General features: G+C 62.5%; 55 protein-coding genes and 1 pseudogene (1 of these 56 running past the window's edge). 31 read left to right on the forward strand and 25 right to left on the reverse strand.

Going from position 1 to position 55,259, the window contains the following annotated elements:
• Positions 1 to 116 precede the first annotated feature (116 nt).
• A complete protein-coding gene (locus DM374_RS10450; RefSeq protein WP_110969763.1) occupies positions 117 to 1,262 on the reverse strand; it encodes an MFS transporter in 1,146 nt (381 codons plus the stop codon).
• A gap of 116 nt (positions 1,263 to 1,378) precedes the next feature.
• Complete coding sequence (locus DM374_RS10455) at positions 1,379 to 2,872, reverse strand: aldehyde dehydrogenase (protein ID WP_110969764.1); 1,494 nt, start codon at positions 2,870 to 2,872, stop codon at positions 1,379 to 1,381.
• Between the two features lie 198 nt (positions 2,873 to 3,070).
• Between DM374_RS10455 and DM374_RS10460 the strand changes: the two genes are divergently transcribed.
• The 3 genes from DM374_RS10460 to DM374_RS10470 all read left to right on the forward strand — a co-directional run bounded on the left by DM374_RS10460 (position 3,071) and on the right by DM374_RS10470 (position 4,337).
• Complete coding sequence (locus DM374_RS10460; protein WP_110969765.1) at positions 3,071 to 3,430, forward strand: cupin domain-containing protein; 360 nt, start codon at positions 3,071 to 3,073, stop codon at positions 3,428 to 3,430.
• A 230-nt stretch (positions 3,431 to 3,660) separates the two neighbouring features.
• Positions 3,661 to 3,864: an I78 family peptidase inhibitor gene (locus tag DM374_RS10465; RefSeq protein WP_110969766.1), complete on the forward strand. Its 204-nt coding sequence runs from the start codon at positions 3,661 to 3,663 to the stop codon at positions 3,862 to 3,864.
• A gap of 203 nt (positions 3,865 to 4,067) precedes the next feature.
• On the forward strand, positions 4,068 to 4,337 hold the full coding sequence (locus tag DM374_RS10470) for a hypothetical protein (protein ID WP_110969767.1): 270 nt from the start codon (positions 4,068 to 4,070) through the stop codon (positions 4,335 to 4,337).
• 115 nt (positions 4,338 to 4,452) lie between these two features.
• Here DM374_RS10470 and rpmG read toward each other — a convergent pair whose 3' ends face one another.
• On the reverse strand, positions 4,453 to 4,608 hold the full coding sequence (gene rpmG / locus DM374_RS10475; RefSeq protein ID WP_021702025.1) for a 50S ribosomal protein L33: 156 nt from the start codon (positions 4,606 to 4,608) through the stop codon (positions 4,453 to 4,455).
• Positions 4,609 to 4,619: 11 nt separating this feature from the next.
• On the reverse strand, positions 4,620 to 4,856 hold the full coding sequence (rpmB, locus tag DM374_RS10480) for a 50S ribosomal protein L28 (RefSeq protein WP_095158970.1): 237 nt from the start codon (positions 4,854 to 4,856) through the stop codon (positions 4,620 to 4,622).
• Between the two features lie 362 nt (positions 4,857 to 5,218).
• Here rpmB and DM374_RS10485 point away from each other — a divergent pair, with 362 nt between their 5' ends.
• Complete coding sequence (locus DM374_RS10485) at positions 5,219 to 6,808, forward strand: ABC transporter substrate-binding protein (protein WP_110969768.1); 1,590 nt, start codon at positions 5,219 to 5,221, stop codon at positions 6,806 to 6,808.
• Here DM374_RS10485 and radC read toward each other — a convergent pair.
• Positions 6,792 to 7,481 (reverse strand): RadC family protein, encoded by a 690-nt coding sequence (gene radC / locus DM374_RS10490; protein WP_110969769.1) that lies wholly within the window; start codon positions 7,479 to 7,481, stop codon positions 6,792 to 6,794. The genes DM374_RS10485 and radC overlap by 17 nt on opposite strands.
• Before the next feature lie 149 nt (positions 7,482 to 7,630).
• On the opposite strand from radC, the gene coaBC reads away from it, so the two are divergent.
• The 7 genes and pseudogenes from coaBC to DM374_RS10525 all read left to right on the forward strand — a co-directional run bounded on the left by coaBC (position 7,631) and on the right by DM374_RS10525 (position 13,566).
• A complete protein-coding gene (gene coaBC, locus DM374_RS10495; protein ID WP_095158967.1) occupies positions 7,631 to 8,839 on the forward strand; it encodes a bifunctional phosphopantothenoylcysteine decarboxylase/phosphopantothenate--cysteine ligase CoaBC in 1,209 nt (402 codons plus the stop codon).
• A 4-nt stretch (positions 8,840 to 8,843) separates the two neighbouring features.
• Positions 8,844 to 9,299, forward strand: a complete 456-nt coding sequence (dut, locus tag DM374_RS10500) for a dUTP diphosphatase (protein WP_095158966.1) — start codon at positions 8,844 to 8,846, stop codon at positions 9,297 to 9,299.
• Positions 9,300 to 9,426: 127 nt separating this feature from the next.
• Positions 9,427 to 10,800, forward strand: a pseudogene (locus DM374_RS10505) (phosphomannomutase/phosphoglucomutase); the annotation flags it as partial.
• A 30-nt stretch (positions 10,801 to 10,830) separates the two neighbouring features.
• The gene (gene argB / locus DM374_RS10510) at positions 10,831 to 11,739 is read left to right on the forward strand and encodes an acetylglutamate kinase (protein WP_095158964.1); all 909 of its coding nucleotides are present in this window, start codon (positions 10,831 to 10,833) and stop codon (positions 11,737 to 11,739) included.
• Between the two features lie 85 nt (positions 11,740 to 11,824).
• Positions 11,825 to 12,505: a CsgG/HfaB family protein gene (locus DM374_RS10515; RefSeq protein WP_110969771.1), complete on the forward strand. Its 681-nt coding sequence runs from the start codon at positions 11,825 to 11,827 to the stop codon at positions 12,503 to 12,505.
• A gap of 27 nt (positions 12,506 to 12,532) precedes the next feature.
• Complete coding sequence (locus DM374_RS10520; RefSeq protein WP_110969772.1) at positions 12,533 to 12,904, forward strand: DUF4810 domain-containing protein; 372 nt, start codon at positions 12,533 to 12,535, stop codon at positions 12,902 to 12,904.
• The gene (locus DM374_RS10525; RefSeq protein WP_110969773.1) at positions 12,901 to 13,566 is read left to right on the forward strand and encodes a DUF799 domain-containing protein; all 666 of its coding nucleotides are present in this window, start codon (positions 12,901 to 12,903) and stop codon (positions 13,564 to 13,566) included. Before DM374_RS10520 ends, DM374_RS10525 begins: the two co-directional genes overlap by 4 nt.
• Positions 13,567 to 13,606: 40 nt before the next feature.
• On the opposite strand, the gene pyrE is transcribed toward DM374_RS10525, so the two are convergent.
• Complete coding sequence (gene pyrE, locus DM374_RS10530; protein ID WP_110969774.1) at positions 13,607 to 14,248, reverse strand: orotate phosphoribosyltransferase; 642 nt, start codon at positions 14,246 to 14,248, stop codon at positions 13,607 to 13,609.
• An 81-nt stretch (positions 14,249 to 14,329) separates the two neighbouring features.
• Here pyrE and DM374_RS10535 point away from each other — a divergent pair, with 81 nt between their 5' ends.
• A complete protein-coding gene (locus DM374_RS10535; RefSeq protein ID WP_095158959.1) occupies positions 14,330 to 15,109 on the forward strand; it encodes an exodeoxyribonuclease III in 780 nt (259 codons plus the stop codon).
• A gap of 54 nt (positions 15,110 to 15,163) precedes the next feature.
• On the opposite strand, the gene rph is transcribed toward DM374_RS10535, so the two are convergent.
• A complete protein-coding gene (rph, locus tag DM374_RS10540) occupies positions 15,164 to 15,886 on the reverse strand; it encodes a ribonuclease PH (protein ID WP_110969775.1) in 723 nt (240 codons plus the stop codon).
• A gap of 261 nt (positions 15,887 to 16,147) precedes the next feature.
• Here rph and DM374_RS10545 point away from each other — a divergent pair, with 261 nt between their 5' ends.
• Both DM374_RS10545 and gmk read left to right on the forward strand, forming a co-directional pair.
• The gene (locus DM374_RS10545) at positions 16,148 to 17,011 is read left to right on the forward strand and encodes a YicC/YloC family endoribonuclease (protein WP_110969776.1); all 864 of its coding nucleotides are present in this window, start codon (positions 16,148 to 16,150) and stop codon (positions 17,009 to 17,011) included.
• A 13-nt stretch (positions 17,012 to 17,024) separates the two neighbouring features.
• A complete protein-coding gene (gene gmk, locus DM374_RS10550) occupies positions 17,025 to 17,645 on the forward strand; it encodes a guanylate kinase (protein ID WP_110969777.1) in 621 nt (206 codons plus the stop codon).
• Positions 17,646 to 17,666: 21 nt separating this feature from the next.
• Here gmk and DM374_RS10555 read toward each other — a convergent pair whose 3' ends face one another.
• The 4 genes from DM374_RS10555 to DM374_RS10570 all read right to left on the reverse strand — a co-directional run bounded on the left by DM374_RS10555 (position 17,667) and on the right by DM374_RS10570 (position 23,153).
• Positions 17,667 to 19,220, reverse strand: coding sequence for an APC family permease (locus DM374_RS10555; protein ID WP_110969778.1), 1,554 nt, complete (start codon positions 19,218 to 19,220; stop codon positions 17,667 to 17,669).
• A 105-nt stretch (positions 19,221 to 19,325) separates the two neighbouring features.
• Entirely contained in the window at positions 19,326 to 20,099 is a 774-nt protein-coding gene (locus DM374_RS10560; protein ID WP_110969779.1) for a gamma-glutamyl-gamma-aminobutyrate hydrolase family protein, read from the reverse strand.
• A gap of 159 nt (positions 20,100 to 20,258) precedes the next feature.
• Positions 20,259 to 21,752 (reverse strand): aldehyde dehydrogenase, encoded by a 1,494-nt coding sequence (locus tag DM374_RS10565; RefSeq protein WP_110969780.1) that lies wholly within the window; start codon positions 21,750 to 21,752, stop codon positions 20,259 to 20,261.
• Positions 21,753 to 21,770: 18 nt separating this feature from the next.
• Positions 21,771 to 23,153 (reverse strand): glutamine synthetase family protein, encoded by a 1,383-nt coding sequence (locus DM374_RS10570; protein WP_110969781.1) that lies wholly within the window; start codon positions 23,151 to 23,153, stop codon positions 21,771 to 21,773.
• Between the two features lie 242 nt (positions 23,154 to 23,395).
• Between DM374_RS10570 and DM374_RS10575 the strand changes: the two genes are divergently transcribed.
• From DM374_RS10575 to DM374_RS10595, 5 genes are all read left to right on the forward strand, one after another.
• On the forward strand, positions 23,396 to 24,268 hold the full coding sequence (locus tag DM374_RS10575; protein ID WP_095158951.1) for a LysR family transcriptional regulator: 873 nt from the start codon (positions 23,396 to 23,398) through the stop codon (positions 24,266 to 24,268).
• 165 nt (positions 24,269 to 24,433) lie between these two features.
• Complete coding sequence (rpoZ, locus tag DM374_RS10580; protein ID WP_110969782.1) at positions 24,434 to 24,697, forward strand: DNA-directed RNA polymerase subunit omega; 264 nt, start codon at positions 24,434 to 24,436, stop codon at positions 24,695 to 24,697.
• Between the two features lie 60 nt (positions 24,698 to 24,757).
• Positions 24,758 to 26,866, forward strand: coding sequence for a bifunctional GTP diphosphokinase/guanosine-3',5'-bis pyrophosphate 3'-pyrophosphohydrolase (spoT, locus tag DM374_RS10585; RefSeq protein WP_110969783.1), 2,109 nt, complete (start codon positions 24,758 to 24,760; stop codon positions 26,864 to 26,866).
• Between the two features lie 23 nt (positions 26,867 to 26,889).
• Positions 26,890 to 27,270, forward strand: coding sequence for a RidA family protein (locus DM374_RS10590; RefSeq protein ID WP_095158948.1), 381 nt, complete (start codon positions 26,890 to 26,892; stop codon positions 27,268 to 27,270).
• 55 nt (positions 27,271 to 27,325) lie between these two features.
• Entirely contained in the window at positions 27,326 to 28,063 is a 738-nt protein-coding gene (locus tag DM374_RS10595; protein WP_110969784.1) for a hypothetical protein, read from the forward strand.
• A gap of 12 nt (positions 28,064 to 28,075) precedes the next feature.
• On the opposite strand, the gene DM374_RS10600 is transcribed toward DM374_RS10595, so the two are convergent.
• Positions 28,076 to 28,933 (reverse strand): SDR family oxidoreductase, encoded by an 858-nt coding sequence (locus tag DM374_RS10600; protein WP_110969785.1) that lies wholly within the window; start codon positions 28,931 to 28,933, stop codon positions 28,076 to 28,078.
• 197 nt (positions 28,934 to 29,130) lie between these two features.
• Between DM374_RS10600 and exbB the strand changes: the two genes are divergently transcribed.
• The 6 genes from exbB to DM374_RS10630 all read left to right on the forward strand — a co-directional run bounded on the left by exbB (position 29,131) and on the right by DM374_RS10630 (position 35,933).
• Positions 29,131 to 30,138: a tonB-system energizer ExbB gene (exbB, locus tag DM374_RS10605; protein ID WP_110969786.1), complete on the forward strand. Its 1,008-nt coding sequence runs from the start codon at positions 29,131 to 29,133 to the stop codon at positions 30,136 to 30,138.
• Between the two features lie 3 nt (positions 30,139 to 30,141).
• Entirely contained in the window at positions 30,142 to 30,570 is a 429-nt protein-coding gene (gene exbD / locus DM374_RS10610; protein ID WP_110969787.1) for a TonB system transport protein ExbD, read from the forward strand.
• On the forward strand, positions 30,567 to 31,301 hold the full coding sequence (locus DM374_RS10615) for an energy transducer TonB (RefSeq protein WP_110969788.1): 735 nt from the start codon (positions 30,567 to 30,569) through the stop codon (positions 31,299 to 31,301). Before exbD ends, DM374_RS10615 begins: the two co-directional genes overlap by 4 nt.
• Positions 31,302 to 31,448: 147 nt before the next feature.
• On the forward strand, positions 31,449 to 32,369 hold the full coding sequence (locus DM374_RS10620) for a hydrogen peroxide-inducible genes activator (protein WP_110969789.1): 921 nt from the start codon (positions 31,449 to 31,451) through the stop codon (positions 32,367 to 32,369).
• A 9-nt stretch (positions 32,370 to 32,378) separates the two neighbouring features.
• The gene (gene recG, locus DM374_RS10625) at positions 32,379 to 34,454 is read left to right on the forward strand and encodes an ATP-dependent DNA helicase RecG (RefSeq protein WP_095158941.1); all 2,076 of its coding nucleotides are present in this window, start codon (positions 32,379 to 32,381) and stop codon (positions 34,452 to 34,454) included.
• 78 nt (positions 34,455 to 34,532) lie between these two features.
• Positions 34,533 to 35,933, forward strand: coding sequence for an aminoacyl-tRNA deacylase and HDOD domain-containing protein (locus DM374_RS10630; protein WP_110969790.1), 1,401 nt, complete (start codon positions 34,533 to 34,535; stop codon positions 35,931 to 35,933).
• A gap of 45 nt (positions 35,934 to 35,978) precedes the next feature.
• Here DM374_RS10630 and DM374_RS10635 read toward each other — a convergent pair whose 3' ends face one another.
• The 4 genes from DM374_RS10635 to DM374_RS10650 all read right to left on the reverse strand — a co-directional run bounded on the left by DM374_RS10635 (position 35,979) and on the right by DM374_RS10650 (position 38,323).
• Complete coding sequence (locus DM374_RS10635; RefSeq protein WP_095158939.1) at positions 35,979 to 36,353, reverse strand: SCP2 sterol-binding domain-containing protein; 375 nt, start codon at positions 36,351 to 36,353, stop codon at positions 35,979 to 35,981.
• A gap of 156 nt (positions 36,354 to 36,509) precedes the next feature.
• Entirely contained in the window at positions 36,510 to 36,785 is a 276-nt protein-coding gene (locus DM374_RS10640; RefSeq protein WP_110969791.1) for an HU family DNA-binding protein, read from the reverse strand.
• A gap of 188 nt (positions 36,786 to 36,973) precedes the next feature.
• Positions 36,974 to 38,122 carry an NAD(P)/FAD-dependent oxidoreductase gene (locus tag DM374_RS10645; RefSeq protein ID WP_110969792.1) on the reverse strand — a complete coding sequence of 383 codons (1,149 nt, stop codon included), beginning with the start codon at positions 38,120 to 38,122 and terminating at the stop codon, positions 36,974 to 36,976.
• A 33-nt stretch (positions 38,123 to 38,155) separates the two neighbouring features.
• Positions 38,156 to 38,323 carry a rubredoxin gene (locus tag DM374_RS10650; RefSeq protein ID WP_095158936.1) on the reverse strand — a complete coding sequence of 56 codons (168 nt, stop codon included), beginning with the start codon at positions 38,321 to 38,323 and terminating at the stop codon, positions 38,156 to 38,158.
• Positions 38,324 to 38,471: 148 nt separating this feature from the next.
• Between DM374_RS10650 and DM374_RS10655 the strand changes: the two genes are divergently transcribed.
• Positions 38,472 to 39,038, forward strand: coding sequence for a chorismate--pyruvate lyase family protein (locus DM374_RS10655; protein ID WP_110969793.1), 567 nt, complete (start codon positions 38,472 to 38,474; stop codon positions 39,036 to 39,038).
• Positions 39,038 to 39,928 carry a 4-hydroxybenzoate octaprenyltransferase gene (gene ubiA / locus DM374_RS10660; protein ID WP_110969794.1) on the forward strand — a complete coding sequence of 297 codons (891 nt, stop codon included), beginning with the start codon at positions 39,038 to 39,040 and terminating at the stop codon, positions 39,926 to 39,928. Before DM374_RS10655 ends, ubiA begins: the two co-directional genes overlap by 1 nt.
• Positions 39,929 to 40,040: 112 nt before the next feature.
• On the opposite strand, the gene DM374_RS10665 is transcribed toward ubiA, so the two are convergent.
• On the reverse strand, positions 40,041 to 40,409 hold the full coding sequence (locus DM374_RS10665; RefSeq protein WP_110969795.1) for a COG4315 family predicted lipoprotein: 369 nt from the start codon (positions 40,407 to 40,409) through the stop codon (positions 40,041 to 40,043).
• Positions 40,410 to 40,557: 148 nt separating this feature from the next.
• On the opposite strand from DM374_RS10665, the gene phoB reads away from it, so the two are divergent.
• The 3 genes from phoB (at position 40,558) to DM374_RS10680 (ending at position 44,181) form a co-directional block, all read left to right on the forward strand.
• A complete protein-coding gene (gene phoB, locus DM374_RS10670; RefSeq protein WP_095158932.1) occupies positions 40,558 to 41,247 on the forward strand; it encodes a phosphate regulon transcriptional regulator PhoB in 690 nt (229 codons plus the stop codon).
• Between the two features lie 204 nt (positions 41,248 to 41,451).
• A complete protein-coding gene (gene phoR, locus DM374_RS10675) occupies positions 41,452 to 42,726 on the forward strand; it encodes a phosphate regulon sensor histidine kinase PhoR (protein WP_256680195.1) in 1,275 nt (424 codons plus the stop codon).
• A 114-nt stretch (positions 42,727 to 42,840) separates the two neighbouring features.
• Entirely contained in the window at positions 42,841 to 44,181 is a 1,341-nt protein-coding gene (locus tag DM374_RS10680) for a hemolysin family protein (RefSeq protein WP_110969797.1), read from the forward strand.
• A gap of 6 nt (positions 44,182 to 44,187) precedes the next feature.
• On the opposite strand, the gene DM374_RS10685 is transcribed toward DM374_RS10680, so the two are convergent.
• The 8 genes from DM374_RS10685 to DM374_RS10720 all read right to left on the reverse strand — a co-directional run bounded on the left by DM374_RS10685 (position 44,188) and on the right by DM374_RS10720 (position 54,690).
• Positions 44,188 to 45,084, reverse strand: coding sequence for a peptidoglycan DD-metalloendopeptidase family protein (locus DM374_RS10685; protein ID WP_110969798.1), 897 nt, complete (start codon positions 45,082 to 45,084; stop codon positions 44,188 to 44,190).
• 177 nt (positions 45,085 to 45,261) lie between these two features.
• Positions 45,262 to 46,164 (reverse strand): response regulator, encoded by a 903-nt coding sequence (locus tag DM374_RS10690; protein ID WP_110969799.1) that lies wholly within the window; start codon positions 46,162 to 46,164, stop codon positions 45,262 to 45,264.
• A 163-nt stretch (positions 46,165 to 46,327) separates the two neighbouring features.
• The gene (phoU, locus tag DM374_RS10695) at positions 46,328 to 47,083 is read right to left on the reverse strand and encodes a phosphate signaling complex protein PhoU (RefSeq protein WP_095158927.1); all 756 of its coding nucleotides are present in this window, start codon (positions 47,081 to 47,083) and stop codon (positions 46,328 to 46,330) included.
• Positions 47,084 to 47,205: 122 nt separating this feature from the next.
• A complete protein-coding gene (gene pstB / locus DM374_RS10700; RefSeq protein WP_095158926.1) occupies positions 47,206 to 48,039 on the reverse strand; it encodes a phosphate ABC transporter ATP-binding protein PstB in 834 nt (277 codons plus the stop codon).
• Positions 48,040 to 48,124: 85 nt separating this feature from the next.
• Positions 48,125 to 49,795, reverse strand: a complete 1,671-nt coding sequence (pstA, locus tag DM374_RS10705) for a phosphate ABC transporter permease PstA (protein WP_110969800.1) — start codon at positions 49,793 to 49,795, stop codon at positions 48,125 to 48,127.
• Between the two features lie 17 nt (positions 49,796 to 49,812).
• Positions 49,813 to 52,101 (reverse strand): ABC transporter permease subunit, encoded by a 2,289-nt coding sequence (locus DM374_RS10710; protein ID WP_110969801.1) that lies wholly within the window; start codon positions 52,099 to 52,101, stop codon positions 49,813 to 49,815.
• Between the two features lie 138 nt (positions 52,102 to 52,239).
• Complete coding sequence (locus DM374_RS10715; RefSeq protein ID WP_095158923.1) at positions 52,240 to 53,238, reverse strand: phosphate ABC transporter substrate-binding protein PstS; 999 nt, start codon at positions 53,236 to 53,238, stop codon at positions 52,240 to 52,242.
• Positions 53,239 to 53,400: 162 nt separating this feature from the next.
• Positions 53,401 to 54,690 (reverse strand): MFS transporter, encoded by a 1,290-nt coding sequence (locus DM374_RS10720; protein WP_110969802.1) that lies wholly within the window; start codon positions 54,688 to 54,690, stop codon positions 53,401 to 53,403.
• A gap of 364 nt (positions 54,691 to 55,054) precedes the next feature.
• On the opposite strand from DM374_RS10720, the gene DM374_RS10725 reads away from it, so the two are divergent.
• Positions 55,055 to 55,259 carry the 5' portion of an acyl-CoA thioesterase gene (locus tag DM374_RS10725; RefSeq protein WP_009402429.1) on the forward strand. Its footprint extends 197 nt past the window's final position, so 205 of the gene's 402 nt are visible here — the first part of the coding sequence; the start codon lies at positions 55,055 to 55,057; its stop codon lies off the right edge, out of view.

The raw sequence follows: 55,259 nt of genomic DNA on the forward strand, positions 1-55,259 counted from the left end.
GCTGAGGAATGAATTCCGCAGAAATCCTGAATGCCGGTCAGCGGCAGGTATATAGGAAAAATCCCAACTGAATGAACGAAATAGCTGCGCGTTGGAAAAGCGAGCTGTGTTGCAAGTCAGTCGGAGGCGGTAGCCGGCTCGAACGCATTGGGACGGCGCGACAACAGCACCAGGCCCAACGCGCCGATGGCCATGAACCACGGCAACGCATGTCCGCTGACCCACTGGCTACCCGCCCCCGCAGCCAGCGGTCCGATCAGGCAACCGATGCCCCAGAGCTGCGCCACATGGGCGTTGGCGCGCACCAGCGCATCGTCGCGGAAGCGCTCGCCGATCAGGATCAGCGACAGGGTGAACAGGCCGCCGGCGCTGGCGCCGAACAACACCCACACCGGCCAGATCAGCGGCGTCTGCAACAGCAGCGGAATGGCGACGCTGGACAACGCCAGGGTCAACGCACAGCCACTGAACAAGGTACGCCGGGAGATGCGGTCGGCCAGCGCACCGATCGGCAGTTGCAGCACCGCGTCGCCCACCACCACGGTGCTGACCATGAACAACGCGACCTCAGCGGTGAAGCCCTGTTGCAGGCAGTACACCGGCAACAGGGTCAGGATCATCGCCTCGAACGCGGCGAACAAGGCAATGGCCCAGGCGATCACCGGCAGGTTGCGGCAGAAGCCGAACAGGTCGCGGAACGTGACCGCACCTGCCTCGGTACTCGGCGCGCCACTGCGTCCGAATAGCAACAGCGGCGACACCAATAGCAAGCCGACGCCAATCCAGAAGCCCAGGTCATTCTCTGAACCGACCACGCCGAGCAGCAATGGCCCGGCGAGCTGGCTCAAGGCATAACTGCTGCCGTACAGCGCCACCAGACGCCCGCGCCATTGCTCCACGACCAACTGGTTGATCCAGCTTTCGCCAAGGATGAACACGATGGTGAGGACCACGCCGATCAGCAGGCGCAGCACCAGCCACACTGGATAGCTGGGCAACAGGCCCAGCGCACCAATCGACAGCGCGCCGGCCCACAGGCACAAGCGCATCAGCCCCGGCGTGCCGAAATAGGCCGCCAACCGGCTGGACAGGCTGGCGCCCAGCAGCACGCCAATGGCCGGCATCGCCGCCATCACGCCGATGGCGAAGCTGCCGTAGCCCCAGCTTTCCAGGCGCAAGGACACCAGCGGCATGCTGACGCCCAGCGCCAGGCCGACGCTGAGCACCGCCGCCAACACGGCGAAGTAAGTCCCCCAACGCATTTCACGCTCCTCGTAGATTTTCAGACGGCACAGACGACACAGCCGGGCCTGCTTTGCGGCAGGCCCGGCTGTGCGACCGGATCGGACGGGCGCGGCTCAAGGCCGCGCCTGTGCTGTTACAACTTGATCCAGGTGGCTTTCAGCTCGGTGTACTTGTCCAGCGCGTGCAGCGACTTGTCGCGGCCGTTGCCCGACTGCTTGAAGCCACCGAACGGCGCAGTCATGTCGCCGCCGTCGTACTGGTTGACCCAGACGCTGCCGGCGCGCAGCGCCTTTGCGGTCTTGTGGGCCTTGGTGATGTTCGCGGTCCACACACCGGCGGCCAGGCCGTACGGGGTGTCGTTGGCGATGGCGATGGCTTCCTCGACGGTGTCGAAGGTGATGACCGACAGCACCGGGCCGAAGATCTCTTCCTTGGCGATCCGCATGGCGTTGTTCACGCCATCGAAGATGGTCGGCTCGACGTAGGTGCCGCCGGTTTCTTCAAGAATGCGCTTGCCGCCCGCCACCAGCTTGGCGCCGTCGGCGTGGGCCGACTCGATATAGCCGAGCACGGTGTTCATCTGCTGGGTGTCCACCAGTGCGCCGACGGTGGTCGCCGGGTCCAGCGGGTTGCCCGGTTTCCAGGCCTTCAGCGCTTCCAGCACCATCGGCAGGAACTGGTCCTTGATCGAACGCTCCACCAGCAGGCGCGAGCCAGCGGTGCAGACTTCGCCCTGGTTGAACGCGATGGCGCTGGCGGCGGCTTCAGCAGCGTCCTTCAGGTCCGGGGCGTCAGCGAAGACGATGTTCGGGCTCTTGCCGCCGGCTTCCAGCCAGATGCGCTTCATGTTCGATTCGCCGGCATAGACCATCAGTTGCTTGGCGATCTTGGTCGAACCGGTGAACACCAGGGTGTCGACATCCATGTGCAGGGCCAGAGCCTTGCCGACGGTATGACCGAAGCCAGGCAGCACGTTCAGCACGCCCGCCGGGATACCGGCATCTACCGCCAGTTGAGCGATGCGGATGGCGGTGAGCGGGGATTTTTCCGAAGGCTTGAGGATCACCGAGTTACCGGTGGCCAGAGCCGGGCCGAGTTTCCAGCAGGCCATCAGCAGCGGGAAGTTCCACGGCACGATGGCGGCAACCACACCCACCGGCTCGCGGGTCACCAGGCCAAGCTGGTCATGCGCGGTCGGCGCGACTTCGTCGTACACCTTGTCGATGGCTTCGCCGTTCCAGGCCAGCGCGTTGGCGGCGCCCGGAATGTCGATGGTCGACGAATCGCCGATCGGCTTGCCCATGTCCAGGGTTTCCAGCAGCGCCAGTTCTTCTACGTTCTGCTTGAGCAGGTTGGCGAAGCGGATCAGGGTGGCCTTGCGCTTGGCCGGCGCCAGGCGCGACCAGACACCGGAGTTGAAGGTGGCGCGGGCGTTTTCCACAGCGCGCTGGGCATCGGCTTCATCGCAGCTGGCGATATGCGCCAGGAGGCGTCCGTCGACCGGGCTGGAGCATTCGAACGTCGCGTTCGATACAGCAGCGGTGTATTCACCATTGATGAAAGCACGGCCTTCGATCTTCAGTTGCTGGGCACGTTGTTCCCAGTCCGCACGCGTCAGGGTGGTCATACCAAACTCCTCCTGTTGTAGAGATGCAGCGCTGCACGTGAGGTCGGCGACGCTGTCAGAAAATTCTGCTGGAGCGGTCATCGCTCTACAGCATTCGACACCCTAAACTACTGACACACGGATTATCAATATATTTGACACTTTGCCGATAAATGCTTAGTGATGTTCAATTTATTTAACAATAAGGCGAGCCGTCTCATGAATATCCAGCAGATTGTCGATTTTTCCCACGCACTGACCGAAGTCGAGCGCTACCGCCCCGCCGCCGAAAAGGTGCTCAAGGGCGACCCTGAGCAGGCCGTCTACAACCACTACGCCAGCCCGTGTGGCCAGTTTGCTGCTGGCGTGTGGGAGGGTGCGGAGGGGCAGTGGACCGTCAACTACACCGAACACGAATACTGCGAAATCGTTTATGGCGTCTCTGTCCTGCGCGACGAACAAGGCCAGGCCAAGACGCTGCGGGCCGGTGATCGCTTCGTGATTCCTGCTGGCTTCAAAGGCACCTGGGAGGTGCTTGAGCCGTGCCGCAAGATCTACGTCATGTTCGAGCCAAAGTAAGCAAGCACCGCCGAGGCGGGAAAGGCATGGCGCGTTCCATCCAACGACCCGGGGCCGCAAAGCGGCCCCAACTGCTTTAACTGACTGGCATTGGGCACTGCGCCGGGCATTTTTCCGGGCCATGAAAAACAGCACAAAACAAATAACTACCTCAAGGCGCGCGACGATCTTGCGGAACATGGCGGCGTCCCTTCGGACAACCAAACCAACTTACTAAGGAAGTACCCGCTATGACCAATGAAGAAGTGCTGGTAGCGCTCGCCGACCTGATTGGCACCCCTTACACCCCGGAAGTGAAGGCGCGCATCATCGAATGCACCGCCCGTCGCCGCGTCGTAGGCCCTGATGAAGTCAGCACCAAAGAGTTCGACGACTCGCGCATCAACGTGATGGCTGGCGGTGATGGCCTGATCAGCGGCTTCCACTTCGCCTGATCGCTCCACGGCAATGCAAAACGCCCGGTGCCTGCACCGGGCGTTTTTTTGTGCCTGCCCGCATGTCACCCGCGCGCGAGCCACGTCGGCTTATTTACATATTGTTCGAATCACAATAAATAGTTGCCGCATGGCACGCGGATATCTTGCAGAACATGGGGGCGTCCATTCGGGCAACTGACCCACCAAAAGGCAAACCTCCCATGAGCAAGAGCAATGAAGAAGTAATGGTCATCCTCGCCAACCTGATCGGCACTCCCTACACCCCGGAAGTGAAGGCGCGCATCATCGAATGCACCGCCCGCACCCAGGTCGTCGCATCCGGCGGCTCCGGCTCTGGAGGACACAACCCGCAAGGGTTCGGCTCCGGAAACACCCAACAGAGCGCGCTCAGCGAGAAGGTACAAGACGCCTCGCGCATCAACGTGGTGTGTGGCAGTAACGGCTTGATCAGCGGCTTCCACTTCGGCTGACCGATCCAAGGCAACGCAAAAACGCCCGGTGCATGCACCGGGCGTTTTTTTGGGATTTTTTCCATAAAAAAAGCCCGTATCCGGAGATACGGGCTTTTTCTGAAAACCAGACCAATTACTTGATCTTGGCTTCCTTGTACGTCACGTGCTTACGGACGACCGGATCGTATTTCTTGATCTCGATCTTGTCCGGAGTAGTGCGTTTGTTCTTGTCGGTGGTGTAGAAGTGGCCAGTACCAGCGCTCGACACCAAACGGATCAATTCACGCATGACTTTCTCCCTTAAACCTTGATGCCGTTACGGCGAATTTCGACCAGAACGACGTCAATGCCGCGCTTGTCGATGATACGCATGCCCTTGGCGGAAACGCGCAGACGCACGAAACGCTTCTCGGACTCGACCCAGAAGCGATGATGCTGCAGGTTCGGCAGGAAACGACGACGGGTTTTGTTGTTTGCGTGGGAAATATTGTTCCCGGTTACTGGACCCTTACCAGTAACTTGACAGACTCTCGACATGCCTCAGCCCTCTAAAACCACATGCCCAACCCGGCATGGGTTGGCCGCTTAATCTCTCAGTCTTTGGCGCCAGGCGCCGTGATTCTTCGGGGTCTTACCGGCTACACCCGAGGATGCTACACACCGGGCCCCTAGAAAAGAGCGCTGCTTTATACCAGAAACACCAGAGTACAACAACACAAGATGTGAATTGCCCTCCCCGCTCCCGGGCCCGTCCTGCAAGGTACAGGGCCTGCGGGGCAGACAACCGCTCGTCGCGAAACTGCTGAAAAATCAGTTGGCGTTTGTAATCCAGGGCACTAGGGTAGGACTTTTCCAAACTGCACAGGCAGATGGGCCATCGTTCAGCCTGAGGAATCCCTATGCGTCCCGCCGTTCTACCCCTGTTGTTCGCCGCCCTGCTCGGTCCCGCCGCGGCACAGGCCGCCGCCCTCAGCGTGTGCACCGAGGCCAGCCCCGAGGGGTTTGACGTCGTGCAGTACAACTCCCTGACCACCACCAACGCTTCCGCCGACGTGCTGATGAATCGCTTGGTGGAGTTCGATGCGGCCGCTGGCAAGGTCGTACCGAGCCTGGCCGAAAGCTGGACCGTCTCCCCCGATGGCCTGGTCTACGAGTTCAAGCTACGCCCGGAAGTGAAATTCCACACCACCACGTACTTCAAGCCCAGCCGCACCCTGAACGCCGAAGACGTGCTGTTCAGCTTCCAGCGCATGCTCTACCCCGCGCACTCGTGGCACAAGATCGCCCAAAGCGGTTTTCCTCACGCCCAGTCCCTGCAACTGCCTGACCTGATCAAGCAGATCGAGGCGCCAGACCCGCTGAGCGTGCGTTTCACCCTGAGCCACCCGGACGCGACCTTCCTCGCCACCCTGAGCATGGGCTTCGCCTCGATCTACCCGGCCGAATACGCCGATCAGTTGCTCAAGGCCGGCACCCCGGAGAAGCTCAACAGCCAGCCGATCGGCACCGGACCTTTCGTCTTCACCCGCTTCCAGAAAGACGCCAGCATCCGCTACAAGGCCAACCCGGACTATTTCGCCGGCAAGCCCGCCGTCGACCCGCTGATCTTCGCCATCACCCCGGACGCCAACGTGCGCCTGCAAAAACTGCGGCGTAACGAATGCCAGATCGCCCTCTCGCCCAAGCCGCTGGATATCGCCGCAGCGGCTGGAGATGCGACCCTGAAGGTCGAGAAAACCGAAGCTTTCATGACCGCCTTTGTCGCTATCAACAGCCAGCACCCACCGCTGGACAAGCCCGAAGTGCGCCAGGCGATCAACCTCGCCTTCGACAAGGACAGCTATCTCAAAGCCGTCTTCGAAGGCACCGCCGTGGCCGCCAACGGGCCCTTCCCGCCGAACACCTGGAGCTACGACAAAACGCTGCCCGGCTACCCGACGGACCTGGCCAAGGCTCAGGAGCTGTTGAAGAAGGCCGGCCTGCCCGACGGTTTCAGCACCACGATCTGGACTCGTCCGTCCGGCAGCCTGCTCAACCCCAACCCGAGCCTGGGCGCGCAATTGCTGCAGGCTGACCTGGCGAAGATCGGCATCAAGGCCGAGATTCGCGTGATCGAGTGGGGCGAGCTGATTCGTCGGGCCAAGGCCGGCGAACATGACTTGCTGTTCATGGGCTGGGCCGGCGACAACGGCGATCCGGACAACTTCCTCAGCCCGCAATTCTCCTGCGCCGCCGTCACCTCCGGGACCAACTTCGCCCGCTACTGCGACCCGCGCCTGGACCAGTTGATCAGCGCCGGCAAGACCACCAGCGACCAGAGCGTGCGCAGCCGGCTTTACCAGCAGGCCCAGGCACAAATCCAGCAACAGGCGCTGTGGCTGCCGCTGGCGCACCCCACCGCCGCCGTGCTGATGCGCAGCGGCGTTGAGGGCTATCAGGTCAGCCCGTTCGGTCGCCAGGACTTCTCCGGGGTCAAAGTGGATCGCTGAAAAAACAACCGTGCTCGCGCATCGACAGCGGCTCGCCGTCGCCGATGATGAAGTGGTCGAGCACGCGCACGTCGATCATCTCGAGCGCGTCCCGCAGCCGCAGGGTCAGGCGAATGTCGGCCTGACTCGGCTCGGGATTTCCGGAGGGATGGTTGTGGCACAAGATCAACGCCGCCGCGTTGCGTGCCAGGGCCCGCTTGAGCACCTGCCGCGGATAAACACTGGCGCTGTCGATCGAGCCATGGAAGAGTGCTTCGAAGCCCAGCGGGCGGTGCTTGGTATCAAGGAAAAGGCAGCCGAACACTTCATGTTTCTCGTGCCTCAATTGGGCCTGGAGATAGGCCCTGACCCCCGCCGGGTTTTCCAGCGCCGAGCAGCGGTTGAGGTGCTCGCCCATATGACGCCTCGCCATTTCCATCACCGCCTGTAGCTGGGCGTACTTGGCCGGCCCCAGCCCCAGCTCCTTGTTGAAACACGGCTGGTCCGCTTCCAGCAACCCCCGCAGCCCGCCGAAGCGGCTCAACAGGTGCCGGGCCAAGTCCACCGCACTGTGCCCTCGCACCCCGGTGCGCAGGAAAATAGCCAACAACTCCCCATCCGAGAGACTCGCCGCGCCTTGCCCCAACAGTCTCTCCCGTGGCCGTTCCGCCACAGGCCAGTCCCTGATACTCATGACAATTTCCCTCTGTCTGTCCGTTACTGCTCCCGGCGCTCTTGCAGGGAGCAGCCCTGTGATATCTTAGCGGCCACTTTTTGCGCAGCGATCCGGCCTGGGGAGGCGTTGGCGTTGCGCGCAAACCCTCATCAGAAAAAGGCAGGCCTATGCAACGGCTGTATCGGAAACGCATCGTTCTCGGCGTCGGCGGCGGCATCGCCGCCTACAAGAGCGCCGAGCTGGTTCGCCGACTTCTGGAACACGGCGCCCAGGTGCGCGTGGTCATGACCCGTGGCGGTGCTGAATTCATCACCCCCCTGACCATGCAAGCCCTCTCCGGGCACCCCGTGCACATGGACCTATTGGATCCCGCTGCCGAAGCGGCGATGGGCCACATCGAACTGGCCAAGTGGGCCGATCTGGTGCTGATTGCACCAGCCACCGCCGACCTCATCGCTCGCCTGGCCCAAGGTGTGGCCGACGATCTGCTGACCACCCTGGTGCTGGCCACCGACGCCACGGTCGCCGTGGCTCCAGCCATGAACCAGGCCATGTGGCGCGACCCGGCCACCCAGGCCAACCTCGAAACCCTGCAAAGCCGCTCGATCCAGGTCTTCGGCCCGGCCTCGGGCAGCCAGGCCTGCGGCGACGTTGGCCTGGGCCGCATGCTCGAAGCCAGCGACCTGGCCTGGTCCGCCGCCGAGTGTTTCCAGCGCCAGTCGCTGACCGGCAAGCACGTGCTGATCACCGCCGGTCCGACCCAGGAAAACATCGACCCGGTGCGCTACATCACCAACCACAGTTCCGGAAAGATGGGCTTCGCCCTCGCCGAAGCGGCGGCCGAAGCCGGTGCGCGGGTGACGTTGGTCACCGGCCCGGTGCACCTGCCGACGCCTGACCGGGTCACCCGGATCGATGTGGTCAGCGCCCGCGACATGCTCGCGGCCTGTGAAGCCGCGATCCCGTGCGACCTGTTCATCGCTTCGGCCGCGGTCGCCGACTACCGCCCGGAAGTCGTCGCCCCGCAAAAACTCAAGAAAGACCCTACGACCGGTGACGGCCTGCTACTGCAGATGGTGCGCAACCCGGACATCCTGGCCACTATCGCCACCCGTCCGGACCGTCCGTTCAGCGTTGGCTTCGCCGCCGAGACCGAACACCTGCTCGATTACGCCGCACGCAAGCTCAAGGACAAGAACCTCGACCTGATCGTCGCCAATGACGTGGCCAACCCCAGCATTGGCTTCAACAGCGAGGAAAACGCCTGCAGCGTGATCGACCGGCAGCTCCATGAAACCCTGTTCGCGCAGACCAGCAAGGGCAAGATCGCCCGCCAACTGGTCGCCTTCATCGCCGAACGCCTCAACCAGGTTTGACCCCATGCACGCTTTGCAAGCCAAGATTCTCGATCCACGCATCGGCGGCGAATTCCCGCTGCCGCAGTACGCCACCCCAGGCTCGGCCGGTCTCGACCTGCGCGCCATGCTCAAGGAAGACACTGTCCTGGAGCCGGGCCAGACCCTGCTGATCCCCACCGGCCTGTCGATCTACATCGGCGACCCAGGCCTGGCGGCACTGATCCTGCCGCGCTCGGGCCTCGGCCATAAACACGGCATCGTGCTGGGCAATCTGGTCGGTCTGATCGATTCCGACTACCAGGGCGAGCTGATGGTTTCCTGCTGGAACCGCGGCCAGAACGCCTTCACCATCACCGTCGGCGAACGCATCGCGCAACTGGTTCTGGTGCCGGTGGTACAGGCTCATTTCGACATCGTCGAGGCCTTCGACGAGAGCCAACGCGGTGCTGGCGGCTTCGGGCACTCCGGTAGCCAATAATCCTCCTGATCGCCCCCGGATCCATGCCGGGGGCGAACTCTCCGGCAAAATGGCCGTCCAAGCGTTCCACACGCCCGAAAGCCATCGAGACTGGAGTTCCGTGATGAACGATATGGCCCAACTGATCCCCGCACTGCCTGACAGCATCTTCCGCGCCTACGATATCCGTGGTGTCGTGGGAGATACCCTGCACGCCGAAACGGCCTATTGGATTGGACGCGCCATCGGTGCACAGAGCCTGGCCCAGGGCGAACCGAACGTGTCGGTTGGCCGCGACGGCCGCCTGTCCGGACCGATGCTGGTGGAACGGCTGATTCAGGGTCTGGTCGATGCCGGTTGCCAGGTCAGCGACGTCGGCCTGGTGCCGACCCCCGCGCTGTACTACGCCGCCAACGTGCTCGCCGGCAAATCCGGAGTGATGCTCACCGGCAGCCACAACCCGCCGAACTACAACGGTTTCAAGATCGTCATCGCCGGCGATACCCTGGCCAACGAGCAGATCCAGGCGCTGCTGACTCGGCTGCAAACCAATGACCTGAGCCGCGGTGAAGGCAAGGTTGAAAAAGTCGACATCCTCCCGCGCTACCACCAGCAGATCGTCGGCGACATCAAGCTCGCCAAGCGCCTGAAAGTGGTGGTGGACTGCGGTAACGGCGCCGCTGGCGTCAACGCCCCGCAACTGATCGAAGCGCTGAACTGCGAGGTCATTCCGCTGTTCTGCGAGGTCGACGGCAACTTCCCCAACCATCACCCGGACCCGGGCAAGCCGGAAAACCTGGTGGACCTGATTGCCAAGGTCAAGGAAACCGGCGCCGACCTCGGCCTGGCCTTCGATGGTGACGGCGACCGCGTCGGCGTGGTGACCAACGCCGGCAGCATCGTCTACCCGGACCGCTTGCTGATGCTCTTCGCCCAGGACGTCCTGGCCCGCAACCCCGGCGCCGAGATCATCTTCGACGTCAAATGCACCCGCCGCCTGACCCCGCTGATCGCCGAGTACGGCGGCCGTTCGCGGATGTGGAAGACCGGCCACTCGCTGATCAAGAAGAAGATGAAGGAAACCGGCGCACTGCTGGCCGGCGAGATGAGCGGGCACATCTTCATCAAGGAACGCTGGTTCGGCTTCGACGACGGCATCTACAGCGCCGCGCGTTTGCTGGAGATCCTCAGCAAGACCGCGCTGGACGCCGAAACCCTGTTCGCCGGCTTCCCGAATGATATTTCCACGCCGGAAATCAACATTGATGTGACCGACGAGAGTAAATTCGCCATCATTGATGCACTGCAACGCGACGCCGACTGGGGCAAAGCCGACCTGACCACCATTGACGGTGTCCGGGTCGATTATCCCCACGGCTGGGGCCTGGTCCGCGCGTCCAATACCACACCGGTACTGGTGCTGCGTTTCGAGGCCGACAACGAAGCCGAATTGCAGCGAATCAAGGCTGTTTTCCACGCGCAACTCAAGCGCGTGGCCCCTGACCTGCAACTACCGTTCTGACCGAACCACTTGTTCCAACTGGAGCCCTGCATGACCCTCGATCGCGATGCCGCTACCCATGTCGCCCAGGTACTGTCCGAAGCGCTGCCTTACATCCGACGCTTTGTCGGCAAGACCCTGGTGATCAAGTACGGCGGCAACGCGATGGAAAGCGAGGAGCTGAAAACCGGCTTCGCGCGCGACGTGGTCCTGATGAAGGCCGTCGGCATCAACCCGGTGGTCGTCCACGGTGGTGGCCCGCAGATCGGTGACCTGCTCAAGCGCCTGTCGATCGAAAGCCGTTTCGTCGATGGCATGCGCGTCACCGACGCCCAGACCATGGACGTGGTGGAGATGGTCCTCGGCGGCCAGGTGAACAAAGACATCGTCAACCTGATCAACCGTCATGGCGGCAGCGCCATCGGCCTGACCGGCAAGGACGCTGAGCTGATCCGTGCGAAAAAGCTCACCGTCACCCGTCAGACCCCGGAAATGACCACGCCGGAAATCATCGACATCGGCCACGTCGGCGAAGTCGTTGGCGTCAACACCGACCTGCTGAACATGCTGGTCAAGGGTGACTTCATTCCGGTCATCGCGCCTATCGGCGTAGGTCCGAACGGCGAGTCCTACAACATCAACGCCGACCTGGTCGCGGGCAAAGTCGCCGAGGCCCTGAAAGCCGAGAAGCTGATGCTGCTGACCAACATCGCCGGCCTGATGGACAAGCAAGGCACCGTACTGACCGGCCTGAGCACCGAGCAGGTCGATAGCCTGATCGCCGACGGCACCATCTACGGCGGCATGCTGCCTAAGATCCGTTGCGCACTGGAAGCGGTCCAGGGCGGCGTGCACAGCTCGCACATCATCGACGGTCGCGTACCGAACGCTGTTCTGCTGGAGATCTTCACCGACAGCGGCGTGGGCACCCTGATCACCAACCGCAAGCCGCGTCAGTAATACCTTTCAATGAAAAGCCCGCTTCCAGGCGGGCTTTTTCATGATCGCTTGAACCGACTTTCTGTGTTTATTTGGGAGAAACAGCGTGAAATATGCTTCACATGGACTCGTGCTGGCAGCCGCCATCGCTTTCGGGTCGCTGGCAGGTTGTGCAACAGAAACGTCCCGGGCCGTCGCCGTGCAGCAGGTCGAAAGCGTCAGCCGTCCCTACAGCGGTGTGCGTGCGCCTATCGCGGTCGGCAAGTTCGATAACCGCTCCAGCTACATGCGCGGCATCTTCTCCGACGGCATCGACCGTCTCGGCGGTCAGGCGAAAACCATCCTGATCACCCACCTGCAGCAGACCAATCGCTTCAACGTGCTGGACCGCGACAACATGGGCGAGATCCAGCAGGAAGCGGCCATCAAAGGCCAGGCCCAGCGCCTGAAAGGCGCGGACTACGTGGTGACCGGTGATGTGACCGAGTTCGGTCGCAAGGAAGTCGGCGACCATCAGCTCTTCGGCATCCTCGGCCGCGGCAAGACCCAGATCGCTTACGCCAAGGTTGCGCTGAACATCGTCAATATCAGCACCTCCGAAGTGGTCTATTCCAGCCAGGGCGCGGGCGAGTACGCCCTGTCCAACCGCGAAATCATCGGTTTCGGCGGTACTGCCAGCTACGACTCGACCCTCAATGGCAAGGTGCTCGACCTGGCCATGCGCGAAGCCGTGAACAAGCTGGTCGATGCCGTGGAAAGCGGCGCCTGGAAGCCTGTCACCCCTTAAAGACTCTACGCACAAGGACGAACCGTAATGAGTACGGCAACCCTGAGCTGGCGCGCAGTCGCCGGCGTTTTGCTGGGCAGCATCCTGCTGTCCGGCTGCACCGGGCCGAAAACCCTGTATCAGTGGGAAAGCTACCAACCGCAGGTCTATCAGTACTTCAAGGGCGAATCAAAAGAAGCCCAGGCTGAAGCACTGGAGCGTGATCTGCAGAAAATCCGCGCCAAGAACGGCGCCGTTCCTCCGGGCTACCACGCCCAGCTTGGCCTGCTGTATTCGAGCCTGGGCAAGGATGATCAGATGGTCCAGCAGTTCCAGACCGAGAAAGCGCTGTTCCCCGAGTCGGCGGCCTACATGGACTTTCTGCTGAAAAACGCACGTCAGGGAGTGGCCAAACAATGATCCAGCGTCTGTTCAAACTGGCTGTGAGTGCCTGCATCCTTGCGCTGTTCGCCGGCTGCGCCAACCAGCAGAAGAGCGTCGATTACTCGGAGTACAAGCAGGCCAACCCGCGTTCGATCCTCATCCTGCCGCCGTTGAACGAGTCGCCGGATGTGAAGGCGACCTACAGCATGCTGTCGAACGTGACCTATCCGCTGGCCGAAGCTGGGTATTACGTGCTGCCAGTGGCGCTGGTCGATGAGACCTTCCGTCAGAACGGCATGACCACGCCGAGCGATATCCACCAGTTGCCCACCAACAAGCTGCACGACATCTTCGGTGCGGACGCGGCGCTGTATGTCACCGTGAGCGACTACGGCACCCGCTACATGGTCATCAGCAGCGCGACCATCGTGACGGCCAAGGCCAGCCTGGTCGACCTGCGCAGCGGCAAAACCCTGTGGACCGGTGCGGCCACGGCGTCCAGCCAGGAGAACCAGAACAACAGCGGTGGCGGGCTGATCGGCCTGCTGATCACCGCTGCAGTCAATCAGATCATCAGCAGCGTCCAGGACGATGCCGGCTACCCGATTGCCGGGATCACCGGGGCCCGCCTGCTGACACCGTACAAGAACGGCGGCATCCTCTACGGACCCCGCTCGCCGAACTACGGAAAAGACTGAGCCAAATGAAAACGGGCCGCTTGAGCGGCCCGTTTTCATTTCAGACGCCGAATTGGGCGCGGTAGGCTTCCACTGCCGGCAGGTGCTGCTTGAGCGCCGGATCGTCGGCGAGGAACTCAAGGACCTGGTTCAGCGAAACGATGCTGACCACCGGGATGCCGAAGTCGCGTTCCACTTCCTGGATCGCCGACAGCTCGCCGTTGCCTCGCTCCTGGCGGTTCAACGCGATCAGTACGCCAGCGGCCTTGGCCTGCTGGCCCTGGATGATCTGCATGACTTCGCGGATCGCAGTGCCTGCGGTGATCACGTCGTCGATGATCAGCACGTCGCCGGTCAGCGCCGCGCCCACCAGGCTGCCGCCTTCGCCGTGGTCCTTGGCTTCCTTGCGGTTGAAGCACCACGGCACGTCAAGCTGATGCTGCTCGGCCAGAGCCACCGCAGTCGCCGCAGCGAGGGGAATACCCTTGTAGGCCGGGCCGAACAGGACGTCGAACGGAATCTTGCTGTCGACGATCGCCGCCGCATAGAAACGTCCGAGCTGGGCCAGGGCCGAGCCACTGTTGAACAAGCCGGCATTGAAGAAGTACGGGCTGGTACGACCCGACTTGAGAGTGAACTCACCGAAGCGCAGAACCCCGCGATCGATGGCAAAACGAATGAAGTCGCGCTGATACGGCTGCATGAAGAGTCCCGGATTACCACGGATTTAGCTAATTGAGTAGAGCTCGGGTATCATACACGCACGTGATTTTTGGGGCCATTTATGCGGATCATCAGTGTGAACGTTAATGGCATTCAGGCTGCGGTCGAGCGTGGTTTGCTCAGCTGGCTGCAAGCCCAGAATGCCGACGTCATCTGCCTTCAGGATACCCGCGCCTCGGCCTTTGAACTCGACGACCCGGCTTTTCAGCTAGATGGCTACTTCCTTTATGCCTGCGACGCAGAAGTACCCGCCCAAGGCGGCGTGGCACTTTATTCGCGGTTGCAGCCCAAGGCAGTCATCAGCGGCCTGGGCTTCGAGACAGCCGACCGCTACGGACGTTACCTGCAGGCCGATTTCGACAAAGTCAGTATTGCAACTCTGTTGCTGCCTTCCGGGCAGAACGGCGACGAAGACCTGAACCAGAAGTTCAAGTTGATGGACGACTTCGCCAAGTACCTGGACAAGCAACGGCGCAAACGCCGCGAATACATCTATTGCGGTTCGCTGTACGTGGCGCAGCAGAAGCTCGACATCAAGAACTGGCGCGACAGTCAGCAGTCGCCAGGCTTCCTCGCCCCGGAACGTGCGTGGATGGACGAGATCGTCGGCAACATGGGCTATGTCGATGCCCTGCGCGAAGTCAGCCGCGAAGGCGACCAGTACAGCTGGTGGCCAGATAACGAACAAGCCGAGATGCTCAACCTGGGCTATCGCTTCGACTACCAGTTGCTGACCCCCGGCCTGCGCCGCTTCGTACGAAGCGCACGCCTGCCGCGCCAGCCGCGCTTCTCGCAACATGCGCCGCTGATCGTGGATTACGACTGGACGCTGACGATCTGATCGCCAGCCACAAAAAAGCCGACCCTTGGGTCGGCTTTTTTATTGGGCGATGGCTCAGTCAGCCAGCGACACCTTTTGTAGCTCGAACAGATCGGTCATGCCTTTCTGCGCAAGCTCCAGCATGGCGTTGAGCTCATGCGGCTGGAACGGTGCGCCTTCAGCGGTGCCCTGGACTTCGATGAAGCCGCCAGCGCTGGTCATGACCACGTTCAGGTCGGTTTCGGCAGCGGAGTCTTCGAGGTAATCCAGATCCAGCACCGGCTCGCCCTGGTACATGCCCACCGAAACGGCAGCGATCATGTGCTTGAGCGGGTCGCCGCCTTTCAGGCCGCCACGTTTCTTGACCACTCGCAGCGCATCGACCAGGGCAACCATGGCGCCGGTGATGGACGCGGTACGGGTGCCGCCGTCAGCCTGGATCACGTCGCAGTCGACGTACAGGGTGATGTCGCCCAGCTTGCTCATGTCCAGCGCGGCGCGCAGGGAGCGGCCGATCAGGCGCTGGATTTCCAGGGTGCGACCACCCTGTTTGCCACGGCTGGCTTCGCGCTGGTTACGCTCACCGGTGGAGCGCGGCAGCATGCCGTACTCAGCGGTCAGCCAGCCTTGGCCCTGGCCTTTCAGGAAGCGTGGAACACCATTTTCGACGCTGACCGTGCAGACGACTTTGGTGTCGCCAAACTCAACCAGTACCGACCCTTCGGCGTGCTTGGTGTAGTTGCGGGTGATGCGGATCGAGCGGAGCTGATCGGCAGCGCGACCACTTGGACGTTTCATAGGGGATACCTGTACTGGGTTCGAATCTGCCGAGCATTATAGAGCGCCAGGCCGCGACTGGACATGCCTGAGCGCGAAAGCCCCGCCCGCCGCCCGTCGCACGGCTCAAACCCCGCGCCCAGCGGGCACCGGCCGGTTTTTGTCGACGTTCACGGCGGTGTTTGTCACATCCGTTGATGGGAGCCGGCAGCGCACTGCGTTACAATCCTGCGCCTTTGCGGCCTGTCGGCTTTCCCTTCATTTATCTGCGAGGTACTTCCCATGGTGCACAGCATGACCGCCTTTGCTCGTGTCGAACGAGCCGGGACCCAAGGCACCCTGATATGGGAACTGCGCTCGGTCAACCATCGCTACCTCGAGCCGCACCTGCGCCTGCCGGAAGCCTTCCGCGATCTTGAAGGCGCCGTACGCGAGTCGCTGCGCCAGGGGATTTCCCGCGGCAAGGTCGAGTGCACCCTGCGCTTCAACGAAGAAAACGCCGGCAAGCCATTGCAGGTGGACCGTGAGCGCGCCGCACAACTGGTGGCGGCCGCCGAGACCGTGGCCAGCCTGATCAAGCAGCCGGCACCGCTCAATCCCCTGGAAGTACTGGCCTGGCCCGGCGTGCTGGTCGCCGATGCCAACGACCCGCAAGCCTTGAACGTCGAAGCCATCGAGCTGTTCGACGCGGCGCTCCAGGAGCTGAAAAATGGCCGGAACCGCGAAGGCGCGGAACTGGCGCGGCTGATCAACGAGCGCCTGGACAACATGAGCCAGGAAGTCACAACCCTGCGCGCGCTGGTGCCGCAGATGCTCGCCGCCCAGCGGCAGAAGATCCTCGACCGCTTCAGCGACATGCAGGCCGAACTCGACCCGCAACGCCTGGAGCAGGAAATGGTCTTGCTGGCGCAGAAGAGCGACGTTGCCGAAGAGCTCGACCGACTCAGCACCCACGTCACCGAAGTGCGCCGAGTACTCAAGTCCGGCGGTGCAGCGGGCCGGCGCCTGGACTTCCTGATGCAGGAGCTCAATCGCGAAGCCAACACCCTGGGCTCCAAAGCCTTCGACCCACGCAGCACTCAATCGGCGGTCAACCTCAAGGTGTTGATCGAACAGATGCGTGAACAAGTACAGAACATCGAGTAAGGCCACCCCCATCATGAAACACAGCAGCGGCACCCTGTACATCATTTCGGCCCCGTCCGGCGCGGGCAAGACCAGCCTGGTCAAGGCCCTGACCGACGACCTGAACCACATCCGCGTGTCGGTTTCCCACACCACGCGGGCCATGCGTCCAGGCGAGCACAACGGGGTGAACTACCACTTCGTCGATCGCGCCGAGTTCGACCGCATGAACGCCCAGGGCGACTTCCTCGAGCAGGCCGAAGTCTTCGGCAACTGCTACGGCACCTCGCGCAGCGCGCTGCAGCAGACCCTCGATGAAGGCCATGACCTGATTCTGGAAATCGACTGGCAAGGCGCGCAGCAGGTGCGCGACCAGATGCCGGGCACGCGCTCGATCTTCATCCTGCCGCCGAGCCAGCAGGCCTTGCGCCAGCGCCTGACCAACCGTGGACAGGACAGTGACGAGATCATCGAAGGCCGGATGCGCGAAGCGGTCAGCGAAATGGAGCACTACCACGAGTACGAGTTCGTCATCATCAATGACGACTTCGCCACCGCGCTGGATGATTTGAAAGCGGTGTTCCGCGCCAATCGCCTGCAGCGCGAAGGCCAGCAACAACGCCACGGCGAGTTGCTCAAGCAACTGCTGGCTTGAGCCCTCGCCGTCCCGGCCGCCTCAGCGGCGGCTCGGGATGGTTGCGTGACGACGCAGCGTCATGCCAAGGAAGAACGCCGGCGCGCGCAGGCGCGAGAGCAGCATCAGGACGATGCCCAGCAGCAGGATGATCATCGCGATCACGAACACCAGCCCCAACCCGCCCACATGCGAACCGCTGCCGAAAGACGGCGAGGCGCTGTCGATCGCGGTCTGAACGAAGATCACCGAAAGAATCCCGCCGCCCAGCAACGGGCACACGCCTCTCATCATGAAGTGCCGCATGCTGTCCATCAGGCTGTGGCGGAAGTACCAGACACAGGCGAACGCCGTCAGCGAATAGTAGAAGCAGATCATCATGCCCAAGGCCGTGATGGTGTCCGCCAACACGTTTTCGCTCAAGGTGCGCATGGTCACGTAGAACACACCGGCGGCGACACCGGCGCAGATGGTGGCGTAACGCGGAGTCTGCGAGCGCGGGCAGATGCGCGCGAAGCGCTCTGGCACGGCGCCGTAGTAACCCATGGCGAGCAGGGTGCGGGCCGGGGAAACGAAGGTCGATTGCAGCGACGCGGCGGTACTCGCCAGCACGGCGATGGACATCAGGATTGCCAGCGGGCCCATCACTGGACCTGCGAGGTGAGCGAAGACGTTTTCCTGGATCCGTGGATTGCCCAGGCCCAGCCCTACTTCGCTGATACCGGCGAATTGCAGGGTGGCGATGGCGGTGACCAGATACAGGCCGAGGATCAGCAGCACGGTCAGGGTCGCGGCGCGGCCAGGCACTTCATCGCTGCCCACCGACTCTTCGCTCATGGTCAGGCACACATCCCAACCCCAGAAGATGAAGATCGACAGCGACAGGCCAGCAGTAAAGGCCGAGAAGGATTCGACGCCGAACGGGTTGAACCAGTCCATCTGGAAGTTCATCGGCGGTTGCTCGGGAGTCGAGCCGCCGAACGCCGCGATGGCGAAGCCTATCAACACCAGTAATTGCAGGGCCACCAGGCCGTATTGCACCGCCATGGTGGTGCCGATGCCACGACAGCAGATCCACACCGCCATGGCGATGAACACGCAGCAGGTGATGACGTTGATCAGCAGATTGTCGCTGAGCGCAGCCACCTCATGGCTGCCAGTGAGTTGCCCGAGGAAGAGATAGAAGAAGTCCACCGCCACACCGGCCAGGTTGGACAGCACGATGGTCGTGGCCGTGACCAGGCCCCAGCCGCCAATCCAGCCGATCATTGGGCCAAAGGCGCGAGCCGACCAGGTAAAGGAGGTGCCGCTGTCCGGCTCGGCCGCGTTCAGCTCGCGATAGCCGAGGGCTACCAGCAGCATCGGCAGGAAGCCGACGATGAACACCGCCGGCAAGTGCGCACCGACTTCGCGGACCGTTGGACCCAGCGCGCCGGTGAGGGTGTACACCGGGGCGATGGTGGAAATGCCGAGCACGATACTGGCGAGCAGTCCGAGCCGGCCCTTGGCCAGCCCCTTGGATGCTCCGGATGTGCCGGCGCTTGCGCGAGCCTGCCCCGCCGTACTCGGGGTCAGGCTTGCCTGGAAATCGCTCATGAGTAGTTGCCGTCGCTATTGGTATTGTTCTTCAGGGCACCAATTGATGCCCGCACTCAATGAATCTGCCGGTTCGGCCTGGGCGCAAACTCCGCTCCCGAGGCGTTACAGGCTTGCCTCGCGGTAGCGCTGGCCACCAGCGTAGGCATTGCAGGCTGCACGGAACGCCTGAAAAAGACGCAACGAAACCGGGTTTTCGGCATAACGCCATTCCGGATGCCACTGCACCCCGACCACAAAGCCGGGTGCATCCTCCATGGAAACTGCTTCGATCAACCCGTCCGGGGCTAATGCCTCGACACGCAAGCCATCAGCCAGACGGTCGATGCCCTGACTGTGGAGCGAGTTGACCATGAATCGCTGAGGCAACCCCAGACGCTCGAATTTCCCATCGGGTTCGACCGTCACCAGGTGACGCGGGCTGTACTGTTCTTCGAGCGGGGCGTCCTGCGGCTCACGATGGTCCAGATAGCCGGGCAGTTCCTGGACACGCTGGTGCAAGCTTCCGCCCAAGGCCACGTTGAGCTCCTGGAAGCCACGGCAAATGCAGAACACCGGCACACCGGCGGCAATCGCCGCCTGCAGCAACGGCAGGGTCAGCCGGTCACGGAACACGTCGTGCCGGGTGCCTTCGGCGCTGGGGGCGCCATTGTAATGATGCGGCTCGACATTTGAAGGCGAGCCGGTAAAAAGAATGCCGTCGAGGCGCTCCAGCAGGCGCTGCGGGTCCAGCGCCTCGGTGAGCGCCGGCAGGATCAGCGGCACGCCGGCAAACGCGGCAGCCTCGACGTATTTGTCGCCCACGGTGTGGGAGGCAGTGTTGCCCAGCATCTGACGGCATGCAGTGACGCCAATCAAAGGGATTCCGGCTTGCTTCATCGATCCAGCCTCGCATGGAACAACAAATGGCTCATTGTTTTAAAACAACCCTTGTGGGAGATGGCTTGCCAGCGATGACACCATGACAGACAAGGGTGTTGTCTGGTCTGACGTCATCGCTGGCAAGCCAGCTCCCACAGGTTGAAGGACACACTCTGCTTAAAGCTTGATCCAGGTCGCCTTGAGTTCGGTGTATTTGTCGAACGCATGCAGCGACTTGTCGCGACCGTTGCCCGACTGCTTGAAACCACCGAACGGCGCGGTCATGTCGCCGCCGTCGTATTGGTTGATCCAGACGCTGCCAGCGCGCAGGGCGCGAGCGCTGCGATGGGCCTTGGAAATGTCCGAGGTCCACACCGCCGCGGCCAGGCCGAACGGCGAGTCGTTGGCGATGGCGATGGCTTCTTCGGCGCTGTCGAAGGTGATGACCGACAGCACCGGGCCGAAGATTTCCTCGCGGGCAATGCGCATGGCGTTGTTCACGCCATCGAAGATCGCCGGCTCGACGTAAACACCGCAGGTGTCTTCAAGCACACGGCGACCGCCGGTGACCAGGGTGGCGCCATCGGCCTTGCCGGCCTCGACGTAACCAAGCACGGTGTCCAGTTGAGTGGTGTCGACCAGCGCACCGACGCGGGTTTCCGGCTCCAGCGCATGGCCTGGCTTCCAGGCCTTGAGCGCCTCCACCACCAGCGGCAGGAACTGGTCCTTGATCGAGCGCTCCACCAACAGGCGCGACCCGGCGATGCAGACCTCGCCCTGGTTGAACGCGATAGCGCTGGCGGCAGCTTCAGCAGCGGCCTGAAGATCCGGCGCGTCGGCGAAGACGATGTTCGGACTCTTGCCGCCCGCTTCCAGCCAGACGCGCTTCATGTTCGACTCGCCGGCATACACCATCAGTTGCTTGGCGATGCGGGTCGAACCGGTGAACGCCAGGGTGTCGACATCCATGTGCAAGGCCAGAGCCTTGCCGACGGTGTGGCCGAAACCTGGCAGCACGTTGAGCACGCCGGCTGGAAGGCCGGCTTCCACCGCTAATTGGGCGATGCGGATGGCGGTCAGCGGGGATTTTTCCGACGGTTTGAGGATCACCGAGTTACCGGTGGCCAGCGCCGGACCGAGCTTCCAGCAGGCCATCATCAGCGGGAAGTTCCACGGCACGATGGCGGCAACCACACCCACCGCCTCGCGAGTCACCAGGCCAAGCTGGTCAGGCGCGGTCGGCGCGACTTCGTCGTAGATCTTGTCGATCGCCTCGGCGTTCCAGCGGATAGCGTTGGCCGCCGCAGGAATGTCGATGCTCAGCGAGTCAGCGATCGGCTTGCCCATGTCCAGGGTTTCCAGCAACGCCAGCTCGCGGGCGTTGGCCAGCAGCAGGTCGGCGAAGGCGATCAGCACGCGCTTGCGCTGGGCCGGCGCCTGCTGCGCCCAGACGCCACTGTCGAAACTGCGGCGCGCGGCAGCGACCGCACGCTCGGCGTCGGCGGCATCGCAACTGGCGACGGCGGCCAGGGCACGACCGTCCACCGGGCTGATGCAGTCGAAGGTCTCGCCGGAGGCGCTTTCGAGGTATTCACCGTCGATAAAGGCGCGTCCCTCAATGCGCAGTTGCTGGTAGAGGGTTTCCCATTGTTCGCGGGTCGGAATTGTCATTGTTCTGTTCTCCGGGCATCACACGGTATGCAGGTACCAGTTGTATTCGAGGTCGGAAATCGACACCTCGAACTCCGCCAGTTCGCTTTCCTTGCAGGCGACGAAAATATCGATGTAATCGGGGCTGATGTATTGGTTCAGGACTTCGCTGTCGTCCAGTTCGCGCAGGGCATCGCGCAGGTTGTTCGGCAGGCTCTGTTCCAGTTGCTCGTAGGAATTGCCTTCGATGGGCGCGCCCGGTTCGATCTTGTTGGTCAGCCCGTGGTGAATACCGGCGAGGATCGCCGACATCATCAGGTAAGGGTTGGCGTCGGCGCCGGCCACGCGGTGCTCGATGCGTACGGCGTCGGCACTGCCGGTCGGTACACGGACGGCCACGGTGCGGTTGTCCAGGCCCCAGCTCGGCGCGTTGGGCACATAGAACTGCGCGCCGAAGCGGCGGTAGGAGTTGATGTTCGGGCAGAGGAAGGCCATCGACGCCGGCATGGTTTCCAGCACGCCGCCGATGGCGTGGCGCAGGGCGTCGTTCTGCTCCGGGTCTTCGCTGGTGAAGATGTTCTTGCCGGTGGCCTTGTCCAGCAGCGAAATGTGCACATGCAGGCCATTACCGGCCTGGCCCGGGTAGGGCTTGGCCATGAAGGTGGAGTCCATTTCATGGTCGTAGGCGACGTTCTTGATCACCCGCTTGAGCAGCAGCGCGTAGTCACAGGCTTTCAATGGGTCGGCGACGTGGTGCAGGTTCACCTCGAACTGCGCCGGGGCGCTTTCCTTGACGATCGCGTCGGCCGGGATGTCCTGTTCCTTGGCGGCTTCGAGGATGTCCTGCAGGCAATCGACGTATTCATCGAGGTCGTCGATCAGGTAGACCTGGGTCGATTGCGGGCGCTTGCCGGAAATCGGCGAACGCGGCGGCTGCGGGCGACCGTTCAGGTTGTCCTGGTCGATCAGATAGAACTCCAGCTCGAACGCGGCGCAGATGGTCAGGCCCAGGGCGTCGAACTTCTCGATCACGCCACGCAGTACTTCGCGCGGGTCGGCGAAGAACGGCTTGCCGTCCATCTCGTGCATGGTCATCAGCAGTTGCGCGGTGGGACGCTTCTGCCAGGGCTCGAAGCTCAGGGTGCCGGGGATCGGGTAGCAGATGCGGTCGGCGTCGCCTATATCCAGGCCCAGGCCGGTGCTTTCCACCGTCGAGCCATTGATGTCCAGAGCGAACAGCGACGCGGGCAGGTTGATGCCCTTTTCGTAGACTTTGACCAGGCTCGCCCGCTCGACGCGCTTGCCGCGCACCACTCCGTTCATATCGGCGATCAGCAGATCGACGAACTGCACCTCAGGGTGGGCCTTTAGAAATTCGCCCATTTCGTCAACAGGGATGGCGCACGGAGAGACCGACGTCATGGCTAGGCATCCTTTAGAGTTTTTATTGGGGCAGCGATGTAGGGGGGTAATGCGGGTATTCGGGGCGGCGATGGCTGGCTTTTATTCTCGGGATTTCCATCGTGGGGAACGGCTGGCGCGTCATCTATCGGACGAGCGTTCCAGGTTCTGCGGCATCACGCCTTGCTAGACGGCCACCGTCGCACTATAGAATGGCCCCCACGCAACAGACATTGGCATTTTGGCAAGCAAAGAGTGCATCGATGCAATATCAGATCAGCCATGCCGACCTCTCCCTGGTTCTCGCCCTGGTCCGCGGACGCTCCCTGGCCAAGGCGGCGGAACTGCTCAAGGTCGACGTTTCCACGGTGTTCCGCTCGATCCGGCGGATGGAGGCCGCGCTCGGCACCGCGTTGTTCGTTAAAAGCCGCAAGGGCTACATTCCTACCGGCACCGCCCAGGCCCTGGCCGAACAGGCCGAGCGCGCCGAACAGGCGCTGGACGCCGCGCGCGTGGCGCTGGCCCATGGCGAACAGGTGGTCAGCGGCACTGTGCGCCTGACCTGCACCGACGCGGTATTGCACAGCCTGCTGCTGCCGGCGCTGGCCGAGTTCATGCCGGCGTACCCGGCGCTGTCACTTGAACTGGCGACGTCCAACACCTTCGCCAACCTCAGCCGCCGCGATGCCGACCTGGCGTTGCGCCTGACCAACTCGCCGCCCGAGCACCTTGTAGGACGCTGCCTGGGTTCGGCTTCTTATGTCGTGTGTGGCCGCGAGGAATTTCGCAGTCGCTTGACCGAAGCGCCCGCCAGCGTGCCATGGATCTCGCCGGACGATTCCATGCAGGATCACCCCACGGTGGTCTGGCGCAGCGAAAAACTGCCCGGCGTGATGCCGCGCTACCGCTGCAGCGGCATTTCGTCCATCGCCCAGCTGGTCAGCGCCGGCCTCGGTGTGGCCGCGCTGCCGGACTATATGGCGCACACCCTGCCGGGGGTCGAGCAACTGAGCGAAGCGTTACCCGGTTGCGATACCCAGTTGTGGCTGCTAACCCGCCCGGATTGCCGGGCATTGCGCTCGGTCCAGGCACTGTTCGACGAACTGACCCCGCGTTTGCGCAATGCATTGATCTGACAGGTCGCGCAAGACAGTTGTAATAGACGCTTACAAGTAGGTATCGTCGGCATATCCGGGGCTCGAACCGAAATCAGCGCTTCCCTAACGGCTGGTGATTTTTTAAACTATCGAGTCCGCTCGCCCATTTGGGCAGAACACCGCATTCGCTATTTGAGGAACACCATGGCCCGCGTAACCGTTGAAGATTGTCTAGACCACGTGGATAACCGCTTTGAGCTGGTCATGCTGTCCACCAAGCGTGCCCGCCAACTGGCTACCGGCGGCAAAGAGCCGAAAGTGGCTTGGGAAAACGACAAGCCTACCGTCGTTGCCCTGCGCGAAATCGCCGAAGGCTACATCACTGAAGAGTTCCTCGCCGCAGAATCGATCGTCACTGAAGACCCGGTCTTCACTGCGTTCGACGAAGAGGCCAACGAGGCCGTCTAAGTCCATGCCTGGTCGACGTTGTGCGGCGCGGGTCCCTTTTCCTCGGCAGGAGGTCGTATTTTGCCGAGCATAGATGCCCTCGCCGATCGTCTGTCGACCTACCTCGGGCCCGACCAGGTCAACCTGGTCCGCCGGGCCTATTTCTACGCCGAACAAGCCCACGACGGTCAACGCCGCCGCAGTGGTGAGGCGTACGTCACGCATCCGCTGGCCGTCGCCAGCATCCTCGCCGACATGCACATGGACCATCAGAGCCTGATGGCGGCCATGCTGCACGATGTGATCGAAGACACCGGCATCGCCAAGGAAGCCCTCAGTTCACAGTTCGGTGAAACCGTCGCTGAACTGGTCGATGGCGTCAGCAAGCTGACCCAGATGAACTTCGAGACCAAGGCCGAGGCCCAGGCGGAAAACTTCCAGAAGATGGCCATGGCCATGGCCCGGGATATCCGGGTGATTCTGGTCAAGCTGGCCGACCGCCTGCACAACATGCGCACCCTTGAAGTGCTGTCCGGCGAGAAACGCCGACGCATCGCCAAGGAAACCCTGGAAATCTACGCCCCCATCGCCAACCGCCTCGGCATGCACAGCGTGCGCATCGAGTTCGAGGACCTGGGTTTCAAGGCGATGTACCCGATGCGCTCGGCGCGCATCTATCAGGCCGTCAAACGCGCCCGCGGCAACCGCAAGGAAATCGTCAACAAGATCGAAGAGTCGCTCAGCCACGCCCTGGCGGTGGATGGCATGGAAGGCGAAGTCAGCGGTCGGCAGAAACACATCTATGGCATCTACAAGAAGATGCGCGGCAAGCGCCGCGCCTTCAACGAGATCATGGATGTCTACGCGTTCCGCATCATCGTCGACAAGGTCGACACCTGCTACCGCGTGCTCGGCGCTGTGCACAATCTGTACAAGCCGCTGCCCGGCCGCTTCAAGGATTACATCGCGATTCCCAAGGCCAACGGCTACCAGTCGCTGCATACCACGCTGTTCGGCATGCACGGGGTACCCATCGAAATCCAGATCCGCACCCGCGAGATGGAAGAGATGGCCAACAACGGCATCGCCGCCCACTGGCTGTACAAGTCCAGCGACGACGAGCAGCCCAAGGGCACCCACGCCCGCGCACGGCAGTGGGTCAAGGGCGTGCTGGAAATGCAGCAACGCGCCGGCAACTCCCTCGAATTCATCGAGAGTGTGAAGATCGACCTGTTCCCGGACGAGGTCTACGTCTTCACGCCCAAGGGCCGCATCATGGAGTTGCCGAAAGGCTCCACCGCGGTCGACTTCGCCTACGCGGTACACACCGACGTCGGCAACAGTTGCATCGCCTGCCGGATCAATCGCCGCCTCGCGCCGCTGTCGGAACCGCTGCAAAGTGGTTCGACCGTCGAAATCGTCAGCGCCCCGGGCGCCCGACCGAATCCGGCGTGGCTGAACTTCGTGGTCACCGGCAAGGCCCGCACGCACATCCGCCACGCCCTCAAGCTGCAGCGCCGTTCCGAGTCCATCAACCTGGGCGAACGCCTGTTGAACAAGGTGCTCAACGGCTTCGACAGCGCCCTGGACAAGATTCCGCCAGAACGCGTCCAGGCCATGCTCGCCGAGTACCGCCTGGAGCTGATCGAAGACCTGCTCGAAGACATCGGCCTGGGTAACCGCATGGCCTACGTCGTGGCCCGCCGCCTGCTCTCCAGCGAAGGCGAGCAGTTGCCAAGCCCGGAAAGCCCGCTGGCCATTCGTGGCACCGAAGGCTTGGTCCTGAGCTACGCCAAATGCTGCACGCCGATCCCGGGCGACCCCATCGTCGGCCACCTCTCGGCCGGAAAAGGCATGGTGGTGCACCTCGAAGGCTGCCGCAATATCAGTGAAATCCGCCATAACCCGGAAAAATGCATCCAGCTTTCCTGGGCCAAGGACGTCACCGGCGAGTTCAACGTCGAGCTGCGCGTCGAACTGGAACACCAGCGCGGCCTGATCGCGCTGCTCGCCAGCAGCGTCAACGCCGCCGACGGCAACATCGAGAAAATCAGCATGGACGAGCGTGATGGCCGCATCAGCGTCGTCCAGCTTGTGGTCAGCGTGCACGACCGCGTACACCTGGCCCGCGTGATCAAGAAACTGCGCGCGCTGACGGGGGTCATCCGTATCACCCGCATGCGCGCGTAGCCCTTCCCTTGCAAGGAGTCACCATGAGCAAGACCGTCATCACCAGCGACAAGGCACCTGCCGCCATCGGTACCTACTCCCAGGCGATCAAGGCCGGCAATACCGTCTACATGTCTGGCCAGATCCCGCTCGATCCGAAAACCATGGAACTGGTTGAAGGCTTCGAAGCCCAGACCGTCCAGGTGTTCGAAAACCTCAAGGCCGTGGCCGAGGCTGCTGGCGGTTCCTTCAAGGACATCGTCAAGCTGAACATCTTCCTGACCGACCTGAGCCACTTCGCCAAGGTCAACGAAGTCATGGGCCGCTACTTCGAGCAGCCGTACCCGGCGCGCGCCGCCATCGGCGTCGCCGCCCTGCCACGCGGCTCGCAGGTCGAGATGGACGCGATCCTGGTTCTCGAGTAATACCCTGCGGCGAACCCGAGGGTTCGCCGCTTTTCCTCCCCTGAAGGACCCCGTAATGCGCAACGCGCTTGCCCTTTCGCTGCTTGCCGTACTGCTCGGCGGCTGCGCGAGCCACAAACCCGAAGACTACAACGGCGTCTGGATCAACCAGACGGCCATCGATGCTGCGTCCAAAGGCACTGGCCTGCGCTACGCCCTCGAGCGACACGGGCCGAACTTCGAATGGAAGGTCAACGTTGCCGCCGGACAAGCCAGCTACAGCAACGGCTTCGAGCTGGTGGAAGGCCGCCTGAAGGCCATCGATGAAGACCACTGGCAAGTAGAACTCGACGGCGATCAGGTGGAAAACCTCGAACTGGATGGCAAGGAACTGGTGCAGGCCACCAGCGACTGGGCCCCGGAACAGCGTTTCCAGCGCAGCAGCAACACCATCAACCCCGATATTCCCCCAGGCGCCGCCTTTGAGCAGGCCCTGTATGGCGCCTACCTGAAAGGCAACTGGAAAATCCTCGAAGGCCCTGGCCAGGGCGGCACCGTGCGCTTTCGCGACAACGGCGCCCTCGACGGCCTGCCCAATCTGGACCGTTACGCCCTTTGCCTGGCGGGCGATTGCGCCAGCATGACCGGCAAGTTCGACAGCCTGTGGCTTGAGCGCAACCAGCAGGGCAACCCGTGGATCTTCAAGCGCGACGGCAAGCAGATGGAGATCTTCCAGTCCATCAACGACTCCCAGCCCGACGAAATGCCATCGCTGCGCCCCGGCGCTCGCCGCTGGCTGCTGGAACAGAAATAACGGACGGGCGCGTCAGCCGCGCCCTTCAAGAATCGCTGCATAGCCTTCGCGATAACTCGCAAATGTGGGCGTCCAGCCCAGGGCCCGAGCCCGGGCGTTGCTGCAGCGCTTGCTGCCGGTACGGCGTACACGCTGCTCCTCGGACCACTCGGTAACCCCCATGTACTCGCGCAGCCAGGCCACCACCTCGGCCAGCGGCGCGGGTGCGTCGTCCACGCCGATGTAGCAGTCTTCCAGCGTCCGCCCGTCCCGATCGGCTTGAAGCAGGAACGCCAGCAGGCCGGCGGCATCCTCGGCATGGATGCGGTTGCCATACAGCGGCGGCTCCTCGGTGACCCGATACCCTTGGCGCACCTGGCTGAGCAGCCATTCGCGGCCCGGCCCGTAGATCCCGGTAAGGCGCACCACGCTGGCTGGCACGCCGCTCTCCAAGGCAAGGCGCTCCGCTTCCAGCATCACCCGCCCGGAATACTCGCGCGGCGTGGTTTCGGCGGTTTCATCAATCCACTCGCCGTCCTGCTGGGCGAAAACACTGCTGCTGGAAACGAACAGCAGCCGACGCGGCTTCTGCCCTCGCTCGGCCAGCCAGCCCAACACGTTGCGCAGCCCTTCGACATACGCCGAACGATAGCCCGGCTCGTCATGCTGGCTAGCGGCCACGCTGTAGACCAGATAATCAGGCGCCACCACCGGCCAATCGACCGGGCATTGGCCCTGTTCGAGATCGGCTTTGATACCCGTGACCCCCTCCGGCAAAGCGCTAGTATTCCTGCGCAAGCCACTGACCGCCCAGCCAGAAGCCAGCAATTGCCTGGCCAGACGACCACCCACATCGCCACAGCCGACGATCAGAACTGAAGGTAAAGACATGCCAAAACTCCCATAACCAAAGACCGGACTATTTCGCCAAAATCGATAGGCGGCTAGCCATCGCTGTAAAAAAAGCTACTTTATTACTTCTGCTAACAAGAATTACTTGCAATAATGGCCGCCCCTTTTTTCTGTTCTCGGCCTGTTTCGAGGCCTTGAAGACCATTCACGCATACTCTTCATCAGGTCCGGCCAGCATGACACGCATCCAACCTTCCGCTTCGCCAACCACGTCGCGCGCCTTGCGCGCCATCGCAGCGCTGATGCTCAGCCTGACGCTGGCACCTGCCGCGATGGCAGAAGAACCCGCCGCAGCCACCGCCACTCCAGCAGCAGCGGTCGCACCTGCGACGCCAGCCGCTGAAGGCGCTGCCGCCGCACACGGTGCAGAGCACGCAGCCGCCGCTCCGGTCGACCCGGCCGCCGCGCCAGTCGAAGCGTCGGTGGAAGGTCCCCTGAATGCCGACGGCGAACCGCTCGCCGACGACCCGACCCTGGGCCTGGGCCACGACCTGTCGCCATGGGGCATGTACCAGAACGCTGACGTGGTGGTCAAAACCGTCATGATCGGCCTGGCCATCGCCTCGATCATCACCTGGACCATCTGGATCGCCAAAGGCTTCGAGCTGCTGGGTGCCAAGCGCCGCCTGCGTCGCGAAATCGCCCTGCTGAAGAAGTCGGTCAGCCTCAAGGACGCCAGCGACAATACCAACGTCCCCGGCACCCTGTCGCATACGCTCGTCCATGACGCGCTGGAAGAAATGCACCTGTCGGCCAACGCCCGCGAGAAAGAAGGCATCAAGGAACGCGTCAGCTTCCGCCTCGAACGCCTGGTTGCCGCCAGCGGCCGCAACATGAGCAGCGGCACCGGCGTGCTGGCTACCATCGGTTCCACCGCACCGTTCGTCGGTCTGTTCGGTACCGTCTGGGGCATCATGAACAGCTTCATCGGCATCGCCAAAACCCAGACCACCAACCTCGCCGTCGTTGCCCCGGGCATCGCCGAAGCACTGCTGGCCACCGCGCTGGGTCTGGTTGCCGCGATCCCGGCGGTTGTCATCTACAACGTCTTCGCCCGCTCCATCGCCGGCTACAAGGCTCAGGTGTCCGACGCCTCCGCACAGGTACTGCTGCTGGTCAGCCGTGACCTGGACCACCAGCCAGGCGAGCGTTCCGCGCAGCCGCACATGGTGAAAGTGGGGTAAGCCATGGGCCTGCATCTTAACGAGGGCGGCGACGATCTCGCCGAAAACCACGAAATCAACGTTACGCCGTTCATCGACGTAATGCTGGTTCTGCTGATCATCTTCATGGTGGCAGCGCCGCTGGCGACGGTCGACATCAAGGTCGACCTCCCGGCCTCGACCGCGAAGCCCGCGCCGAGGCCTGAAAAGCCTGTGTTCCTGAGCGTCAAGGCTGACCAGAAACTTTACATCGGTGAAGACCTGGTCCAGCAGCCCGATCAACTCGGGCCGATGCTGGATGCCAAGACCAAGGGTGACAAGGAAACCACGATCTTCTTCCAGGCCGACAAAGGCGTGGACTACGGCGATCTGATGGAAGTCATGAACACATTGCGCGCCGCCGGCTACCTCAAGGTCGGTCTGGTCGGGCTTGAGACGGCAGCCAAGAAATGATCGAGACCCGGTACAAGCTGGGGCGTTACGGCGGTAGCCTGTTACTCGTACTGGCAGTGCATGCCATTGCAATCGTGTTGGCGCTGAACTGGTCGGCACCCCAGGCCATCGAACTGCCACCCGCAGCAATGATGATCGAAATGGCTCCGATGCCTGAGCCGGCGCCGCCACCACCGCCCAAGGTAGTGACGCCGCCGCAGCCGCCCGCACCGGTAGAAGAACCGCCATTGCCGAAGCTGGTTGAAGCACCGAAGCCGAAAATCGCTATTCCGAAACCTGCCAAACCCAAGGCCAAGCCCCAGCCGCCAAAGCCGGAGCAAAAGCCTGATCCGCAGGAGAAACCGGTCGAGCAGGACGTCGTCGATACCCCGCCGAGCAACGCTCCGGCGCAAAAATCGGCGGCACCGGCACCGAGCATCGCCAGCAACAGCAATGCATTGCCAACCTGGCAAAGCGACCTGCTGCGTCACCTGGGCAAGTTCAAACGCTACCCGGAAGACGCGCGCCGTCGTGGCCTGCAGGGCATCAACCGGTTGCGCTTCGTGGTCGACAGCGAAGGTCGAATCCTGTCCTACTCGCTGGCCGGAGGATCGGGTAGTGCCGCGCTGGACCGTGCGACCCTGGAGATGATCCGCAAGGCACAACCAGTGCCGGCGCCACCCAAGGAGCTGCTCAACAACGGCAGCATCGAAGTGGTTGCACCGTTCGTCTACTCGCTGGACAAGCGCTAAAGCTGGAAAAAAGACGGCGACCCTCGGGTCGCCGTCTTCCTTCATGAAGCCTGGATCATTGTTTCTGTCGCCCCTATGCAAGTCTGATAACGTGCTTCTATCGATTGCAGCCGCTATGCTGGGGCCGCTACTTCATGGACGCATGTTATGACCCTCACAGAATTACGCTACATCGTCACTCTTGCTCAGGAACAGCATTTCGGCCATGCCGCCGAACGCTGCCACGTCAGCCAGCCGACCTTGTCGGTGGGCGTGAAAAAGCTTGAGGACGAGTTGGGCGTACTGATTTTCGAGCGCAGCAAAAGCGCGGTGCGCCTGACCCCGGTCGGCGAAAGCATCGTCGCCCAGGCGCAGAAAGTCCTTGAACAGGCCCAGGGCATCCGCGAACTGGCCCAGGCTGGCAAGAACCAGCTGACCGCGCCGCTCAAGGTCGGAGCGATCTACACCGTCGGCCCGTACCTGTTCCCCCACCTGATTCCACAACTGCACCGGGTCGCCCCGCAGATGCCGTTGTACATCGAAGAAAACTTCACCCACGTGCTGCGCGACAAACTGCGCAACGGCGAACTGGACGCAGTGATCATCGCCCTGCCGTTCAATGAAGCCGACGTGCTGACGCTGCCGCTCTATGACGAGCCGTTCTATGTGCTGATGCCCAGCGGCCACCCCTGGACCCAGCAAGAGACCATCGACGCCGGCCTGCTCAACGACAAGAGCCTGCTGCTGCTGGGCGAAGGTCACTGCTTCCGCGACCAGGTACTCGAGGCCTGCCCGACCCTGACCAAGGGCAGCGACGGCGCCAAGCACACCACGGTGGAATCCAGTTCGCTGGAAACCATCCGCCACATGGTCGCCTCAGGCCTCGGCATCTCGATCCTGCCGTTGTCGGCGGTGCACAGCCATCACTACGCTCCTGGCGTGATCGAAGTCCGTCCGTTGAGCCCGCCCGTACCGTTCCGCACCGTGGCCATCGCCTGGCGGGCCAGTTTCCCGCGACCGAAGGCCATTGAGATCCTCGCTGATTCGATCCGTCTGTGCTCGGTGGCCAAGCCACCCGCGGACCAATAGGTTTTCGCCATGACCGAGTTGTCCCAGGTGTCGGTCACCGCATTGAAAGGCGTCGGCGAAGCCATGGCCGAGAAGCTCGCCAAGGTCGGCCTGGAAAACCTCCAGGACGTGCTGTTCCATCTGCCCCTGCGCTATCAGGACCGTACCCGCGTGGTGCCCATCGGTGCCCTGCGTCCTGGCCAGGATGCGGTCATCGAAGGCGTGGTCAGCGGCGCCGACGTGGTGATGGGCAAACGCCGCAGCCTGGTCGTGCGCCTCGGCGATGGCAGCGGCGTGCTGAGCCTGCGCTTCTATCACTTCAGCAACGCCCAGAAAGACGGCCTCAAGCGCGGCACCCACCTGCGCTGCTACGGCGAGGCCCGGCCCGGCGCCTCGGGGCTGGAAATCTACCACCCCGAATACCGCGCCCTTACCGGCGACGAGCCGGCGCCGGTAGACCAGACCCTGACCCCGATCTACCCGACCACCGAAGGCCTCACTCAACAGCGCCTGCGCCAGTTGAGCCAGCAGAGCCTGGCCATGCTCGGCCCACGCAGCCTGCCGGACTGGCTGCCCGAGGAACTGGCCCGCGACTACCAGCTCGGCCCGCTGGACCAGGCCATTCGCTACCTGCACCAGCCGCCCGCTGATGCCGATGTCGATGAGCTCGCCGAAGGCCAGCACTGGGCCCAGCATCGCCTGGCTTTCGAAGAACTGCTCACCCATCAGCTTTCACAGCAACGCCTGCGGGAAAGCCTGCGGGCCCTGCGCGCGCCGGTGCTGCCCAAGGCCAAGCGACTGCCGGCGCAGTTCCTCGCCAACCTGGGCTTCCCGCCGACCGGCGCGCAGCAGCGGGTCGGCAACGAAATCGCTTACGACCTGAGCCAGCCCGAGCCCATGTTGCGTCTGGTCCAGGGCGATGTCGGCGCGGGTAAGACCGTGGTGGCCGCGCTCGCCGCGCTACAGGCGCTGGAAGCGGGCTACCAGGTGGCGCTGATGGCGCCTACCGAGATTCTTGCCGAGCAGCACTACATCACCTTCAAACGCTGGCTCGAACCACTTGGCATCGAAGTCGCGTGGCTGGCCGGCAAGCTCAAGGGCAAGGCCCGCACCGCGTCGCTGGAGCAGATCGCCAGTGGCACGCCAATGGTGGTCGGCACCCACGCGCTGTTCCAGGAGGAGGTGAAGTTCCACAACCTCGCCCTTGCGATCATCGACGAACAGCACCGCTTCGGCGTCCAGCAGCGCCTGGCCCTGCGCCAGAAAGGCGTGGGCGGCCGGTTCTGCCCGCACCAGTTGATCATGACCGCGACCCCGATCCCGCGGACCCTGGCCATGAGCGCCTACGCCGACCTCGACACCTCGATCCTCGACGAACTGCCGCCCGGGCGCACCCCGGTCAACACCGTGCTGGTCACCGACAGCCGGCGCTTCGAAGTGGTCGAACGGGTGCGTGCGGCCTGCGCCGAAGGGCGCCAGGCGTACTGGGTGTGCACCCTGATCGAAGAATCCGAAGAGCTGACCTGCCAGGCCGCCGAAACCACCTTCGAGGAGCTTTCCAGCGCCTTGGGCGAACTGCACGTGGGGCTGATTCACGGGCGCATGAAGCCCGCGGAAAAGGCCGCGATCATGGCCGAGTTCAAGGAAGGCCGCCTGCAACTGCTGGTGGCCACCACCGTGATCGAGGTCGGCGTGGATGTACCGAACGCCAGCCTGATGATCATCGAAAACCCCGAGCGCCTGGGCCTGGCCCAGTTGCACCAGTTGCGTGGCCGGGTCGGCCGTGGCAGCGCCGTGAGTCATTGCGTGCTGCTCTATCATCCGCCACTGTCGCAGATCGGCCGCGAACGCCTGGGGATCATGCGCGAAACCAACGACGGCTTCGTCATCGCCGAAAAGGACCTGGAACTGCGCGGCCCGGGTGAAATGCTCGGCACTCGCCAGACCGGCCTGCTGCAGTTCAAGGTCGCCGACCTGATGCGCGATGCCGACCTGCTGCCCGCCGTTCGCGACGCCGCCCAGGCGCTGTTGGCGCGCTGGCCCGATCACGTCAGCCCGCTGCTCGAACGCTGGCTGCGTCACGGCCAACAATATGGCCAGGTGTGACGTGATCCACGCAATTGGATCCAGCCACCCGGTCAAGCTGGGTATACTCTGCCTCTGTAAAAAATTTGGATACAGACCATGATTGAAGTTGCCCTCGATACAGCAACCCCACAGGTTCCGTCTGTTATCCGGCTGCTGCTCGACAAGCTCGGCGTCGCCTATCGCGAAGTGCCCGAACACCCGCAGTTGCCGCCCGAAGCCCGTATTATGGCGGTCCTGCTGGACGACTCGGTCGGGGCGCTGATGGTGCTGTTCCCACAGAGCCAGTTGCTCGACCTCAGCCGTCTCACCGAACTGACCGGGCGCAAGCTGGCCGCGGTACCGCTGGAGCGTCTGCAACAGATGCTCGACAAGCACGGGCTGAAGATCCTGCCGGCCATTCCGGCGCTGACCAGTTCGCCGTGCCTGTACGAAGAAAGCGTGCTGCAGCCGGAGCGTCTGTTGGTGCAGTCGGGTGAATCAGGCCTGCTGCTGGAAATCGAGCGTGATGACTTCAAGAAAATGCTCAGCAAGGCCAGCGCCGGCAAGTTTGGCGAGCTGCTGAGCCAGATCCGGCCAAACCTCGACCGGCCCGCTGACGACAGCGAGGAAATCACCCAGGCCGTTCAGGTTTTCACCGCGCGTCGAATCCAGCAGCGCCTGGAAGCGACCATCGAAATCCCGCCGCTGGCCGAAACCGCGCAGAAAATCATCAAGCTGCGGGTAGACCCTAACGCCACCATCGATGACATCACCGGCGTGGTCGAAACCGACCCCGCGCTGGCAGCCCAGGTGGTCAGTTGGGCGGCTTCGCCCTACTACGCCTCACCCGGCAAGATCCGCTCGGTGGAAGACGCCATCGTCCGCGTGCTCGGTTTCGATCTGGTGATCAACCTGGCGCTGGGCCTGGCACTGGGCAAGACCCTCAGCCTGCCGAAGGATCATCCGCAACAGACCACGCCGTACTGGCAGCAATCGATCTACACCGCTGCGGTGATCGAGGGTCTGACACGCGCAATGCCGCGGGCTGAACGCCCGGAAGCGGGCCTGACCTATCTGGCGGGACTGCTGCACAACTTCGGCTACCTGCTGCTGGCCCATGTGTTCCCGCCGCATTTCTCGTTGATCTGCCGACACCTGGAGGTCAACCCGCACCTGTGCCACAGCTATGTCGAGCAACATCTGCTGGGCATCAGCCGCGAGCAGATCGGCGCCTGGCTGATGCGTTTCTGGGACATGCCGGAAGAACTGGCCACCGCTCTGCGCTTCCAGCACGACCCGCATTACGCCGGCGACTACTCGGCCTTCCCCAACCTGGTGTGCCTGTCGGTGCGCCTGCTGCGCGCTCGCGGTATCGGCTCCGGGCCGGACGAGCGTATTCCGGACGAGCTGCTGGAACGCCTGAGCATCACTCGCGAGAAGGCCGAAGACGTGGTTCACAAGGTGCTGGAGGCGGAAACCATGCTGCGCGAACTGGCTTCGCAGTTCAGCCAGCACTGAGTCCGGCTGTAGCGGCTGTCGCGAAAAAAGCCTGGCCCCTTGGGGTCAGGCTTTCTTTTTGGGCTTCAGGTACTTCATCAGGCCCTGGAACCACATCACCAGGGCCGGGTTGCCCTTGATCTGAATGGTCTTGTCCTGGATTCCCTGCATGAACGCCAGCTGTTTGTTCTTCGCCTGAAGGGTCTCGAAGCCGAACACGGCGTCCTTGAAGGCGATGGCGAAGGCCGGGGTCGGATGGGTGCCACCGCTGCTGCTGATGCGGTTGTCTTTGACGACGAAGTGGCGGGCGACCTTGCCGTCCAGCGTCTGTAGCTGGAACACCAGATCCTTGCCCTGCAACTGCTGCTGGAAAGCCGGATTCTTGCGGCTGGCCCGGGACATCAGCAGCCCCATGGCCCAAAGGAGAAAGCGGAACTTCATGAATGCGCCTCGGCGAAAAAGTGACTGGCGCGCGCAGTTTATCCTTTTAATGAACGATTGCTACTGGTCGACCTGCTTTTGCTGCAGCGATCCCCCCAAGCAAAACGGGCATCCCTTTGGGATGCCCGTTCTCACTGCATTCGATGAATCACGCGCTCAAGGATTGACGCTGTCCTTGAGGAATTTGCCTGGCTTGAACGCCACGGTATTGCTGGCCTTGATCTTTACAGGCTCGCCGGTTTGCGGGTTTTTGCCGGTGCGAGCACCGCGGTGACGCTTCTCGAACGTACCAAAACCTACCAGGGTCACTCCGTCCCCTTTGTGCAGGGCAACCGTGATTTGTTCGAGCACGGCATTCAGGACACGGTTGGCCTGCTCTTTGGTGAGATCGGCCTTTTCAGCAATGGCTGCGGCGAGTTCGGGTTTACGCATGGTGAAGCCCCTTTGACGGAATTTTTTGTTGTTATGCCGTGCCGCCTCAACAGGCAGCGCCTAAGGCACCGCAGGCTCTAAACTGCGGCAGACGGGAGTGAGGATGGCACGCCACCAAGGGCCGCGCCAGTCTCTGCGCGGCCATTGTGGTGGCAATGGAGGGGTAAATCCGACAGAACGTCTGTTATTTACGCCATCAGGGGCGGAAGCTGGCGATTCAGTGCCAGCTTCTCCATCACCGCAGTACCGGTAAGGGCATAGCCGAGCAGTTGGCCCGCAGCATCGTGGCAGAGCGCTTTCAGATCGCCGCCCTGCCCTTCGACTGTCCACTGCCCCTCCTGACCATGCGGTGGCGGCGACACCACCAACGGGCAGGCCGGGGTTTTCACGGTGATCGGCATCGGCCCATAGCTGACCGCAGTCGGGTTGCCGGCCAGCGTTTGCGACAACGCCCGGGCCCCGCCCATCAGCGGCATCACGTAGAGCAGGTTGATCCCGTCCACTTCGGCGCAATCGCCCAAGGCATAGATATTGGCGTGGGACGTGCGCAGGTGGCGGTCAACGACCACCCCGCGATTGGTCCTCAAACCGGCTGCAGAAGCCAGGTCAGTGCGGGGTTTCAAGCCAACCGCAGAAACCACCAGATCACAGGCGAGCACTGAACCGTCCGACAGATGCGCCTCAAGCCCGTCCGTCACCCGCTGCAAGCGGTTCAGCACCGGCCCCAGGTGGAAGCGCACGCCCAGCCCTTCAAGCCCGGCCTGGACCGCTGCCGCAGCAGCCGGATGCAGCAGGGTCGGCATGACCTGCTCGCACGGCGCCACCAGTTCAACCTCGAAGCCGCCCAGGCTCATGTCATTGGCGAACTCACAGCCGATCAGGCCAGCCCCTAGGATCAACACCCGACGCTTGCCCGCCGCCGCCGCGCGAAAGCGCGCGTAGTCCTCAAGGTCATTGATCGGGAACACCAGATCGGCGGCGTCGCCCTCAAGCGGCACGCGTACGGTTTCTGCGCCCCAGGCCAGGACCAGGTCGCGGTAGCGCACCTGCTCTTCGCCGATCCACAGGCGCTTGTGGCCGGGATCGATGCCGCTGATGCGGGTGTGGGTGCGGATCTCGGCCTTCAACTGCTCAGCCATGGCACCCGGCTCGGCCATGCAAAGGCCGTCGGCATCCTTGTTCTTGGCAAAACCGGTCGAGAGCATCGGCTTCGAATAGGAGCGGCCATCGTCCGCGGTAATCAGCAATAACGGCGTCTCGCCGTCGAGCTTGCGAAATTCGCGGGCGAGGTTGTAACCCGCCAGTCCGGTGCCGATTATCACGACGGGATCGGTCATGCCTTGCGTATCCTTCAACAGGGTGAAAAAAGATCAGCCGATGGCGATCATCTCGAAATCCATCTTGCCGACGCCGCAGTCCGGGCACAGCCAGTCTGCCGGAACGTCTTCCCAACGGGTGCCGGGCGCGATGCCGTCATCCGGCCAGCCCTCGGCCTCGTCGTAAATCAGGCCGCACACCACACATTGCCACTTCTTCATCTTTGATCTCCTTACATTCAGGCCAGGCGCGATCGTTATGCGTCGATCGTCAGCAGGGCTTTGTACTGAGGCTGGCCAGGCGATGCAAGTTGCCCAGGGCAAACATGCTAAGCTCGCCGCCTCTCTGGCCTGTAACCGCTGATCTACCGTGCCATACGAATCCTCGCAATTTCCGGCTGCGCAATGGACGCAGCACACACCGCAGCTCGTCGCTAAAACGCCTGCGCTGCTCCTGGACTGGCTGTTCGACCAGGGCTCCCTGACCCGCCGTTTGACCCGCCTCTCTGCTGACCATTTCTCCGTGACGCCCCTTTATGAAGGCTGGCAGACCTTGCGCCCTGACGAATGCCAGGCCCTTGGCCTGGCGCCGGACAGCGAAGGCTGGGTGCGCGAGGTTTACCTGCGCGGCCATGGCGAACCCTGGGTGTTCGCCCGCAGCGTTGCCGGCCGCGAGGCCTTGCTCAACGATGGTCTGGATCTGGAAGCGCTGGGCAGCCGGTCACTGGGCGAGTTGCTGTTCTGTGATCGCGGCTTCGCCCGTCAGGCGATCGAAGTCTGCCACTACCCGACGGATTGGCTGCCGCCCGAGCAGAACAGCGAAGGTCTGTGGGGCCGCCGTTCGCGTTTCGACCGTGGCGCGCTAGGCCTGCTGGTGGCGGAGGTGTTTCTTCCCGCGTTGTGGCATGCCACCGAAGCTTTCCAGGAGGTCCGCTGATGTACCTGAACCTGCTCAAGTCGCTCAATCGCCTGCATCCCCGTGCGTGGGACTTCATTCAGTTGAGCCGCATGGACAAGCCGATCGGCATCTACCTGCTGCTCTGGCCGACCTTGTCGGCGGTCTGGATCGCCGGCAAAGGCTCGCCAACCCTGGCCAATGTGCTGATTTTCTTGTTCGGCGTGGTGCTGATGCGCGCGGCGGGCTGCGCCATCAACGACTTCGCCGACCGCAAGGTGGACGGACACGTCAAACGCACCGCCGAGCGACCACTGGCCAGTGGCAAGATCAGCGGTCGGGAAGCCCTGGCCCTGTTCGGACTGCTCGTAGGGCTGAGCTTCCTGCTGGTGCTGTGCACCAATGCCACCACCGTGTACCTGTCGTTCGGCGCGGTAGCGCTGGCGGCCTGCTACCCGTTCATGAAGCGCTACACCTACTATCCGCAGGTAGTCTTGGGAGCGGCGTATTCGTGGGGTATTCCGATGGCCTTCACTGCGGCGAACGGCGAACTGCCGGCGATCGCCTGGCTGTTGTACATCGCCAACCTGCTGTGGACGGTGGGTTATGACACCTACTACGCGATGGTCGATCGCGACGACGATCTGAGGATCGGCGTGAAATCCACCGCGATCCTGTTCGGCGAAGCCGACCGCATCATCATTCTGTCGCTGCAGATCGCGTCGCTGCTGTGCCTGCTGCTGGCCGGCAACCAGTTCGACCTGGGCGGCTGGTTCCATCTCGGCTTGCTGGGCGCGGCGGTGTGCTTCGCCTGGGAGTTCTGGTCCACCCGCAGCCTGGCGCGGGAAGCCTGCTTCAAGGCGTTCCTGCACAACCACTGGGCGGGTTTGATCATCTTCATCAGCATCGTGATCGACTACGCGACCCGCTGATCGATGCTGTGGGCGCTGGCTTACCAGCGAAAGCGGTGTTATCTGATCGGTTGCACTCGCCGGCAAGCCGGCTCCCACAGTGGCTGATTCAAGCCTCTGTGGGAGCTACGGTTCAGGGCTTGGCGACGTGCCAGACGTCCTTCATGCCATCACCGGTCATGTCTCCGCCCTTCTTGTCCTTGACGAAGGTGTACAGTGGTTTGCCGTCGTAGGCCCACTGCATGCTGCCGTCGGCACGCTTGATCTGCGTCCATTTGCCTTCGGCCTTCTCACCGGCCTTGGCCGCCAGGGGTGGCCAGTTCTTCGCGCAGTCGTCGTTGCACATGGACTTGCCGCCAGCGTCCTTGTCGAAGGTGTAGAGCGTCATGCCGTTGTGATCCACCAGCATGCCGTCCTTCTCCATGGCATGGTCGGCCAGGGCCACCCCCGGTAGGGCGAGAGCTGCGCAGAGCGTCATCCAGTTCAGCGTATGTCGTGTCATTGGATTCACCGTTAAATCTCGGGAGTGGGATTTAAAGCCTAGCCCAGTAACAGAATGTTGCTGCAACGGCCCCCGACCTGTCACACGACTGCAATAATTCCGTTATCTAATGCGGGCCAAGACACCAGAAGCTGGGAGAGGTTTGAGCATGGTTGGCAGGAACATTCTGATCGTTGACGACGAAGCGCCAATTCGCGAAATGATCGCCGTTGCATTGGAAATGGCTGGCTATGACTGCCTCGAGGCCGAAAACTCGCAACAGGCCCACGCCATCATCGTGGACCGCAAGCCGGACCTGATCCTGCTCGACTGGATGCTCCCGGGCACCTCGGGCATCGAACTGGCCCGCCGCCTCAAGCGCGACGAGCTGACCAGCGATGTGCCGATCATCATGCTCACCGCCAAGGGTGAGGAAGACAACAAGATCCAGGGCCTGGAAGTCGGCGCCGACGACTACATCACCAAGCCGTTCTCGCCGCGCGAGCTGGTCGCCCGCCTCAAGGCCGTCCTGCGCCGTGCCGGCCCGAGCGATGGCGAAGCGCCGATCGAAGTCGGCGGCCTGCTGCTCGACCCCATCAGCCACCGCGTGACCATCGACGGCAAACCTGCCGAGATGGGTCCGACCGAATACCGTCTCTTGCAGTTCTTCATGACCCACCAGGAACGTGCCTACACTCGCGGGCAACTCCTCGACCAGGTTTGGGGCGGCAACGTCTACGTCGAGGAACGCACCGTCGACGTGCATATCCGGCGCCTGCGCAAGGCACTGGGTGAAGCCTACGAAAATCTGGTACAAACCGTTCGCGGCACGGGTTACAGGTTTTCAACCAAGGGTTGAAGGCAGTTTCAAGTTTGAAGCTGCAAGCCTCAAGTAGAAGCAAGAGCCGATCTGCTTCTACTTGACGGTTGCAGTCACCAGCCTCACGAAGAGCGAAAGCATTAGACGATCCGCTTCAATCTTGCAGCTAACAGCTTGCAACTTGAGGCTGATCCGCAAGGATCCCAAGTGAACCAGAACTGGCACGGCACCCTCATTCGCCACATGCTGCTGCTGATTACCGTCTGCCTGCTTGTCGGGCTGATCAGCGGCCACTATGGCTGGAGCCTCGCGCTCGGCCTGGCTGTCTACCTGGGCTGGACCCTGAAACAGATGCTGCGGCTGCACCAGTGGCTGCAAGAGCACAAATCCGATGAGGCACCACCGGACGGCTACGGCCTGTGGGGCGAGATCTTCGACAGCATCTATCACCTGCAGCGCCGCGACCAACGCGTCCGCGGGCGCCTGCAAGCGGTGATCGACCGCGTCCAGGAGTCCACCGCCGCGCTGCGCGATGCGGTGATCATGCTCGACAGCGAAGGCAATCTGGAGTGGTGGAACCGCGCAGCCGAAACCCTGCTGGGTCTCAAGACCCCGCAAGACAGCGGCCAGCCGGTGACCAACCTGGTCCGCCATCCACGCTTCAAGGAGTATTTCGAACAGGAAAACTACCTGGAGCCGCTGGAAATCCCGTCGCCGATCAGCGACCGCCTGCGCATTCAGTTGCACATCACCCGTTACGGCAACAACGAGCACCTGATGCTGGTGCGCGATGTCACCCGTATCCACCAGCTCGAACAGATGCGCAAGGATTTCGTCGCCAACGTCTCCCACGAATTGCGCACACCGCTGACCGTGATTGCCGGCTACCTGGAAACCCTGCTGGACAACGTGGAAGACGTGAATCCACGCTGGACGCGGGCGCTGCAGCAGATGCAGCAACAGGGTGGGCGCATGCAGACGCTGCTCAACGACCTGCTGTTGCTGGCCAAACTGGAAGCCACCGATTACCCGTCGGACAACCTTCCGGTCGCCGTCGACACCCTGCTGCACTCCATCAAAGGCGACGCCCAGGCGCTGTCTGGCCAGCGCAACCAGCGCATCACCCTGGAAGCCGAGCCCGGCCTGCGCCTGAAAGGCAGCGAGGCGGAGCTGCGCAGCGCCTTCTCCAACCTGGTGTTCAACGCTGTGAAGTACACCCCGGACGAGGGCAATATCCGCATCCGCTGGTGGGGCGACGAACACGGCGCGCACCTGAGCGTGCAGGACTCGGGCATCGGCATCGACGCCAAGCACCTGCCGCGCCTCACCGAACGTTTCTACCGGGTCGACTCCAGCCGCGCCTCCAACACCGGCGGCACCGGTCTGGGCCTGGCGATCGTCAAGCACGTGCTGCTGCGCCATCGCGGGCGCCTGGAAATAAGCAGCGTTCCCGGCCATGGCAGCACCTTTACCTGCCACTTCGCCGCCGTTCAGATCGCCGCCCGCAAGGTTCAGTGATCCAGCGCACTTTGCATTTGGGTTTTCAGCCGCTACATTGGCGGACGGGTGCCAGCATGAGCTGGCATCTTTTTTCCTCCTATTTCAAGAAGACGGACCCCGTAAAACTCCATCATGGACCCTTCCCCTAGTATCAGCCTCGCCTCACTCTTCGCCGATTTCGGCATGATTCTTTTCGCTCTCTTGCTGGTTCTGCTCAACGGCTTTTTCGTAGCCGCCGAGTTCGCCATGGTCAAACTGCGCTCGACCCGGGTCGAGGCAATCGCCGAACAGAATGGCTGGCGCGGACACATCCTGCGCACCGTACATAGCCAACTGGACGCCTACCTGTCCGCCTGCCAATTGGGTATCACCCTGGCATCGCTGGGCCTTGGCTGGGTCGGCGAACCGGCGTTCGCCCACCTGCTCGAACCGCTGTTGGCCGCCATCGGCGTGCAATCGCCGGAGATCATCAAGGGCGTCTCGTTCTTCAGCGCCTTCTTCGTGATTTCCTACCTGCACATCGTGGTCGGTGAGCTGGCGCCCAAATCCTGGGCGATCCGCAAGCCAGAACTGCTGTCGCTGTGGACCGCCGTGCCGCTGTACCTGTTCTACTGGGCCATGTACCCGGCCATCTACCTGCTCAACGCCAGCGCCAACGCCATCCTGCGTATCGCCGGTCAGGGCGAGCCCGGCCCGCACCACGAGCATCACTACAGCCGTGACGAACTGAAACTGATCCTGCACTCGAGCCGCGGCCAGGACCCCAGCGACCAAGGCATGCGCGTGCTGGCCTCGGCAGTGGAAATGGGCGAACTGGAAGTGGTCGACTGGGCCAACTCCCGGGAAGACATGATCAGCCTCGACGTCAATGCGCCACTGAAAGAAATCCTGGCGATGTTCCGCCGGCACAAGTTCAGCCGCTACCCGGTGTACGACGCCGAGCGCGGCGAGTTCGTCGGCCTGCTGCACATCAAGGACCTGCTGCTGGAACTGGCGGCTCTGGACCACGTTCCCGAGTCCTTCGACCTGGCCGAACTGACCCGCCCGCTGGAGCGCGTCTCCCGGCACATGCCGCTGTCGCAGTTGCTGGAGCAGTTCCGCAAAGGCGGTGCGCACTTCGCGCTGGTCGAGGAGGCCGACGGCAAAGTCATCGGCTACCTGACCATGGAAGATGTGCTGGAAGTGCTGGTTGGTGATATCCAGGACGAACACCGCAAGGCCGAGCGCGGCATCCTTGCCTACCAGCCGGGCAAGCTGCTGGTTCGTGGCGACACGCCGCTGTTCAAGGTCGAGCGCCTGCTGGGCGTGGACCTCGACCACATCGAGGCAGAAACCCTCGCTGGCCTGGTCTACGAGACCCTCAAGCGGGTCCCGGAAGAGGAAGAAGTGCTGGAGGTCGAAGGCCTGCGCATCATCATCAAGAAGATGAAAGGGCCGAAGATCGTCCTGGCCAAGGTGCTCAAGCTCGATTGAGCACCTTCACGGGTTGCCGGCGGTGAAGTTCGGCAATCCACCCACGGGCTGGTTGAACTGGTAGGGAATCGACTCCACCGCCAGCCCGACATTGCGCTGCACCACGAAATGCAGGTGCGGCGCGGTGCTCCTGCCGGTATTCCCCGACCGCGCCAGCGGCGTGCCATACGCCACCTGCTGCCCTTCCCTGACCACCACCGAACCCCGCATCAAGTGCAGGTACACGCCCATGGTGCCGTCGCTGTGCAGGATCCTCACGAAATTGCCGGACGGCTGGGTGCCACGCCCGCTCTGCCGGTTCTCCACCTTGACCACCACCCCAGGACGTGCGGCGATAATCGGCGTGCCCTCGGGCATGGCGATGTCCATGGCGTAGCGGCCTTTGGGCCCGAAATGGCTGAAGCGGCCGTTAGGGCCCTGGGTCAGGCGAAACGGCCCGCCACGCCAAGGTAAGGGGTAGCGATAGGCCTGCGGCCGCTGCACGGGGTCGCCGAGGGCCGTACGAAATTTCTCTCGGTAAGTCACCGGTTTGCCCGGTTGCAAGGCGCTAACGCTGGTCAGCGCTACCGTGGCCCGTGGCGGCACCACCCGGCGCACTACCCGCGGCCCAACGTCCCTCGCATTGCCCAGACGCTCCAGGCGCAACTCGACTTCGACGGGCGCGAACAACTCGTTGTACACGGAGAAATGCACACCGCCGGCATGCGGGGTGGCTTGAAGGTGCACCTGACTGTCCAGTTGCTCGACCATCTGGTCCCGAAAGATGAACGGCCGCGCGCCAGGCAGGGGCCGATCAGAGTAGGAAACAACACCGTAAGGGTCGGTGCTTTTGTAGATGGTCATGGCCAGAGCCGGCCCGGCGGATAGCAGCAAGGCGCAGAACAGCAGCAGGCGGGATGACATGACTAATGGCCTTCTGACAGTTGTGCTTTGTCGAAGCCTAGCAGCCGGTTTTTGTCTCAGAAGGCGAGGACTGTTTCAGGAAGGTTCAAGCCGATCAGCGGTGGCAATTTGCCGCCAGACGGCGCGTCGGCGAGCCACTGGGCAGCTTCGCTCGACGCAGGTCGGTGTGAACGGTGATCAGGCGCCCGGAATGTATTGCTTCTGGGCCGTACCGCGGGCAATCAGGCGGGACAGGTAGTCGAGCTTCTGCGCATCCTGGTCAACGAAGCGGAAGATCAACTGCAGCCAGTCGCTATCAGGCTTTGGCTCAAGCGCCGCGACCGAATGCAGGTAGCCGTTGAGCCGGGCGATCTCCGAGGTTTCACCTTGCTCCAGGTCCAGCACGGCGCCTTCCAGCACTTGCGGCAGGGCATCGCTGCGACGCACCACCAACGAGGCTTCCTTGAGGGTCAGGGCTTTGATGATGCAGGGCTGATTGCCGCTGGACAGGCGCAACTGGCCTTGGCCACGTCCGGCCGGCACTGCAGGCTTGGCCGGCTCAGGCGCGGGAGCGCTGACCTGTGGCTGGGCGGCTGGCGCCGCGACCGGTGCACTGGCCTTGGCCTGCTCAGGCTTGCCGCTGGTCAGGGCCGACAGCGAGTCATTGGCAAAACCGCTGGAGGAGCGAGCATTACCGCCGGCCATGCTGGCCTCGAGCTTGCCAACCCTGGCCAGGGCCTTTTTCACTTTGGTCAGCAACTGCTCGTTGGTGAACGGCTTGCCGACATAGTCGGAAACGCCGGCCTGAATGGCCTGGACCACGTTTTCCTTGTCGCCGCGGCTGGTCACCATGATGAACGGCAGCGTCTTCATCGAGTCCTGCTGGCGGCACCAGGTCAGGAGTTCGAGGCCGGACATCTCCGGCATTTCCCAGTCGCACAGAATCAGGTCGAACACCTCCCGGGCCATCAGGGTCTGGGCTTTGCGCCCGTTGACCGCATCTTCAATGACCATGCCCGGAAAATAGTTGCGCAGGCATTTCTTCACCAGATCGCGGATAAACGGCGCGTCATCCACCACCAAAACACTGACTTTACTCATCGCCACTCCTTCCTGATCCCGACTAGCATAACGTTGACTGATGGCCATTGGCCAAAACTTCGGTCACGCCGGGACATAACGCATTCGTTCGCGGGTGCCTTCTATTGCGCTGCCGCAAACGAAAACGCCCGGCCGGAGCCAGGCGTTAGTTCTCGGGGCAGTCTTATTTATCGTCAGATTCGCCCGAAACATTAGCTTTTTCAGTGCCCTGAACTTCTTCTCTCATGCGCGCCAGGCCCAGGTGCCGGACATCGGTGCCGCGCACCAGGTAAATCACCAGCTCGGAGATGTTGCGCGCGTGGTCGCCGATACGCTCCAGCGACCGCAGGGCCCAGATCACGCTCAACACCCGCGAGATGGAGCGCGGGTCTTCCATCATGTAGGTGACCAGTTCGCGCAGCGCGGTCTTGTATTCGCGGTCGATGGTCTTGTCGTATTGAGCAACCGACAGGGCCAGCTCGGCGTCGAAGCGGGCGAAGGCGTCAAGTGCATCGCGGACCATGTTGCGCACCTGGTCGCCGATGTGGCGAACCTCGACATAACCGCGCGGCGACTCACCTTCCTCGCAGAGCTGGATGGCGCGGCGGGCGATCTTGGTCGACTCGTCGCCGATGCGCTCCAGGTCGATCACCGACTTGGAAATGCTGATGATCAGGCGCAGGTCCGACGCGGCCGGCTGGCGACGGGCGAGAATGCGCACGCATTCTTCGTCGATGTTGCGTTCCATCTGGTTGATTTGCTCGTCAACCTCGCGCACCTGCTGGGCCAGGCCGGAGTCGGCCTCGATCAGCGCGGTGACCGCGTCGTTGACCTGCTTCTCGACCAGGCCGCCCATGGCCAGGAGGTGGCTGCGCACCTCTTCGAGCTCGGCGTTGAACTGCTGGGAGATGTGATGGGTGAGGCTGTCTTTGTCGATCATGCTTTCGCTCCGCGAATAAGCTGCCAGCTTCAAGCCGCAAGCTTCAAGTCGTTCGTGTAATCCCTGAGTTCACCTTGTTGCCGCTTGTGGCTCGCAGCGTGAAGCTGTCGCGCCCCGCGCGACTAGCCGTAGCGACCGGTGATGTAATCTTCGGTCTGCTTCTTCGCCGGGTTGGTGAACAGGGTATCGGTATCACCGAATTCGACCAGTTTGCCCATGTACATGAACGCGGTGTAGTCCGAAACCCGGGCCGCCTGCTGCATGTTGTGGGTCACGATGACGATGGTGTACTTGGACTTCAGCTCGTAGATCAGCTCTTCGACCTTCAAGGTGGAGATCGGGTCCAGTGCCGAGCAAGGCTCGTCGAGCAGCAGGACTTCCGGTTCCACGGCGATGGTACGGGCGATCACCAGACGCTGCTGCTGACCACCGGACAGGCCGAGGGCCGAGTCGTGCAGGCGGTCTTTCACTTCTTCCCACAGGGCCGCGCCTTTCAGCGCCCATTCGACGGCTTCGTCGAGCACGCGCTTCTTATTGATGCCCTGGATGCGCAGGCCGTAGACCACGTTTTCATAGATGGTCTTGGGGAACGGGTTCGGCTTCTGGAACACCATGCCGACGCGACGGCGCAGCTCGGCGACGTCTTCGCCCTTGCGGTAGATGTTGTTGCCGTAGAGGTTGATCGCGCCCTCGACGCGGCAGCCGTCGACCAGATCGTTCATCCGGTTGAAGGTCCGCAGCAGGGTGGATTTACCGCAGCCGGACGGGCCGATGAAGGCGGTCACGCGCTGTTTGGGGATGTTCATGCTGACGTCGAACAGGGCTTGTTTCTCGCCGTAGAACAGGCTCAGGCCGGGCACTTCGATGGCCACGGTTTCTTCCGCCAGACGCAGGCTCTGTTTGTCGCGACCCAAGGCCGACATATCGATGCCGTGGGTGTGGGGTTCATGCTGCATGGTCAGACTCCATACGCTATCAATTTCGTTTCATCGAACCGCCCGGCACACGGCGCGGGCGGCACTTGCAAAAAGACGGTGACGATCAGTGATCCAGCGCTTTGTACTTCTCGCGCAGGTGGTTACGGATCCAGACCGCCGACAGGTTCAGCGTGGCAATGACCAGCACCAGCAGCAGCGCGGTGGCGTACACCAGCGGACGTGCGGCTTCGACGTTCGGGCTCTGGAAGCCGACGTCATAGATGTGGAAGCCCAGGTGCATGATCTTCTGGTCCAGGTGCAGGTACGGGTAGTTGCCGTCCACCGGCAGCGACGGCGCCAGTTTCACCACACCCACCAGCATCAGCGGCGCCACTTCACCGGCGGCACGGGCCACCGCGAGGATCATGCCGGTCATCATCGCCGGGCTGGCCATTGGCAGAACGATCTTCCACAGCGTCTCGGCCTTGGTTGCGCCGAGGGCCAGCGAGCCTTCACGCACGGTACGCGGGATCCGCGCCAGACCTTCTTCGGTGGCAACGATCACTACCGGTACCGCCAGCAGTGCCAGGGTCAACGAAGCCCAGAGCAGGCCCGGTGTACCCAGGGTTGGCGCCGGCAGCGATTCGGGGAAGAACAGCCGGTCAAGCGAGCCACCCAGCACGTAGACGAAGAAGCCCAGGCCGAACACGCCGTAGACGATCGCCGGAACACCGGCCAGGTTGTTAACCGCGATGCGAATCAGCCGGGTCACCGGCCCCTGACGAGCATATTCACGCAGGTAGACCGCTGCCAGCACGCCGAATGGCGTCACGATCACAGCCATGATCAGGGTCATCATCACCGTACCGAAAATGGCCGGGAAGATACCGCCTTCAGTGTTGGCTTCACGCGGGTCGTCGCTGAGGAATTCCCAGACCTTGGCGAAGTACACGCCCAGCTTGGTGAACAAGCCCATGCCGTTCGGCTGGTAGGCGTGCACCACCTTGCTCAGGTTGATCTCGACTTCACGACCATTGCCGTCACGCGCTACCAGGCTGTCGCGAGCGAAATCCTGGTGCAGGGTGCCCAGACGCTCTTCGATGGCCTTGTAACGGTTGTTCAGTTCGGCACGCTCAGACTCGATGTCAGCCTGGGCAGCGGCGTCCAGCTTGCCTTCCAGCTCCAGCTTGCGGCTGTGCAGGCGCAGGCGCTCAAGACCGTGGTTGATGGCACCGATGTCTTTCTTCTCAAGGCTTTGCAGGTCGCGGGCCAGCTTCTCCGAACGGGCCAGACGGTTCTGCAGTTCGGTCCAGGCAGCCTGCCCTTCGCCGACCACCTTGCCGTTTTCCTTGACGCTGACCAGGTAGCCGTAGAAGTTGCCCCACTCGCGGCGTTCCAGGGCGATCATCTCGGCGGGACGCTGTTCGTCGGTCAGCCACTCACCCACAACCCAGGTGAAGTCGCTGCCGTTGAGGTCACGGTTACCGACCTTGATCAGTTCGCGGGTCATGAATTCCGGGCCGACGTCAGGTACCGGCAAGCCGGCACCTTTCAGACGGGCGCGTGGTACTTCTTCCTTCTGTACCACTTCGCCCACCACCACGTGCGCGGGCTGGCCCGGCACGGTGTAGGTGGCCTGGATCAGGTCGGCGGGCCAGAAATGGCCCAGACCACGTACAGCGATGACCGAGAGCAGACCGATGGTCATGATGACCGCGATGGCCACCGAGCCACCGCTTATCCAGACACCGGGGGCGCCGCTCTTGAACCAGCTTTTGAGGGAATCCTTTTTCACGGATCTCTACCTTCCTATCAAAGCGACGAGTATTTCTTGCGCAGACGCTGGCGAATCAGCTCGGCCAAGGTGTTCATCACGAACGTGAACATCAGCAGCACCAGTGCGGCAAGGAACAGGACGCGGTAGTGGCTGCCGCCAACTTCCGATTCGGGCATTTCCACGGCGACGTTGGCTGCCAGGGTGCGCATACCTTCGAACAGGTTCAGCTCCATGACCGGGGTGTTGCCGGTGGCCATCAGCACGATCATGGTTTCACCCACCGCACGGCCCATACCGATCATCAGTGCCGAGAAGATCCCCGGGCTGGCGGTCAGGATGACTACGCGGGTCAGGGTCTGCCATGGCGTGGCGCCCAATGCCAGCGAACCCAGGGTCAGGCTGCGCGGCACGCTGAAAACGGCGTCCTCGGCGATCGAGTAGATGTTCGGGATAACCGCGAAGCCCATGGCGATACCCACTACCAGGGCGTTGCGCTGGTCGTAGGTGATGCCCAGGTCGTTGGTGATCCACAGGCGCATGTCACCACCGAAGAACCAGGTCTCCAGGAACGGACTCATGTACAGGGCGAACCAGCCGGTGAAGAGGATCACCGGGATCAGGATGGCAGCTTCCCAGCCGTCCGGTACTCGCAGGCGGATCGACTCGGGCAGGCGGCTCCAGGAGAAGCCTGCGACCAGAATACCCAGCGGCAGCAGCATCAGCAGACTGAACACGCCCGGCAAGTGGCCTTCAAGGTACGGCGCGAGGAACAGACCGGCGAAGAAGCCGAGAATCACCGTCGGCATCGCCTCCATCAGTTCGATCACCGGCTTGACCTTGCGGCGCATGCCCGGTGCCATGAAGTAGGCGGTGTAGATCGCTGCGGCGATGGCCAGCGGTGCAGCCAGGATCATCGCGTAGAACGCGGCCTTGAGCGTACCGAAGGTCAGCGGCGAGAGGCTCAGCTTGGGTTCGAAGTCGGTGTTCGAGGCGGTCGACTGCCAGACATACTTCGGCTCGTCATAGTTCTCGTACCAGACCTTGCTCCACAGCGCGCTCCAGGAAACTTCCGGGTGCGGGTTCTTCAAGGTCAGCGGCAGCAACTTGCCACCTTCTTCGATGAACACGCGGTTGGCCCGCGGCGACAATGCCAGCACGCCAGCGCCTTCAGCGGCCGGCTCCACCAGCAGGGTGCGGTGCGCGGTGCTGTGGAACACGCCGAGCTTGCCGTTGGCGTCCAGGGCGATGAAGCCCTTGCGGCGCTCTTCGGCATCAATCTGCACGATCGGCGCGTTGTCCATCTTGAAGTCGCGGATGCGCTTGAAACGCTGCTCGCCGTCCGGATCGCGCGCCATGAACCACTGGCTCAGGCCACCTTTGGAGTCACCGAGAATCAGCGAGATACCACCGACCAACTGGGTGCTGGCGGTGATTTCGGCAGTGCCGTCTTCGAGCAGCTTGTAGCGACCGTTGAGGCTCTTTTCACGCAGGCTGAACACGTCGGCCTGAGCACGACCATTAAGGACGTAGAGCCACTGCTGGCGTGGATCGATGAAGATCGCCTTCACCGGCTCGGTCATCTGCGGCAGCTCGATACGGCTCTGCTCGCTGGTGACTTCGCCCGTCATCATGTTTTCTGTGCGGCTGAGCGACAGCACCTGCAGGTGAGCGCCCGCGGAACCGGCCAGCAACAGCGTGTCACCGTTGTGGTTCAGGCTCACGTGCTCAACGGCACGGCCCTGGTCGTCCAACGCGACAGGCTCCTGGCCATACGGGAAGTCGATGGCAGGGGTGATGGTTTTCTTGTTGTCAGGGTAGGTGATCTTGTAGCTGTGGCTGAAGACCATCACCTGACCATTGGACAGGCCCAGCACGATCAGCGGGCTGCCCGGCTGGTCGGAACCGATCGAGGTCACCTGGACGCCTGCCGGCAGTGGCAGGTCGACGCGTTTGAGCTCGGCACCGGTCTTGGTGTCGAAGAACAACGCCTGGCCCTTGTCGGAGACTCGCATCCCCACCAGGTTCTGTTCTTCCAGGGCGATCATCAGCGGTTTGCCGGCATCCTGTTGCAGCCAGGTCGGCTCCAGCGCTTTCTTGCTGGTCAGCGTCGCGCCTTGGAACAGCGGCACGACCACGTAGGCCAGATAGAAGAAAATCAGCGTGATTGCCGCCAGCACGGCAAGCCCGCCCACCAGGACATACCAGCGGGTCAGGCGATCCTTGAAGGCGCGCAGGCGACGTTTGCGTTGCAGCTCGGGCGTATTGAAATCAATCCGCACGGGGGGAGAATTTTGGGTCATGGTGGAGTTGGCCAGATCATTCATGCGCACACCCTAGCGGTCCCGTATGACAAAAACATTACAGTGCAGTGACGCAAAAAAGCCCGCCGCGCAGAGGTCCTGGCAGCGGACTGACAATTTGCGGCAGGGTTCGGCATCCTCCGAACCCTGCCTGAGTCACACTCAGTTCTTCGCGACGCCCGCGGTCTGGCTCAGACCGAGGTCAGCCAGAGCTTTCTCAGCCACTTTGGCTGGCAGCGGGATGTAGCCGTCTTTCACCACGACCTGCTGGCCTGCCTGGGACAGAACCAGTTTCACGAACTCGGCTTCCAGCGGGGCCAGAGGCTTGTTCGGGGCCTTGTTGACGTAGACGTAGAGGAAACGCGACAGCGGGTAGGTGCCGTTCAGGGCGTTGGCTTCGTTGTCTTCAACGAACTCGCCGCCTTCTTTCTTGGCCAGAGCTACGGTCTTGACGCTAGCGGTCTTGTAACCGATGCCCGAGTAGCCGATGCCGTTCAGCGAGGAGCTGATCGACTGAACCACCGAAGCGGAACCTGGTTGTTCGTTCACGTTTGGCTTGAAGTCGCCTTTGCACAGGGCTTCTTCTTTGAAGTAGCCGTAGGTGCCGGATACCGAGTTACGGCCGAACAGTTGAACTGGCTTGTTGGCCAGGTCGCCGGTCACGCCCAGGTCGCCCCAGGTTTTGACGTCGGCTTTGCCGCCGCACAGACGGGTCGACGAGAAGATCGCGTCAACCTGAGCCATGGTCAGGCCTTTGATCGGGTTGTCCTTGTGGACGAACACAGCCAGGGCGTCAACGGCAACCGGGATAGCAGTAGGCTTGTAGCCGTACTTCTGCTCGAACGCCTGCAGCTCGACGTCCTTCATCTTGCGGCTCATCGGGCCCAGGTTGGCGGTGCCTTCGGTCAGCGCGGGTGGCGCGGTGGAGGAGCCGGCGGCCTGAATCTGAATGTTGACGTTCGGGTACTCTTTTTTGTACGCCTCGGCCCACAGTGTCATGAGGTTGGCCAGGGTATCGGAACCAACGCTGGAGAGGTTGCCCGACACACCGGTGGTCTTGGTGTAGGTCGGAATAGCTGGGTCAACAGCGGCAACCGCATTGGCGGTGGCTACGCCAGCGGCGACAAAGGTCAGGGCCGCCATCAAACGCTTCAGTTTCATGCCTTGCTCCTAGCAGGAATTCGGGGGTGAGATGGATCGGGCCCAAGTATCAGCAGGCCGTGTGACTACTCTATGAATCGATTGTGACAATTAGATGAAAGGCCATCACCCAATCGGGTGACGGCCTTTTCAGAATGTTGCGAAGGGCGAGCTAGAGGGGGTTCAGCGTTTGGTCGCCAGCAAATAAACACCGACCAACAGACCAATGGTGCAGATCCCGGCGACATAAAGGGCCGGGGCCATGGGGCTGAACTTGAGCAGCGCGGTCACGGCCATAGGGGTCAGGCCGCCGAAGATGGCGTAGGCAACGTTGTAGGAGAACGACAGGCCGCTGAAACGCACTACAGGCGGGAAAGCGCGAACCATGACATAAGGCACCGCACCGACGATGCCCACACACAGACCAGTCAGGGCGTACATCGGGAACAGCAGATCCTTGTGGTCCGCGAGCGTGTGATAGAAGGTCCACGAGGTGACCAGCAGGGCCAGGCTGCCCGCCACGAAGACGCGGCCGGCGCCAAAGCGGTCGACCAGCTTGCCGGCGCCGACACAGCCGAGGGTCAGGAAGACGATCGCCAGGCTGTTGGCCTGCAAGGCCACGGTCGGGGTGAAGCCGTAGACGGTCTGCAGGATGGTCGGGGTCATCAGGATCACGACGATGATGCCGGCCGACAGCAGCCAGGTCAGCAACATCGACAGGACGATGGCACCACGGTGGTCACGCAGCACCGCGCGCAGCGGCACTTCTTCAGCCAGCGCCTTGCGCTGCTGCAGTTCGGCAAATACCGGGGTTTCGTGCAGCCAGCGGCGAAGGTACACCGAGAACAGACCGAACACGCCGCCCAGCAGGAACGGGATCCGCCAGGCGTAATCGGCCACTTCCGTCGGGGTGTAGACGGTATTGATGAGCGTGGCGACCAGCGAGCCGAGCAAAATGCCCGCAGTCAGGCCGGCGGTCAGCGTACCGCAGGCGAAACCGGTATTGCGCGCCGGCACGTGCTCGGAGACGAACACCCAGGCGCCGGGGACTTCACCGCCAATGGCCGCGCCCTGGATGACGCGCATCAGCAGCAGCAACATGGGCGCCGCCATGCCGATCTGCGCGTAGGTCGGCAGCAGGCCCATGATCAGGGTCGGCACCGCCATCAGGAAGATGCTCAGGGTGAACATCTTCTTGCGTCCGAGCAGGTCGCCGAAGTGAGCCATGACGATGCCGCCCAGCGGCCGCGCCAGATAGCCTGCGGCGAAGATGCCGAAGGTCTGCATCAGGCGCAGCCATTCGGGCATGTCCGCGGGGAAGAACAACTTGCCGACCACCGTGGCGAAGAACACGAAGATGATGAAGTCGTAGAATTCCAGCGCACCGCCCAGGGCGGAAAGCGACAGGGTTTTGTAGTCACTGCGGGTCAGCGGCCGGGCGGGCTGCTCGATACTGGAGGGCACGGAGGTCATTGAGGCTTCTCTTATTGGCGAATCAGACCTGATGGCACGGTTGTTACAGGCCTGAAATGAACTCCGCACGATAACAAATTGTCCGAAAGCGACACAGATCTACATATTCCCCGCAGATAATGGTGACCGCATGGTCGTCGGTGCCTGCGAGGCTCTATATACTGGCCCCTCGTAGAAACAGGTTGCGTCCAAGGTGGGATATTGTGCGAAAACGCTGCCAAGTAAGCTTGGTCGGTTTCGCAGAGTTTCCCTTTCGCCGCCCTTCGAAGCGTAAGCAGCGTGGTATGAGTCTGCTGAATCGTTTTTCGCGGCGTCCGATACTGCGTCAACCAACGAAGCGACACGGGTCAGAGGCACCCCCGGCATGATTGAACTCGAACAAGAAGATCCCATCCCGCAAGGCGACCTGGCCTTGCAGATCACCGCGCTTCCGCGGGAAACCAACGGTTTCGGCGATATTTTCGGCGGCTGGCTGGTAGCCCAGATGGACCTGGCCGGCACGGCCATGGCCAGCCGCGTTGCCGGTGGCCGCGTCGCGACCGTCGCCATCGACCGCATGGCGTTCCTGG

This window comes from Pseudomonas huaxiensis, from assembly GCF_003231275.1.
Classification (GTDB): Bacteria; Pseudomonadota; Gammaproteobacteria; order Pseudomonadales; family Pseudomonadaceae; genus Aquipseudomonas; species Aquipseudomonas huaxiensis.

What these genes read in the sequence shown, in the direction of transcription:
- DM374_RS10450 (WP_110969763.1), bottom strand. Translation starts at nt 1,262, where the DNA reads ATGCGTTGGGGGACTTACTTCGCCGTGTTGGCGGCGGTGCTCAGCGTC.
- DM374_RS10455 (WP_110969764.1), bottom strand. Translation starts at nt 2,872, where the DNA reads ATGACCACCCTGACGCGTGCGGACTGGGAACAACGTGCCCAGCAACTG.
- DM374_RS10460 (WP_110969765.1), top strand. Translation starts at nt 3,071, where the DNA reads ATGAATATCCAGCAGATTGTCGATTTTTCCCACGCACTGACCGAAGTC.
- DM374_RS10465 (WP_110969766.1), top strand. Translation starts at nt 3,661, where the DNA reads ATGACCAATGAAGAAGTGCTGGTAGCGCTCGCCGACCTGATTGGCACC.
- DM374_RS10470 (WP_110969767.1), top strand. Translation starts at nt 4,068, where the DNA reads ATGAGCAAGAGCAATGAAGAAGTAATGGTCATCCTCGCCAACCTGATC.
- rpmG (WP_021702025.1), bottom strand. Translation starts at nt 4,608, where the DNA reads ATGCGTGAATTGATCCGTTTGGTGTCGAGCGCTGGTACTGGCCACTTC.
- rpmB (WP_095158970.1), bottom strand. Translation starts at nt 4,856, where the DNA reads ATGTCGAGAGTCTGTCAAGTTACTGGTAAGGGTCCAGTAACCGGGAAC.
- DM374_RS10485 (WP_110969768.1), top strand. Translation starts at nt 5,219, where the DNA reads ATGCGTCCCGCCGTTCTACCCCTGTTGTTCGCCGCCCTGCTCGGTCCC.
- radC (WP_110969769.1), bottom strand. Translation starts at nt 7,481, where the DNA reads ATGAGTATCAGGGACTGGCCTGTGGCGGAACGGCCACGGGAGAGACTG.
- coaBC (WP_095158967.1), top strand. Translation starts at nt 7,631, where the DNA reads ATGCAACGGCTGTATCGGAAACGCATCGTTCTCGGCGTCGGCGGCGGC.
- dut (WP_095158966.1), top strand. Translation starts at nt 8,844, where the DNA reads ATGCACGCTTTGCAAGCCAAGATTCTCGATCCACGCATCGGCGGCGAA.
- argB (WP_095158964.1), top strand. Translation starts at nt 10,831, where the DNA reads ATGACCCTCGATCGCGATGCCGCTACCCATGTCGCCCAGGTACTGTCC.
- DM374_RS10520 (WP_110969772.1), top strand. Translation starts at nt 12,533, where the DNA reads ATGAGTACGGCAACCCTGAGCTGGCGCGCAGTCGCCGGCGTTTTGCTG.
- DM374_RS10525 (WP_110969773.1), top strand. Translation starts at nt 12,901, where the DNA reads ATGATCCAGCGTCTGTTCAAACTGGCTGTGAGTGCCTGCATCCTTGCG.
- pyrE (WP_110969774.1), bottom strand. Translation starts at nt 14,248, where the DNA reads ATGCAGCCGTATCAGCGCGACTTCATTCGTTTTGCCATCGATCGCGGG.
- DM374_RS10535 (WP_095158959.1), top strand. Translation starts at nt 14,330, where the DNA reads ATGCGGATCATCAGTGTGAACGTTAATGGCATTCAGGCTGCGGTCGAG.
- rph (WP_110969775.1), bottom strand. Translation starts at nt 15,886, where the DNA reads ATGAAACGTCCAAGTGGTCGCGCTGCCGATCAGCTCCGCTCGATCCGC.
- DM374_RS10545 (WP_110969776.1), top strand. Translation starts at nt 16,148, where the DNA reads ATGGTGCACAGCATGACCGCCTTTGCTCGTGTCGAACGAGCCGGGACC.
- gmk (WP_110969777.1), top strand. Translation starts at nt 17,025, where the DNA reads ATGAAACACAGCAGCGGCACCCTGTACATCATTTCGGCCCCGTCCGGC.
- DM374_RS10555 (WP_110969778.1), bottom strand. Translation starts at nt 19,220, where the DNA reads ATGAGCGATTTCCAGGCAAGCCTGACCCCGAGTACGGCGGGGCAGGCT.
- DM374_RS10560 (WP_110969779.1), bottom strand. Translation starts at nt 20,099, where the DNA reads ATGAAGCAAGCCGGAATCCCTTTGATTGGCGTCACTGCATGCCGTCAG.
- DM374_RS10565 (WP_110969780.1), bottom strand. Translation starts at nt 21,752, where the DNA reads ATGACAATTCCGACCCGCGAACAATGGGAAACCCTCTACCAGCAACTG.
- DM374_RS10570 (WP_110969781.1), bottom strand. Translation starts at nt 23,153, where the DNA reads ATGACGTCGGTCTCTCCGTGCGCCATCCCTGTTGACGAAATGGGCGAA.
- DM374_RS10575 (WP_095158951.1), top strand. Translation starts at nt 23,396, where the DNA reads ATGCAATATCAGATCAGCCATGCCGACCTCTCCCTGGTTCTCGCCCTG.
- rpoZ (WP_110969782.1), top strand. Translation starts at nt 24,434, where the DNA reads ATGGCCCGCGTAACCGTTGAAGATTGTCTAGACCACGTGGATAACCGC.
- DM374_RS10590 (WP_095158948.1), top strand. Translation starts at nt 26,890, where the DNA reads ATGAGCAAGACCGTCATCACCAGCGACAAGGCACCTGCCGCCATCGGT.
- DM374_RS10595 (WP_110969784.1), top strand. Translation starts at nt 27,326, where the DNA reads ATGCGCAACGCGCTTGCCCTTTCGCTGCTTGCCGTACTGCTCGGCGGC.
- DM374_RS10600 (WP_110969785.1), bottom strand. Translation starts at nt 28,933, where the DNA reads ATGTCTTTACCTTCAGTTCTGATCGTCGGCTGTGGCGATGTGGGTGGT.
- exbB (WP_110969786.1), top strand. Translation starts at nt 29,131, where the DNA reads ATGACACGCATCCAACCTTCCGCTTCGCCAACCACGTCGCGCGCCTTG.
- exbD (WP_110969787.1), top strand. Translation starts at nt 30,142, where the DNA reads ATGGGCCTGCATCTTAACGAGGGCGGCGACGATCTCGCCGAAAACCAC.
- DM374_RS10615 (WP_110969788.1), top strand. Translation starts at nt 30,567, where the DNA reads ATGATCGAGACCCGGTACAAGCTGGGGCGTTACGGCGGTAGCCTGTTA.
- DM374_RS10620 (WP_110969789.1), top strand. Translation starts at nt 31,449, where the DNA reads ATGACCCTCACAGAATTACGCTACATCGTCACTCTTGCTCAGGAACAG.
- recG (WP_095158941.1), top strand. Translation starts at nt 32,379, where the DNA reads ATGACCGAGTTGTCCCAGGTGTCGGTCACCGCATTGAAAGGCGTCGGC.
- DM374_RS10630 (WP_110969790.1), top strand. Translation starts at nt 34,533, where the DNA reads ATGATTGAAGTTGCCCTCGATACAGCAACCCCACAGGTTCCGTCTGTT.
- DM374_RS10635 (WP_095158939.1), bottom strand. Translation starts at nt 36,353, where the DNA reads ATGAAGTTCCGCTTTCTCCTTTGGGCCATGGGGCTGCTGATGTCCCGG.
- DM374_RS10640 (WP_110969791.1), bottom strand. Translation starts at nt 36,785, where the DNA reads ATGCGTAAACCCGAACTCGCCGCAGCCATTGCTGAAAAGGCCGATCTC.
- DM374_RS10645 (WP_110969792.1), bottom strand. Translation starts at nt 38,122, where the DNA reads ATGACCGATCCCGTCGTGATAATCGGCACCGGACTGGCGGGTTACAAC.
- DM374_RS10650 (WP_095158936.1), bottom strand. Translation starts at nt 38,323, where the DNA reads ATGAAGAAGTGGCAATGTGTGGTGTGCGGCCTGATTTACGACGAGGCC.
- ubiA (WP_110969794.1), top strand. Translation starts at nt 39,038, where the DNA reads ATGTACCTGAACCTGCTCAAGTCGCTCAATCGCCTGCATCCCCGTGCG.
- DM374_RS10665 (WP_110969795.1), bottom strand. Translation starts at nt 40,409, where the DNA reads ATGACACGACATACGCTGAACTGGATGACGCTCTGCGCAGCTCTCGCC.
- phoB (WP_095158932.1), top strand. Translation starts at nt 40,558, where the DNA reads ATGGTTGGCAGGAACATTCTGATCGTTGACGACGAAGCGCCAATTCGC.
- phoR (WP_256680195.1), top strand. Translation starts at nt 41,452, where the DNA reads ATGCTGCTGCTGATTACCGTCTGCCTGCTTGTCGGGCTGATCAGCGGC.
- DM374_RS10680 (WP_110969797.1), top strand. Translation starts at nt 42,841, where the DNA reads ATGGACCCTTCCCCTAGTATCAGCCTCGCCTCACTCTTCGCCGATTTC.
- DM374_RS10685 (WP_110969798.1), bottom strand. Translation starts at nt 45,084, where the DNA reads ATGTCATCCCGCCTGCTGCTGTTCTGCGCCTTGCTGCTATCCGCCGGG.
- DM374_RS10690 (WP_110969799.1), bottom strand. Translation starts at nt 46,164, where the DNA reads ATGAGTAAAGTCAGTGTTTTGGTGGTGGATGACGCGCCGTTTATCCGC.
- phoU (WP_095158927.1), bottom strand. Translation starts at nt 47,083, where the DNA reads ATGATCGACAAAGACAGCCTCACCCATCACATCTCCCAGCAGTTCAAC.
- pstB (WP_095158926.1), bottom strand. Translation starts at nt 48,039, where the DNA reads ATGCAGCATGAACCCCACACCCACGGCATCGATATGTCGGCCTTGGGT.
- DM374_RS10710 (WP_110969801.1), bottom strand. Translation starts at nt 52,101, where the DNA reads ATGAATGATCTGGCCAACTCCACCATGACCCAAAATTCTCCCCCCGTG.
- DM374_RS10715 (WP_095158923.1), bottom strand. Translation starts at nt 53,238, where the DNA reads ATGAAACTGAAGCGTTTGATGGCGGCCCTGACCTTTGTCGCCGCTGGC.
- DM374_RS10720 (WP_110969802.1), bottom strand. Translation starts at nt 54,690, where the DNA reads ATGACCTCCGTGCCCTCCAGTATCGAGCAGCCCGCCCGGCCGCTGACC.